This is a genomic window from Rothia sp. P7208, from assembly GCF_048512915.1.
Taxonomy (GTDB): Bacteria; Actinomycetota; Actinomycetes; order Actinomycetales; family Micrococcaceae; genus Rothia.
The window spans coordinates 57,672-99,212 of the sequence record NZ_JBLXXW010000006.1 but is presented as its reverse complement, the minus strand read 5'-3'; the positions used below and the strand labels follow the sequence as shown (position 1 = coordinate 99,212).

The window sequence follows — 41,541 nt, the reverse complement described above, 5'->3', positions numbered from 1 at the left end:
GGGTGATATTATATAAAACGGCGAGGGTCGGGCTTTCGGCAGAAGCATAAAGCCCGACTTTGTTAATACATGGAGTTCTTTGGGTGCGGTTTTAAACGTGACCTCTACCCTAGTGTGATGTGTTCTTCCTAAAACATCTGTAACACTTTCACCTTTGTACACTCCACACATCTGAGTTGCGGTACGGTAGAGAGGAGAGTTCATAGGCTATCTGCGCTCTTTCTACAATCATTGTTAGAGAGCAGTGTTTTAGGTCAATGAACCGAAACCTTAAGCAAAATGGATTTATTCCAATCTACGCAAGGGAGCGCAAAAGTGCCCGATACGGCAACAGCTCAAGAATTTGATATTCTCATCCTCGGCGGCGGAAGCGCTGGTTATTCAGCAGCTCTTCGTGCAGTTCAGCTAGGATTCACCGTCGGTCTTATCGAGAAAGAAAAGCTCGGTGGCACCTGTCTTCACACCGGTTGTATTCCGACCAAAGCGTATTTGCACGCGGCAGAATTGGCTGAGGAATCTCGTGAAGCGTCCAAGTATGGCGTTAATGCCACTGTGGAATCCATTGATATGGGTAAAGTTCGCGATTACAAAGACGGCATCGTTGCAGGAAAGTTCAAGGGACTTTCTGGTCTTTTGAAGATGAAAAAAGTCACCGTTATTTCTGGTGAAGGTAAGCTGACCGCTACCGATACCATTACTGTTGATGGAACTGCTTATAAGGGCAAGCACATCATCTTGGCTTCTGGTTCTGTATCCAAAACTTTTGGTCTAGAGATTCGTGACCGTGTTCTTACTTCTACCGAAGCACTTCAGATGGATTATCTGCCCAAGAGCGCTATCGTTCTTGGTGGCGGTGTCATTGGTTCTGAGTTTGCGTCTATGTGGAACTCAATGGGTGTTGAGGTTACTATCATTGAGGGTCTACCTCACCTCGTCCCCAACGAAGATCCTTCCATCATTAAAGTTCTAGAACGTGAATTCAAAAAGCGTGGTATTAAGTTCAATACCGGAACTCTTTTTGAGAAGGTTGAACAGGACGCTAACGGCGCTAAAGTCACATTAGCTGACGGCAAAGTTTTTGAAGCAGATATCGTTCTTGTTGCTGTTGGTCGTGGCCCCAATACTGCTGGTTTCGGTTACGAAGAGCAGGGTCTTACGATGGATCGCGGTTTCGTAATTACCAACGAGCGTCTACATACCGGTGTTGGTAATATCTATGCTATTGGCGATATTGTTCCTGGTGTTCAGTTGGCACACCGTGGCTACCAGCAGGGCCGCTTTGTTGCAGAAGAGATTGCTGGTTTGAACCCTCAAATTGTTGAGGACGTCAATATTCCTAAGGTTACTTTCTGCGAACCTGAGATTGCTTCTGTGGGTTATTCTCAGCCTAAGGCTGAAGAGAAATTCGGTGCAGAAAACATCGAAACCACTGAATACAATTTGGCTGGTAACGGTAAGTCTGCAATTTTGGGCACTGGCGGTATTGTTAAGGTTGTTCGTCAGAAAGATGGCCCCATTGTCGGTGTCCATGCTATTGGTAAGCGTATGGGCGAGCAGATTGGCGAGGCTCAGATGTGGGTTGTTTGGGAAGCTTTCCCTGAGGATGTAGCACAGTTCATCCATGCGCACCCAACTCAGAACGAGTCTCTTGGCGAAGCTGCTATGGCACTTGCTGGTGCTCCCCTACACGGCTAATACTTCTCAGTATTTTGTGTTGGCGTATCAGCTGAGGTTGTTACGCCTTCACCTCCACTTTTTATAATTTCCGAATTCACAAGGAGAACGGGAAGATATGTCCCACACAGTAGAACTGCCCGCATTGGGCGAATCCGTAACCGAGGGTACCGTTACCCGCTGGCTCGTTGAAGTTGGCGATACCGTAGCCGTTGATGACCCCCTTCTTGAAGTTTCTACCGACAAGGTTGATACTGAGGTTCCTTCACCCGTAGCTGGTGTTGTAGAGCAGATTCTTGTTGAAGAAGATGCTGACGTTGAGGTTGGCGCTCCTCTCATCGTGATTGGCGATGGTTCTGGCGCTGCAGCTCCTGCTGCGCCTGCAGCTGCTGCGGAGAAATCAGCTCCAGCTGCTTCTCAGCAAGAGGCTCCTGCTGCACCTGCTGAGCAGGCGCCAGCTGCCGGTTCTGCAGAAGGACAAGAAGTTGTTCTTCCGGCACTGGGTGAGTCTGTTTCTTCTGGTACGGTCACTCGTTGGCTCAAAGAAGTCGGCGAAACCGTTGAGGTTGATGAACCACTCTTGGAAGTTTCCACCGACAAGGTTGACACTGAGGTTCCTTCTCCTGCTGCAGGTACTCTCCTAGAGATTCGTGTTCAAGAAGATGAAGAAGCTGAAGTTGGCCAGGTTCTTGCTGTTATCGGTAGTGCTTCTAGCGCTTCTGCTGCTGCACCTGCTACACCTTCCGCACCTGCAGAACAGGCTCCAGCTGTTGCAGCTACACCTGCTGCTGAGACAGTAGCTCCTGCAACTCCTGTTACTGAAGAGACTCCTGCTGCACAGGGCGAAGTATACGTCACTCCTCTTGTCCGCAAGTTGGCAAAGCAAGAAGGCATTGACCTTTCAACGATTAAGGGAACAGGCGTTGGTGGACGTATCCGCAAGCAGGATATTCAAGCAGCTGTAGAGGCTAAGAAGTCTGCTGCTCCTGCCGCACCTGTTGCTACCGCCCCAGCTGTAGCTGCGGCTGCACCTGTTGCAGCAGCTGCTGAGCAGAAGGCTGCTCCGGCTGCACCTAAGGTATCTTCAAAGCGCGGTACAACTGAAAAGGCTCCTCGTATTCGCCAGACCATTGCAAAGCGTATGGTGGAGTCTTTGGCAACTTCTGCTCAGCTTACTCAGGTTGCTGAAGTTGATTTGACTCGCCTTGTTGCTCTTCGCAACAAAGCGAAAGATGGTTTTGCTGCACGTGAGGGAGCTAAGCTCACCTTCTTGCCATTCTTCACTAAGGCAGTTACTGAGGCTCTTCAGCAGTTCCCTCAATTCAACGCTTCTATGTCTGAAGATCTTAAGGAAATCACCTACCACAATACTGAGAACATTGGTATTGCAGCAGATACTCCTAAGGGTCTACTCGTTCCTGTTATTCAGGATGCTGGAAACTTGAACGTAGCTGGCTTAGCTAAGAAAATTGGTGATGTTGCTTCTCGCGCACGTACCGGTCAGATTAACCCAGAAGAGCTATCCGGTTCTACTTTCACCATTTCTAATATTGGTAATACCGGTGGCGTATTCTTCACTCCTATTATCAACCAGCCTAACGTGGCTATTTTGGGTATTGGTGCAACGGTTAAGCGTCCTGCAGTTATTCAGGATGCAGAAGGCAACGATGTTATCGCGATCCGTAGCATGGCATACCTCTCTTTGACCTACGATCACCGTGTTATTGACGGTGCAGACGCTGGTCGTTTCCTTCACTTCTTGCAGACTCGCCTTGAAGGCGCTGCATTTGAGGCCGAGGTTGGTCTCTAAAAACTAGTGATAGTTTTCTAGGTATAAGTCTGTAGCTAGAACAGGGTGGGTGTAAGTCGCATATATAATGCGGCTTACACCCGCCCTTGTTTGAGTGCGTGTTTTTGAGCACTGAACAGAGTTTTAGTGTCAATGTGTCTGCAAAATATTTGTTTGTTCCGTAGACTAGAGACATGAGCACGGTTATTGCATTCTTAGTTTTCTTACATATCGTCGGAGCAGCATTAGTCTTCGGAATCTGGGTAGCATACTTCAAACAAGCTATCGTTCTTCCCGGACAATTTTATGCATCACTTTTGCAGCTAGCTACAGGCTTTGCCCTGTATTTCATTCAGATGTCTCAACATGCAGAGCTAAACCACATGAAAATTGGTATCAAGATTCTCTTGGCAATCGTTATCTGCGTAGCGGCGTTTGTTGGTCAACGTCAATACAAAATGGCACAAGCTGCAGGTACCCTTGAGAAAGCACGCAATATCCCCTTAGCACATGCTGTTGGCGGACTTGCTTTAATTAATATTGCTCTAGCAACGCTCTGGCACTAAAAGATTTTTCTACACACAGGATTACATAACGCGGTGTGGGTATCGATTAAACTTTCGATACTCACACCGCGTTTTCGATACGCATTGTATGTTCTTTATTCTTCATTCACAGGAACAGCCTCATAGATTTTCCAGGTTGTCTCATCAGGCAGAAGCGTAAAACGTACTGTCTGCTGAACGTTTTCTCCCATATTTTTAATTCCGTAACGTTGTTTTTCTTCTTCTGTTAAAAGTTCTGCACTTTGAGACGGAGAGATAACATCAGCTTGGACATCTATACGTTTTGGGCTGTTATCTACCTTCTGTATATGAGCTATTTTTACTTCTTGACGTCCAAGTTCTTTCTGAGTATCGCGTTTATGTAAGTCCATATCAGCTAGGTATTGTGGAGAGTTCTCGATGGCATAAGTTTGTATCTGAGGGTTCTGTTGAGAGAAGGATTCCTGACGTTTATGCAATAACGTTCCTAATACCTCAACAAGGTCTTCTCCTTCTAACGTAGGTTCATCTTCGATAGCAGAACGTTCCTCGTCTTCGGCACGGGCAAAGCTACCGTGTGATGGTGCTGGTGTCATGCCGCTCTTTGCAGAAGAACTTTCATGAATATTTTCGTGGCGAAGTTCTGCCAAGGGTGAGTGAGATGATTCGGTGACTCCATATGTCAGTATCATGGCTACAGTACAGCAGATAATCCCTCCTATCCCCCATAAGATCTTGCCTCGTGAAAACGACTGAGAGATTTTCGCTATCACATCAGCGACAGCTTTTTTGATTCCATAAGGTGATGCATCATGGTTAAGGTCAACCGAGGAAGATAGTTCGATAGAGCCTCGTTCAAAGAATCGTTGATAGCCACTCTTCTGTTCAGGAGAAGACGTTCGCCAGGGCTCTTCTGCAGGTAGAGTTCCATGTGTTTGTGGATGGGCACTGGCACAAAGGTTTACCGGGCGAGGAACGAACTCATGAGCTAATAGACGGTAAATTTCGTGCATATGAGGCATCTGTTCGGTTTTATCGATGGCTGCTTCCAGATGCTGCATTAATTCTGTATTCATTGTTGGGTACAGAAAATGTAAAGGGGTCCGTTCATGTGTAGTGGCAGGTTCTTCACCAGTTAAACAGCGCCAAATAATAGAGGCAAAGGCTGATTCGTCCTGACGAATATATTCGTCGATGACGGTTCTGTTTGCTCCGCGGAGTTCTCTTTCTGGAGCATATAGTTTCAATTTTCCTTCGCCGGTAAAACCAATATTTCGAGGGTTCAGCGCATGATATGCCATTTGCTGTTCGTGTAGCCAGCGCAGACCACGACAGAGCTGTTCAACCATGCCTGTCACTTCTTCTGGGGTAATTTTATTCCGCACAAGGAGGAGGTTCTCTAAAGTTCCAGCATCAGTTTGTTCATACCAAATATATTCTTTATCGCCAGTGGAGGATATAGCGAAAACAGTTGCGATGTCTTCATGGGTTGGTAGAGAGCATAGTCTCTCTGCCGGTCGCATTTCTTCTGGCGGAATATCTCGTATCTCTTCGAGCGTGTAGTTTCCTTCGGGAATTGATAAGGGGTTGTTCTGTTCTTCGGGAAGGTAACTCACCGCCCACAGGCTTCGCTGTTGCGTTGAGCCGAGAGAATATCGAAACGTAGCATATTGGTCGAGGGGAATGGTATGAGGATAGTTCGTTGGCTGGTTACTCATGGTTCTGGTATATCTTAGGGAGAACTCTTATGAGAGAAGATATCCACACAACAGCATTTCACCTAGTCATATAGATGTGGATAAATAGGTTAGCTAAGAAATATTTCTGTCATGTTCCTTGAAAAACTTAGGATGCCCTTTGTTCCGTCTCGGACGAATCTCACGTTTGAGGAATTTCCGAACAGAGAAAAACAAGGATACTGTAGAAGATATGAGCTTAGAGATTAAGCGGGTTGGTTTTGCCCCCGATTACGTAGACTATGTCAAAGCGCTTTCTTTACAACAGCGCATTCACGATAAAGTCTCCGCTTATGAACAGCAAAATACGGTGTTATTGTTAGAACATCAAGCTGTTATTACAGCTGGTAAACGCACTGAAGCACATGAATACCCCTCAGATACCAGTACACCCGTAGTTCCAATTGATAGAGGCGGAAAACTTACATGGCACGGGCCTGGGCAACTAGTCGGCTACCCTATTGTTCGTTTGCCGGAGCCCCTTGATGTTGTACGTTATGTTCGTATCTGTGAAGACATCATGATTAATGTTCTTGCACAACTAGGGATACAAGGACGTAGAGTCCAAGGACGCTCTGGGGTGTGGATTCTCGGAGAAGGCAATACTCCAGACCGCAAAATTGCTGCTATTGGTATACGTGTTGCTAAAAATACTACGATGCACGGTTTTGCCATTAATTGTTGCAATGATTTAACACCATTTAGCCAATTTATTCCCTGTGGAATTAGCGATGCTGGTGTTACCAGCATTAGCGAACAACTCGGCAGACGCTTCACCCCTGAAGAATTATTAGATTCTCTCGAAGCTGAGCTTTTAAGGTACAGCGACCAACTAGCCGAGTCTTTTGAACCGCGAGCACAATAAACATCACAGACTTCATTGCATCACACACGCAATAAATTATTAATGAATGGCCCGTATAGCATTAGAATTTCATCAGGTCATTGGAAGAAAAAGGAGCACTAAAGATGAGCGTAGCTACCGAAGGACGCAAGCTATTGCGTGTGGAAGCACGTAACGCTGAAGTCCCCATCGAGAAAAAGCCTCACTGGATTAAAACTAAAGCCAAAGTCGGTCCTGCCTACAAAGACATGATTAACCTCGCTCGTGGCTCTGGGCTACATACAGTCTGCGAGGAAGCCGGCTGCCCCAATATCTACGAATGTTGGGAAGACCGTGAAGCAACGTACCTCATCGGCGGTTCAGAATGCACTCGTCGCTGCGATTTCTGCCAAATTGCAACCGGAAAACCTGTAGCTCTAGACCGTACTGAACCAATTAAAGTTGCGCTATCTGTTAAAAAAATGGGGCTACGTTATACCACCGTTACTGGTGTTGCACGAGACGACTTACCCGATGGTGGTGCATGGCTCTATGCAGAAACCATCCGCCAGATTCATAAAGTATCGCCTGGAACAGGTGTCGAAATCCTTATCCCCGATTTCAAAGGCACGCCAGAAGACGTACAGCAAGTTATTGACGCTAAACCAGAAGTGTTTGCGCACAATCTCGAAACTGTTCCACGAATTTTCCGTAAGATTCGCCCAGCATTCCGTTACGAACGCTCTCTTGAGGTAATCCAACAGGGTAAAGAAGCTGGTCTCATCACCAAATCGAATCTGATTCTTGGAATGGGCGAAACCGAAGAAGAAATTTACGAGGCCCTTTGCGACCTCTACGATTACGGTTGTGACACCATCACTTTGACGCAATATCTGCGGCCGGGTCCGCTCTTCCATCCCATTGATCGTTGGGTTAAACCCCAAGAATTCCTTAAATATTCTGCTATGGCAGAAGAAATCGGTTTTGCTGGAGTTATGGCAGGCCCAATGGTCCGTTCCTCCTACCGTGCAGGACGCCTCTGGGCACGCGCTATGAAGCATAACGGTTACCCTATTCCACCCGAACTTGCTCATATTGACGATGACGGCGGAGCAATGCAAGAAGCTTCCGCTTTAGTTGCTGCAGGATATTAGGCCCGAGAAACACGTATTTTGGCTGCGACTTTTGCTCTGTAATGGATATTTTCTCCTCCCAACATCGTCTCAGCCGATACGTCATATAGAATAAATATTTGTACGCTCTCAGCCTGCGTGGTTGGGTGCCCCAGCACAACACCTTAAGCGAAGGACGCACAGTGACTTCATCACGCGACGAAAAGCGCGCACAACAAGACAAAAAGAAAAAGAATAAAGGTCCTGGCATGTTTGCTCAGATGAAGCAAGTCTATGCTATGACTCGCACATCTGAGCCTCGTATTGGTTGGATTCTTTTCTTCTGGGCAGCAGCTGTTCTTATTGCCTTTGTCCTCCTCGGTATCCTGCTCAAGAACTGGATTACGTGGACTATTATCGGCATTCCTTTTGCTCTTCTTGTTGCTGTTATGATTCTTTCCCGAAAAGCAGAAAAAGCTGCTTTCGGTCAGATTGAAGGTCAGACCGGCGCATCTGGTGCAGCGTTGAATTCTCTACGTCGAGGATGGATTGTAGAACAGCAACCGGTAGCTATTAATCCTCGAACTCAAGATGTTGTCTTCCGCGCACTTGGTCGTCCTGGTATTGTTTTGGTTACCGAAGGTACGCCTGCCCGTGTATCTTCACTGGTTAATCAGGAAAAGAAACGTCTTAAACGAGTGATTCCTAATGTTCCAGTTCATGTTATTCATTCTGGCAATGGTGAAGGGCAGACTCCTCTGAAGAAAATTGTTCCTCAGATGAAGAAACTTCCTAAGCAACTCACTCAGCAAGAAGTTCACGCTATCAATAACCGATTGTCATCGTTGCAAAATAATATGCTACCTATTCCTAAGGGCATTGATCCAAGTCGTATGCGACCTGACCGTCAGGCTATGCGCGGACGATAAAAAGTATTTATAAATAAGGGTGGTTGGTGATGTATACGCGTCACCAACCACCCTTATTTTTATCTTTGCCATATATCAACGGATACGTACAAGAATCATATTGCGAATTCTGTCATGTACTCCCCGTGTATCTGCATCCATCATAAAAACGGGGAGAACAAGCATTACCAAAGTTGAACGTAAGATAGCGTTCTTCACTCCGACAGGACGCCCATCAAGAGTTTGGACCTGCATCCCACACAAGAAATGCCCTAAAGTATGCCCGTATAAGCCGATGGTGATGCTTTGATAGGCCCAAACAACAAGAAGTAAGAATACTTGTAGGTGTGGAACGTTCAAAAAATACAGTACTGCCCACCAAAGATACCAGTCGATACAAAAAGCAATAATTCTTCGCCCAAAACGGGCGATAGAACCAGGACCTTGTTGAGGTCTTCCCATGTATTCGCCTGGGTATTTTTGGTCTGTAGGCGGGCCGTTGAGCCAGGACCCTAAATCTTCGCGTTTCATCACGGTTTAAGAGTATCTAACTTTTCTCATATGGTCAGAGGAACACCCTAGAGGTGACTTACATCTCTCATTCATGTTACGAACACGAAACATAAAAGATACGTTTGAGCAAAAATACCAGAATATGGTTAACAACAACCACAGGGGATTACCTAAATTTTTACGGTCGCCTCAAAACTCATCTAAGGAGAACAACCGACCATGTTTACCAGCGCACAAGAAGTTCTAGATTTCATTAAGGATGAAGAAGTCGTATTCGTCGACATCCGCTTCTGCGATATGCCCGGTGTACAGCAGCACTTCAACCTTCCTGCTAAATCTATCGACGATGATTTCTTTGTCAATGGGCAGCTTTTTGACGGATCATCCATTCGAGGGTTCCAAGGCATCGCAGAATCTGATATGCAACTTATCCCCGACGTCAATTCTGCGTATGTAGATCCTTTCCGTGTCGAAAAGACTCTGGTCATCACCTGCTCCATCGTTAATCCACGCACCGGAGAGCCTTACCACCGTGACCCTCGTGGTGTTGCCGAACGCGCTGAAGAATACCTCAAATCTACAGGTATTGCGGATACAGCATTCTTCGCATCTGAAGCAGAATTTTTCGTCTTTGAGGACGTACGATACGACGTCCAGCCCCAAGGTTCCTTCTATGCTGTTGATTCTGACGAAGCACAGTGGAACACTGGACGCGTTGAAGAAGGCGGAAACCTTGGTAATAAAACCCCCACCAAAGGTGGATATTTCCCTGTTTCTCCCGTTGATAAACAAGCAGATTTGCGAGACTCCATTTGTGTAGCACTCGACGAGGTCGGGCTCGAGGTAGAACGCTCTCACCACGAGGTTGGAGGCCCAGGTCAGGCAGAAATTAACTACAAGTTCTCCACCCTCACCCAAGCAGCAGACGACCTTCTAAAGTTCAAATATGTCGTCAAAAACACCGCAGATGCATACGGCAAGTCTGTCACCTTCATGCCTAAACCCATTTTTGGTGATAACGGTTCTGGTATGCACTGCCACCAGTCACTATGGAACAATGGGGAACCTCTCTTCTACGACGAGCGCGGTTATGCAAACCTCTCTGATACTGCACGCTGGTATATTGGCGGTCTGATTGAGCATTCCTCAGCAGTTCTTGCATTCACCAACCCCACGGTCAACTCCTATAAGCGTCTAGTCCCCGGCTATGAAGCACCTGTTAACATGGTGTATTCTCAGGGTAACCGTTCCGCTGGTATTCGTATCCCTATCACCGGAACTAACCCTAAGGCGAAACGTCTCGAGTTCCGTGCTCCAGACCCCTCCTGCAACCCATACTTTGCTTTTGCTGCTCAGCTCATGGCAGGTCTAGACGGTATTCGCAACCGTATTGAGCCACCTGCTCCAGTTGATAAGGACCTCTACGAGCTACCGGCAGAAGAAGCCAAAGATATTAAGAAGGCTCCTGCAAGCCTTGCTGAAGCGCTTGAAGCGCTTGAAGCAGACCATGAGTTCCTACTTCAAGGTGACGTCTTCACCGAAGACCTCATCAACGCGTGGATTGATTACAAGCGCACCCAAGAACTTGAGCCTCTTTCTCTTGTTCCTCACCCGCTTGAATTTGCCATGTACTACGGTGTCTAATTTCCTCGTAGGGTGAATATCACGAAAGGTCCTCCTCGTTCTTCTCGAGGAGGACCTTTCTCGTAGCTTAAGTACAGTGCTCATCACGTATATAAGTGCTTTAGAATAGTAGAGAAGAATATTCCGTCTCAGCTGTCCCCCTATTGTCTAGAGAGTTGAATCAAACTATGGAACAAATCTCAGATTTCACCTCATCTCAGGTGTTGTTACGTCCCCACGAAGTTTTTCAAACAGGGCTCATGGCGCAATTACTCGATGGAGTCTATGAGGGAGAGATGAACATCGAAGAACTTCTCACGCACGGAGACTTCGGTGTCGGAACGTTTAACGGGCTTGACGGCGAAATGATCATTCTGGACGGAAAATGCTACCAAATGCGGCATGATGGGTCTATCAGCCCTGCGCATATGCATCAAAAGACCCCTTTTGCGGTCGTTACTCATTTCAAACCCGTTATTAAGCGCGAGCTTCCACAGAACATTCTTCGACGTTCAGCCGCTCAAGTGCTCGATGATTTCACGGTCTCACAAAACTACATGTATGCCATCAAAATTGTTGGTTCTTTTGAATGGGTTCGCACCAGAACCGTCATCAGACAATCCAAACCGTACCCTAAGATGGTAGACGCCACAGAGAATGAAGATATCGTCCAATTTGATCATTGTGAAGGAACCATTGTCGGTTTTAGGACGCCTATCTATGAACAAGGCATTGGGGTTCCAGGATGCCACGCACACTTCATCGATAACACCTATCAGGCAGGTGGGCACGTTGTCGATTTTAAGCTCAAAGAAGCCCACGTTGAGATATGCCCGGGAACCTCTCTCAAGCTACAGTTACCACTCACCCCAGAATTTTCTCAAGCGAATCTCTCTCCAGAAGACCTTGCAGAGCAAATCTCGAAGGCAGAAAAGCACAGCTCATAAAATATGAGAGTCATCTACAACTGGCGAAAATCAGTGTCAAAGAAAAGGCGTTCAAAAACTTGTCGGGCTTGCCTGGTTGCTCGCAGATAATCTTCTTCAAGTTCACGTGTATGACCTGAAGGGTAGGCGCACCATCTCGCAATCGCTTCAAGGTCAATACGTGTACTCGTCAAAACGTCAGAAGGACGTCCCGTTCTGAGCATCTGGCATCCTCGAATTTTCGTTGCTAGTTTCCATGCTCGGCTAAGAATCCTCGCATCAGATTCTTTCAATAATCCAGCTATTTTCGCCTGTTCTAAAGCTTGTAGAGTACTGGTCACTTGAAGAGTGGGTATTTTAGAGGCGCAGCAAAGCTGAATCATCTGAATCAGCCACTCCACGTCAGATAAGCTACCGCGGCCTAATTTAAGTTGCCGGTTTCTATCAGCACCTTGTGGCATCCTCTCGTTCTCAACGCGGGCTTTAATGCGCCGAATATCCATCACCTGCTGCATGGTAAGCGTGGCAGGATAACGATACAGTGCAATCAAGTTCATAAACTTTTCTCCGAGTGCCTTAGACCCAGCAAAGGGACGAGCACGAAGCAACGCCTGATGCTCCCATGTATCAGCCCAACGCTCGTAGTATTCTCTAAACGATGCCAATGAGCGAACCATCGGCCCAGATTTTCCTTCAGGACGGAGGTTCGCATCAATATCAAGAATTTTTTCCGCTCTCAAAGGTGGCGTACACGGCTGTTTGAGAATCTGTACCATTCGATGAATAATCTCTGTTGCTTCAGAGGCAGCAACACTTTCATCAATCCCCTCACACGGCTCATGTACGTACATCACATCCACATCTGATCCGTAGCCAATCTCAAATCCGCCGTGTCGTCCCATCGCAATGATGCACACTTGAGTTTTCGGTTCTTGTTGAGTACGAGTGTAACGTTCGCGAAGAACAATGTTCAGTGCCGCTTCAACCGTAACTTGGTCGATAGTCGTTAGAGCCTGCATGGTTTGTTCGAGGCTCAAGAAATTGATGGCTTCACCCATAGCAATACGAAGAATTTCACGGCGACGAATCATCCTCACACTTCGGATTGCGTCGGCGGTATCTTCATGACGTATCAGACTATTGTGCAAGACTTCTTGTAACGCCTCAACACTACGCGGAAGTAGATCTTCTTGATGGTCTAACCATGCGATAGATTCTGGTGCGTCTTCAAGAAGGTCCGTAATAAAACGTGAACTTGAGAGAATCTGGCAGACTCGTTCAGCCGCTGCAGGAGAGTCTCTGAGCATCCTCAGATACCAAGGTGTTGTACCTAAGGACTCTGAGAGTCGACGAAAACCTAATAATCCGGCGTCTGGGTCTACGCCCTGTGCGAGCCATCCTAAAAGCACTGGCATGAGTGTACGTTGTATCTCAGCGCTACGTTTAATACCTTGGGTGAGGGCTTGGATATGTCGCATCGCTGTTCGTGTATCTTTATAGCCTAAAGCTCCTAGACGAGCCTGAGCTTCTTCAGGTGTTAACGCAACTTCACTTTGAGATAAATGCGAGACAGCCGCCAGAAGAGGGCGGAAGAAAAGACGCTCATGCAAAGAACGAATGGCACGTTTAGTTTTTGTCCAGTCTTTGATGAGTCCTTGTGCGGTCTGTTCACCGATATGTTCAGGAGAAGTAATAGCGCGTGCCAGCACCCTAATATCTTCATCTTTTTCGGGCATGAGGTGCGTCCGCCGCATGTACCGAAGTTGCAGACGGTGCTCCATCAGACGAATCTTCTGATAGTGTTCTTCAAAACTCTGTGCGTCAGCACGCCCGATAAAACTTGCTTTACTTAACGCTTGCAGGGAGTCTGTAGTGGCTTGAGTTCTCACGGAGGGGGTAAAACGCCCGTGGACCAGTTGCAAAAGTTGTACGGTAAACTCAATGTCTCGTAGTCCGCCAGGCCCAAGTTTAAGTTGGCGTTCCCGATGCTGTGCAGGGATATTTTCGGTCACGCGAGCGCGCATTTTTTGTACGGAGGAGACGAAGCCTTCTCTATTTGAGGATTCCCAGATGAATCCGGTAATTTTTTGCATCCATCGGTAGCCGAGGTCTGCGTTACCTGCGATGGGGCGTGCTTTAAGAAGTGCTTGAAATTCCCAGTTTTCTGCCCATCGTTGATAATAGGAGGTATAGGAATCGATGGTTCTTACGAGGGCGCCATCTTTCCCTTCAGGTCTAAGGTTTGGGTCAAGTTCCCAGAGTGCAGGTTCACTGGCTGGGGACATAATAACTTTTGAGATAGTCTGAACGATTTCTGAGGCGATACGTGAGACTTGTTCATCGGTTAGTGGTGTTTCTGATTCAGGTAGGGTCTTAGTATCGACAACATACATAACGTCGACGTCAGAGATGTAGTTGAGTTCTCGGGCTCCGCATTTTCCCATACCAATAATAGATAGTTGTACTTGTTGTGTATTGTTTTCCCCCCACTTTGTGTTAGCTTCTGCACGGGCAATAGCGAGTGCTCCGTCTAAGGCAGCAGACGCGAGGTCAGCGAGTTTTCGACTCACCAGAGGCATAATTTTTTGAGGGTTGTCTGCGGCGAGGTCGCAGACAGCAATTTCGCAGAGGTAACGACGGTAGAGCGTACGAAGTGTAATATACGCGTTTTTGTCGTAGCTTTGAGCCGTAGGGTTTTCGTCTTCGGGGTTGGCGCCAAGAGCTTTGAGAAGAGAACGGCGGTATTGGGTGTCTAATGGTGCTTGTGGGCAGAGGTGTTCGTGGTCTTTCTCTGGTAATAGTGTGGGCGGGCAGGGTTCTTCAAGTAAATGTTCTTGAGGGGAGGTTAAGACGTCAAGATGTTCTGGGTGCCGGAGCAAAAAATCTCCGAGAGTTTCAGATGCTCCAAGCAAGCGATATATTGCGAGAGGAGTTTGTTCTGCGTTGAGGGTTTTTTCTAGTTGTGGCGCTTTTTCTAGTAGGCGCACGAGACTTATGAGTGCGCTATCTGGTGATGGACTATAGCGCAGTCCCTCAAAGAGTTTTTCTCGGTCAATCTTCTTAAGCTCGGGGGCGTCAAGCCAGCGCAGACTTTTTTGTGCGTCAAAGAATCCGATAGCGACCATTTGGCTTAGTTGTGCGCGACGTTCGAGTTCTTCAATACTCAGCGTTCCTGTTGCCGGTTGTGTAGGTGGCACGGTGTGTCCTTTCCCTGCCCATAGTTGAAGGGGTGCCGGTGCTTGCTCATAGTAGTAGAAGAATAGGGTAGAACTAGCATGAGACGTTGGATGCTGGTTCTACCCTATTTTTTAGAGGATTCCTAGATTGTTTTTAAGTTCGTATGGGGTTACCTCAGCGCGGTATGCTTCCCAGTCGGTGCGCTTATTGCGAAGAAATTGTTCAAAGACCTGTTCTCCTAGTATTTCTGCCATAAATTCAGATTCTTCTGTTTTATGGATGGCATCATGTAGGGAGAACGGTAATGCGTGGTATCCCATTGCACGACGTTCTGCAGAACTCATGGCTTGTAGGTCTTCTACTACTGCTGGCCCAAGTTCGTATTCGCCTTCAATACCTTTAAGGCCTGCGCCGAGGATAACAGCATATGCAAGGTAAGGGTTCACAGCGGAGTCAATACCACGGTATTCGATGCGCGCTGATTGCATCTTATTAGGTTTATAGAGTGGCACACGCACGAGTGCAGAGCGGTTGTTGTGTCCCCATGAGACGTAGCTGGGTGCTTCTCCCCCGCCCCAGAGTCGTTTATAAGAGTTCACGAACTGGTTTGTGACAGATGTAAACTCTGGTGCGTGTTTGAGGATACCAGCGATAAAGTGCCGTGCAGTACGTGAAAGTTGGTATTCTGCTCCAGCTTCGAAGAAGGCGTTGGTATCGCCTTCAAAGAGAGAAAAGTGTGTGTGCATGCCTGACCCGGGGTGTTCGGTGAAAGGTTTAGGCATAAATGTTGCGTAGATATTCTGGGCGAGTGCAACTTCTTTGATGACGGTGCGGAAGCTCATAATATTATCTGCAGTTTGCAGTGCATCCGCATGGCGGAGGTCAATTTCGTTCTGTCCGGGACCAGCTTCGTGGTGAGAGAATTCGACGGAGATTCCGACTTCTTCAAGCATGGTCACGGCTCTACGGCGAAAGTCTTGGACGACTCCCCCCGGTGTGTGGTCAAAGTAGGATTCTGAGTCTACGGGGATGGGGAACCCGTTAGGTCCTAGCTCTTTGGATTTGAGGAGGTAGAACTCAATTTCTGGTGAGGTGTAGCAGGTAAAACCCATACTTGCCGCTTTTTCAAGGGTACGTTTGAGAACGCCTCGAGTGTCTGCTGCGCTGGGTTTGCCGTCGGGTGTGAGAAGATCGCAGAACATACGGGAGGTGGGTTCTTCATCACCACGCCAGGGAAGAATTTGGAATGTTGCGGGGTCAGGCTGCAAAAGCATATCTGATTCGTAGATACGTGATAGCCCCTCGATGGATGAGCCGTCAAATCCGAGTCCTTCTGCAAAAGCACTTTCGACTTCTGCAGGTGCGAGGGCAACTGATTTGAGTGTTCCGACGACGTCGGTAAACCACATTCGGACAAAACGCACATCGCGTTCTTCGATAGTGCGCAAAACAAATTCTTGTTGGCGGTCCATGGTACTCCTCGTAATATTTTTAGTCGTCGGTGACTGTAATAGGTTTCTGTCTACACTGTATAAGTTCTCTCATTTTTTCTCCGCTTTTAGACGTATCATGTCAGAGAACGAGTGGAGTTCTTTTTTAAGACTCCAGTAGCGGTGTTGATGAGATATCATCAACGGTCTATCTCTATGAATTTTTAAAGATATGTTCAGGCCCCGGGTAGATGCCCTGACGGACTTCTTCCCGATAGGTTTTTGCGGCATGAGTGAGTTCTTCAGCAATATGTGCGTATTGTTTGACAAAGCGTGCCATTTTTCCTTGGCGTAGCCCAAAAGCATCTTGCCATACGAGAACTTGACCGGTTGTCGAGGATCCTGCGCCAATACCGATGGTGGGGATATCTCCTACTGCGTTGTTCACAGATTCTGCAACGTCTTCTGTCACCATTTCCATGAGGAGACAGAAAGCTCCGGCTTCTGTGAGGGTTAGCGCATCGTGAAGAATTTTTTCTCGGCTCTCGCCACGTCCCTGAATTCTGAAACCACCAAGGGCATGCTCGGATTGTGGGGTGAACCCAATATGTGCCATCACAGGAATCCCCGCTTGTGTTACGGCTTTTACGTGTTCGGCGTAGGCGGAGCTTGCTTCCATTTTAATAGCGTGAGCACCGCCTTCTTTCATGAACCTGCTTGCTGTCTCAACTGCTTGAGCGGGGGAAGCCTGATATGAGCCGAAAGGTAAATCTGCAACAACCATTGAACGCTGTGCTCCACGAGATACAGCAGCAACAAGTGGAATCATCTCATCAACAGTAATAGCTAAGGTAGATTCATATCCGAGGACATTATTTGAAGCTGAATCTCCGACAAGGAGCAATTCGATTCCTGCGGCGTCAAAAATTTGTGCTGTCAGGTAATCGTAGCAAGTGAGCATCGCAAATTTTTCGCCAGCTACTTTTGCCGCGTTCAAGTGAACAGTACGAATCTTTCGTACGTTGTCAAAAACACTTGGTTGGTGAGATGTTAGTTCTTCTCGTGTGGAAGATTCCGTGGTTTTTTGAGCGTTATAGGGCGCGTTTTCTTCAGAAGCAGGTGTAGAACTCATAGATAAAAGTCTACCGCTATCATCCTGTATTTACCTCAGCAGAATCTCAGAATACCTTTCACACTTTAAGTTCAAACTGGAGGGTACTACCAAGAATCGTTGTTTTCGTCCCATTCTTCGTTGCGTTGTTTTGCTTTTTCCATAGCGTGTAAGGCTTCCTCATAACTTGGGTAAGGTCCCCATAAATCAGTGCCTAGTCCAAGGTTTCCTTGTTGTACCTGTCGTGTTTTTAAGTTATACCAGTACTCATTTTCTTCTGGTCCAGGTAAGTAGTCTTTACTCATAGGAGTCCCTTTCTCTAATGATATATATGACACTTCTAGCATCATAACGTGAGATATTCTCACAAGATGGAGGTATACCTCACAGCCTACTCTAGAACCGTTCTCTAAGATGCCTTATAGATTCTCTATTTTCTGGCATGAGTAATATTTTCTGCCGTTATTTGCCAAGATACGGCAAAATATCCGTTCTATGAAAGAAGAGTAGAACAACGAACCTCGCTCTTTGACAAGTTAGGATAAATCTATGGCTAAATTTTCCACTTCACATAATCTTCCTGCAACCCCAGGGCAAGCACCTATCGGCTGTTTAACACCAGGAGTAGTCACACCTATTAGACCAGTCCCTACACATATTGAACGCCCCGAATACGTGGGAAAAGCCGAAGCTCGTGAAGGCTACGACTCTAATATGTATACGCCTGAAGAAATTGAACTAGTACGAGAGTCTGGCACTATTGCAGCAAACGCTATTGCTGAAGCAGCAAAAGCTGCTGCCCCTGGTGTCACAACTGATGCCCTTGACGTCATCGTTCACGAATACATTTGTGATCATGGGGCGTACCCATCAACCGTAGAATACCGAGGGTACCCCAAGTCGGTGTGTACATCGCTCAATGAAGTGATTTGCCATGGAATTCCTGATAGCACTGTTTTAGAAGATGGAGATATTCTCAATCTTGACGTCACAGCCTATAAAAATGGTGTGCACGGAGATACTAACGTGACATTACTCATCGGTGATGTTGATGAGCAATCACGCCTTCTTGTTGAACGAACCAAGGAATCTCTTGACCGTGCAATTAAAGCTGTAAAACCTGGGCGAGAAATTAATGTTATTGGTCGAGTAATTGAAAAATACGCTGCTCGTTTTGGGTATGGAGTCGTTCGAGATTTCACCGGACACGGTGTAGGGCGAGAATTCCATTCAGGACTCATCATCCCTCACTACGATGCTGCACCAGCGTATAACACGGTCATGGAAGTAGGCATGATTTTTACGATTGAGCCAATGCTCACTCTCGGCGGAATTGAGTGGGAACTATGGAAAGACGATTGGACAGTCGTCACAAAAGACCGTCAACGCTCTGCACAATTTGAGCATACTCTCGTGGTGACCGAAGACGGTGCAGATATTCTTACCCTTCCTTCTATTTAGCCCCCCCTCAACCTCTATCAGGAGAATCTATGACTTCAGAGAACGCCACAACACACGTATCATGTGAAGATCTCACCATTGGTATTGATATTGGTGGAACCGGTATCAAGGGCGGTATCGTCAATGTTCGTACCGGAGAGCTTGTTTCAGATCGATTCCGTATCCCCACGCCGTCTCCAGCAACACCAGCAGCATGTGCACAAGTTGTTGCTGACATTGTTCAAGAACTTCAGTCACGGCCTGTAGCACCATCTGAAGATTCTCCTATCGGCGTTGATTTTCCAGCTATCGTCAAAAACGGCGTTGCGTTATCAGCCGCTAATGTAGATAAATCATGGATTGGCGTTAACATCGAACAATTAATGTCCGAAGCTCTCGGCGGACGAACAGTCTACGCTCTCAATGATGCTGACGCTGCCGGACTTGCAGAAGCATACTACGGACAAGGACGAGACAAACAAGGGCTCATCGCTGTTATTACCTTAGGTACAGGTATCGGCTCTGCCCTTATTCTCAATGGACAGCTCATCCCTAACACGGAGTTAGGTCACCTAGAATTAGACGGAGAAAATGCAGAGTCTCGTGCCTCTGCGCGAGCACGTGAACGAGATGACCTCTCATGGAAGAAATACGGTAAACGGTTACACCGTTATTTCAGTCATCTAACGTTGTTGTTCTCCCCCGACTTGTTTATTATCGGTGGTGGAATCTCTAAAAATCCTGAAAAATTCATGCCATATTTCGAAGATGATCTTGATATCCCGATGGTCATGGCCGCATTACGGAATAACGCCGGCATCGTAGGAGCCGCACTATGGGCTTTCGGGTTTGTTGAAGGCGAGCGCCAAAGACTAGCAGCTGAACAAGAGAGCTAAAAGGCCATCATTTGCTCCCTCATTGATTGAGACAAAAAGAACCTTCTGAGGAGACCGTTTTCTTTCTCAGAAGGTTCTTTTTATGTGTTCGTTATAAAAGAGTTGGTTGTTCTGGTCCCTCATCGTGTTGCCCTTGAGACAAGATATCTTCTGAAGGGCGAGAAGATGTTTTTTGCCCTTCACCATCAACACTTTGAGGTATCTCGTCATTGAGTGAGAGATCAGCAGAATAACTCTTATATGTATCGCGTAGTCCTTCGATAGCTTTCTCGAAATCTTCTAGACTCTCGAAGTTCTGATATACGCTGGCAAAACGAAGATAAGCAACAGCGTCTAGTCGCGATAACGGTTCAAGAATGGCTAATCCGACAGTATGAGCTTTTACGCGGTTATCTCCCAAAGAACGAATTTTTTCTTCAACTTCTTGTGAAAGTTTTGCTAAATCGTCTTCGCTCACAGGTCTGCCTTGGCAGGCTTTACGTAAGCCATTCACAATTTTTTCCCGTTTAAAAGGTTCTGTCACGCCCGAGCGTTTCACAACAGATATACCCGTTGTTTCATACGTCGTGAAACGGTCTTCACAGTTATCACATAAACGGCGACGACGAATTGCGCTGCCGTCTTCAATCACGCGCGAATCAATTACGCGTGAGCCTGCCTCATGGCAGTATGGGCAGTTCATCAGAGCTTACCTCCTGATTCAGAAGAATCGCTCATGCTACGAATGCTAATAGCTTCACCGTGTGCAGGGAGGTCTTCTTCCTGTGCCAAGGTCACGATGTGGTCGCCAATGTCTTCTAACGCAGGTTGAGAATACTCAATTAGCTGAACAACCTTCATAAAGGTTGAGGTGTTAAGACCTGATGCGAAAGAAGCTGTACCAGAGGTTGGTAATACGTGGTTTGACCCAGCAGCGTAATCGCCAAGAGGAACTGGAGAATACGGGCCAATAAAGATAGCTCCAGCATTACGCACACGTTGAGCAACTTCAGCAGGGTTCTTCGTATGAATCTCAAGGTGTTCAGCGGCGTAGGCGTCAGCAACACGTATGGATTGTTCTAAAGAATCTGTCAGAATAATTCCTGATTGAGGTCCTTCAAGAGCGGTTTTCACACGTTTTCGGTGTTTTGTTGCTGATGCTTGACGAGCAATAGCCTGAGATACTCGTTCAGCGCAATCGGGAGAGTCCGTAATCAGAATAGAACCCGCGTTAGGATCGTGTTCTGCTTGGGAGATTAAATCGGCCGCCACATATTCTGCGTGAGCAGAATTATCTGCAATCACAGCGATTTCGGTAGTGCCTGCTTCACCGTCAACACCCACAACACCTTGTAACGCACGCTTAGCTAAAGCAACAAAAATATTTCCTGGACCGGTAATAGTATCGACGCAATTAAGTTCGTCTTCAGCGTCTTCGATGCCATAGGCCATAGCAGCTAATGCTTGAGCACCGCCAATGGCCCATACCTCACGGATTCCAAGCAGTGCCGCAGCCGCCAAAATGGTTGGATGAGGCAATCCATCAAATTCTTTTTGTGGAGGACTGCATAATACGATAGATTCGACCCCTGCAGCCTGTGCGGGGACCGCGTTCATTATCACCGAGGAAGGATATACTGCCAACCCTCCCGGAACGTATAGGCCCACACGTCGAACAGGTGTCCACCTATTAATAAGCTGAGCGCCAGGAGCTACTTCAATCGTGGTGTCTTGAGGACGTTGCGCTTGAGCAAAAATACGGTTGCGTTCAATAGAAATTTCTAATGCTGCTCGAACTTTTGAATCGAGACGTTCCAAGGCATCCTCAAGTGCTGATTCAGGCACACGAAGAGAACGCTGGTGCACGCCGTCAAAACGTTCCGCTAATTCACGAATATAATCCGCACCAGAATTTTTGACACCGGAAATAATCTCTTCCACAGTTTGTTGAGCATTACCAACATACTCAGAGCTTTGACGAGGCATGAGAGCACGCAACTGCGTATAGCTGTAATCTTTCCCCCGTACATCTAAAAGAGAAAGTTTAGGGGGCAAATATTTTTGGTCTTCTGCAGATGTGCTCATATGTTTCATTCTACTGTGTTAGAGAGATAAAACCAGAACGGTACACAAACAGTAGCTTTTATTCCAAACACGTTGGGCCTAAAAGAACTTTTATGTCACCGTAGAAAGACGAATCAGCAGTCACACGCAAGTGATTGCCAAGACGCATCAAGGTTTTACCGGTACGGGTACCTAACGCGATACGTACTTCAGTTTCCCCAGGGTGGTTCTTGAGAATCTGCTGAAGCTCTAACAACATCTCTTCCGTTGCTTTGTATTCTGGGATAGAAATCGTCACAGGCCCAGCCGTATCACCAGCAGTTAATTCAAGCACCTTTATTTCTTGAGCACTAATACTGACAGAACCATCATCTCGACGTTGTAAACGACCTCTAATAGTACAGATAAGATCGTCAGCCAAAATAGGAGCAATCGGTTCGTAAATGCGCCCAAAGAACATAACTTCAATAGAGCCAGTACGATCCTCAAACTCAACACGAGCATACGGGTTACCGCTCTTTTTTGCTATACGTCGAGTAACAGAGGTAATCATGCCAGAGATAGTGACCATCGCCCCATCCTGAACTGATGATTCTTCATCAAAAAGAGACAAAATTGACGAAGTCGACAAAGCATCAAGCTGATTTTCTAGACCTTTAAGTGGATGGTCTGAGATATATAGACCCAACATCTCACGTTCAAAATTCAATTTATCACGTTTTTCCCACTCAGGGATATCAGGAATTTGCAGAATAGACTCGTTACCTAAACCTTCATCGTCAAGCCCTAAGCTACCGAAAAGGTCAAACTGTCCGGTTGCTTCACGACGTTTAACAGAAGCGGCAGAATCAACTGCTTCTTCGTGGATAGAAGATAATGCACGCCGACTTTGCCCGAACTCATCGAATGCACCAGCCTTAATCAATGAATCAACGGTTCGCTTATTGCACACGGTGAGAGGAACCTTATTCATAAAATCTTGGAAAGATTCGAAACGGCCCTTTTCTGTTCTCGCACTAACTAGTGCAGCGACTACAGGGGCACCAACGTTACGGATTGCGCCCATTCCAAAGCGGATATCGTCATTGACAGGAGTAAAGTTCAACTCGGATTCGTTAACGTCTGGAGGCAATACCGTAATACCCATGTGGCGACACTCGTTGAGATACGAGGCAAGTTTATCTTTATCGTCGCCCACAGAGGTAAGCAAAGCAGCCATATATTCTTGAGGGTAATGTGCTTTCAAATAAGCCGTCCAATAAGAGACTAGACCATAAGCTGCAGTGTGGGATTTATTAAATGCGTAGGCGGAGAAGGGAAGCAGGACATCCCACAACGCTTTAATAGCTTCTTCAGAATATCCATTCGATAGCATTCCTTGATGGAAGCTCTCATACTGCCGGTCAAGTTCTTCTTTTTTCTTCTTACCCATTGCACGACGCAACAAGTCTGCTTCACCCAGAGTATAGTTTGCTAATTTCTGTGCAATAGCCATAACCTGCTCTTGATACACAATCAAACCGTAGGTGGTATTGAGAATATCAGCCAGCGGCTCATCTAGCTCTGGGTGAATAGGTGTGACTTCTTGTTGTCCGTTCTTACGCAACGCATAGTTCGTGTGAGAGTTTGCGCCCATAGGTCCAGGACGGTACAGAGCCAAAACCGCGGAAATATCTTCAAAGTTATCCGGCTGCATCATTTTCAGCAAAGAACGCATCGGGCCACCGTCAAGCTGGAATACGCCTAATGTTTCACCGCGCGCTAGCAACTCATAGGATTCTTTATCGTCTAGAGACAACGCATCCAAGTCAAGGAAGAAGTCACGGTTTAGTTTAATGTTTTCAATAGCATCAGAGATGATTGTTAGGTTACGCAGACCCAAAAAGTCCATCTTAATCAGCCCAAGAGTTTCACACGTTGGGTAATCAAATTGGGTAATAATTTGCCCGTCCTGTTCACGGCGCATAATAGGAATCAAATCTAGCAAATCATGGCTCGACATGATAACACCTGCAGCGTGTACACCCCACTGACGTTTAAGTCCTTCTAAGCCAAGAGCCGTGTCAAAGACTTTCTGACATTCAGGGTCTTCGCGAAGTTGAGCGCGCATATCAGAGGCTTCGCCATAGCGTGCTGACTTCTCATCAATAATTTCTTTCAACGTCATGCCTTTACCCTGAACATCTGGTGGCATTAACTTGGTCAGGCGGTCACCCATCGAGAAGGGATAACCCAGCACGCGAGAAGAATCTTTGAGAGCTTGTTTTGCTTTAATCGTTCCGTAGGTAACAATCTGCGCGACTTTATCTTCACCATATTTTTCAGTGACATAGTGAATCACTTCAGAACGGCGACGATCGTCAAAGTCCACGTCGAAGTCAGGCATGCTCACACGCTCAGGGTTCAAGAAACGTTCGAAGAGCAAATCATGTTCTAGGGGGTTGAGCTCAGTAATACGCATCGCGTATGCAACCATTGAACCTGCACCAGAACCACGCCCAGGCCCAACACGAATACCATTATTTTTAGCCCAGTTAATGAAGTCAGCAACCACCAAGAAGTAGCCGGGGAACCCCATCTTTGAGATAACTTCAACTTCGTATTCTGCTTGCCGACGTACCTCATCTGGTACACCTTTGGGGAAGCGGAAGTGTAGCCCTTTTTCAACTTCTTTGACGAACCATGATTCCTCGTTTTCCCCCTCTGGGGTGGGGAACGCTGGCATATAGTTTGCGTTGGTGTTGAACTCTACATTACAACGTTCGGCAATTTCGAGAGTGTTATCGCAAGCTTCAGGGAAGTCACGGTACAGTTCTCGCATTTCTTCTGGAGATTTAAGGTAAAAGTTTGAAGCGTCGAACTTAAAACGTTTAGGGTCTTGCAGCGTGGTACCAGATTGCACGCAGAGCAACGCCGCGTGCGCTTGAGCGTCGTGTTCATGAGTGTAATGCAAATCGTTGGTAGCGACGAGTGGAAGCTTTAAATCTCGAGCGAGACGCATCAAATCTTCAACAACAACTTTTTCAATGCCGATGCCGTGATCCATGAGCTCACAATAGTAATTCTCAGCACCGAGAATATCTCGAAAATCGGAGGCAGCTTGAAGAGCTTCTTGATATTGTCCAAGGCGTAGGCGAGTCTGAACTTCTCCAGAGGGGCACCCTGTTGTCCCAATCAGTCCTTTGCCATAAGTCTGCAATAGCTCACGGTCCATACGAGGCTTATAAAAGTGGCCTTCGAGAGAGGCTAGAGAGGACGCTCTAAAGAGGTTATGCATACCTTGAGTGGTTTCTGCCCACAACGTCATATGGGTATACGCACCACCACCAGAAACGTCACCATATTCAGAAATGTTTGGTTCACCCCAACGTACACGGCTACGGTCTGTCCGGTGAGTACCAGGGGTGACGTACGCTTCAAGACCAATAATGGGTTTAACACCCGCATCATTTGCTTTTTGCCAAAAGTCAAAAGCCCCAAAGAGAAAACCGTGGTCTGTCGTTGCCATGGCATCCATATTCAGCTCTTTAGCACGGCTAAAGAGCTCCGTCAGGCGCGCTGCACCATCGAGCATAGAATACTCGGTGTGTACGTGTAGATGAGTAAAACCTTTACCGCTCACGTTATTCTTCTTTCCTCTAGCTTCGATGGTTTCTTCTTCTAGGGATAATCCTAGAATGTTCCTTCTCTTAACGACTCTAAAGCATACTCAAGGTCTTGAGGGTATTCACTGGTGAATGTCATGTTCTTCCCGCTGACAGGATGCTCAAATTCAAGAATATGAGCATGTAACCATTGACGGGTAAGCCCTAGATGTGCGCTCAACGAGGGATCTGCGCCATAGGTAAGGTCTCCACAACAAGGATGGTTCAACGCTGAAAAGTGGACACGAATCTGGTGGGTACGGCCTGTTTCTAAGTGTACGTTCACCAAGCTGGCTCGACCAAAAGCCTCTACCACCTGATAGTGAGTGATAGAGTCACGGCCGCCCTCAACGACAGCAAAACGCCATTCGTGTCCGGGGTGTCTCCCGATAGGAGCGTTGATAGTACCTTCTAAAGGGTCTGGTATGCCTTGAACTAAGGTGTGGTAAAGCTTTTTAACCGTACGTTCTTTGAAGGCACGTTTAAGAAAACTATATGAATGCTCATTCTTTGCTACCACCATAACACCAGATGTTCCAACATCTAAACGATGGACGATGCCTCGGCGTTCAGCAGCTCCAGAGGTAGAGATACTCACTCCTAAGCCCATTAAAGCGCTTAGCACTGTAGGCCCATGCCACCCCGGAGACGGATGAGCCGCTACCCCAGCCGGTTTATCAACGACAACAATATCTTCGTCCTCATAGATAATGGAAAACCCATCAACCAGCTGAGGGGTAATATCGCTTAAATCTCGAGGTGCTGGCGCGTCAACCTGTATATGGTCACCACGTGAAAGTTTGTAACTTTTAGCGACCTTAACTCTACGCCCGGAGGCATCAGTCACTTGAACATCGCCATTTTTAATCCAGCTTGCGGCCAAGGTCCTTGCGATGTTAAGGCTTTCAGACAGAGCGGCGTCAAGACGTAAACCGGCAAACTCTTCAACAACACTCTGGTATGTAATTCTTTGGCTCATGCGTTGCTTTCGTGACTTTCCTGCTCGATGGTATGAGAATTCTTCTTCTGAGAATAATCGTACGTTCCGTCAAGACGAATAGAACGAAAATTCTGCAAGACGATAAGTGCCATTGCGATACAAATACATGAGTCAGCAATGTTAAAAATGGCGAAGTTTCCGATAGAAATAAAATCTACAACATGCCCAACACCAAATCCTGGCGGGCGCAAAAGTCTATCGGTCAAGTTCCCCAATACGCCACCTAACAATAACGCTAAGGAAAAAACCCATACTGTTGATTGTGCTCTGACAAGACACCATAAGCATACCAGTACGGCAACCACCATCATCAGGGTAAATACCATGGTATAGCCAGTGCCAAGAGAGAAGGCTGCACCAGAGTTAAGAATGTAATACCAACGAATAACCCCTGGAACGACAGGAATCTTTTCCCCTAAAGTCATTGTCGTTTCGACAATGTACTTGGTACCTTGATCTGCCCCATAGGCAATCAGCACCGTCATCAATACCACGATTAGTTTAGGGAAGGCAGATAAGGTACGCACACATGGGCGGGGTTCAGACGGACCTGAGCTATGGGCACGATGATTCTGTTCTTTGGACATCCGGTGTTCTTTTCCCATCTGTGACAAGTCCTCAAGCGGCATATCGAGTTGACGTAATCGATTGTTACCGATTCATTATCAGCTCTGAATCACTATTTTATATAAACTGACGGGATAGTGAGGCATCATAATGATGCTTCCCACTATCCCGTCAAAAGCTCTAATCTAATATTTTAGCGCATAAAGGAGCTACCGGTAGGAGTAGCTGTTGAGTCAAGTTTGCTCTCAACAGAAGGAGCACTCTCCAAATCTTGAAGTTGCTCTTCGATGTACTTTCGCATACCTTCACGGTATTTCTTCTCGAATCCGCGCAGTTTCTCGACAGTAGCTTCAAGGTTAACTTTGTTCTGTTCAAGGTCGCCCAGAACTTTGGAACGCTCTTCTTGGGCGGAGGTCAGTAGTCGTGCAGACTCCTCACGGGCTTCGCTAATGAGACGCTTACGCTCTGTCTTGCCTTGGAAGATGTAATCATCGTGGACTTTCTGAGCCATAGCAAGCAATCCAGCCGCACTATTCGTGCCCATGCCGAGACCACCAGCAGCAGCTTCTGCTGCGTCGGTAGCTTCGGGGTCTGTGCTTGCAGCAGCCTGAGGTTCTGCAACTGCGGCGGCAGCAGCAACAGGGGCAGTCTGCTCTTCAGCGGTAGAAGCAACAACGGAGCTGCCTTGGGCTTCTGCCTGCTCTAACTGTTCTTGAGCCTGAGACAAACGACTTTCAGCTTCTTCAAGGTTTCGTTTGAGTGTTGCATTTTCGCTGTTAAGACGACGCAACTCAACAACAATTTCGTCGAGGAAGTCGTCAACTTCCTCAGGGTTGTACCCCTCTTTAAATTTGGTTGCCTGGAACCGTTTGTTGATGACGGCTTCTGGTGTAAGTGCCACTAAATATTCACCTCTAAATTCAAGCTTTTGCTGGACTCCCCGACGTAGCGATGCATCATCCCTAAAACACCGCTACTCTCTGAAAATTCTTCCTAGTTTTTTAAACTCAGCAACTAGGATACACGTGAGTGCACGTAAAATTGCCGTTTTATCGTGGAAAATTCTTCAATTATCCCCAAAAAATATGAGAACCATTGTTTTGAACACGAAATCTTCATCTGCGTTGCACCGTCGTTAGTCGCCGATATTAGCGGATAAGAATCTCGAGCTTATAACCGCCCACCATAAAACATTCTTTATACCAGACTACTACTCTTATGCATCCTCCAGCTCATCTAAGGAGAGTTTGCTTTAAGAAAACATAAAGATTAATCGGAAAAGGAAGTTATTGATAATCATAATCGCGAAGATAAGAATCAAAAACCCTAAATCTAACGACATGCCTCCCACTCGCAACGGTGGAACAAGACGCCGCAAAGCATTTAAAGGAGGATCAGTTATTGCATATACCGCAGAGGCCAGCACCAAGAACACACCTTGAGGCCTCCAAAAACGTGAAAACATTTGTACCCAGTCAAATACCAGCCGTAAAAGCAACGCAAAATACAGGGTAAAGACAAGGATATTCAGTAAAGCTAAGAGGTAACCAACCATGTGTTTTAGCCTTGGTTAAAGAAGTCGAGAGACTCACTGTCAAGCGCTACAGGAACTTCAGTACCCTTTGAACCGGAAACCTCAACATTCGATGGAGTCAGAAGAAATACTTTTTCAGTAACCCGCTCTAAATTACCTTGCAGAGCGAAAGTTAAACCGGCACAAAAATCGATAAGGCGTTTCGCATCAGATTCTGTCATCTCAGTGACATTCATGATAACGGGGATATTACTACGATAAGTTTCGCCGATGGTCTTAGCGTCGTTATAGGAGCGTGGGTGAACAGTAGTGATGAGGCGCAATTCTTCTTCGCTTTCGTCATGAGGTTGAATACGCTGAGGAGTGCGCTCCACAGCGTTTGAGGATACCAAAGGTTTTTCAGTTTGATGCTCTGAAGGCGACATATCGTACGTTGGTTCGTACTTCTGCTCGTCCTTCTCCTCACCAGCAAGATACAAATCTTCTCGCTGGTCAGATACTGAATCATGAGACATAACTCGAGAAGTATCCTCTTCTACAGGATACTGGTCGTACTCGTCATCAGGGAAATTATAAAGAACATCACGATTCTGACCGTAGTCATCGTCATATTCTTCCGCATAATCATCGAAATCATCGTAACGCTCATATGCACGATCTCGTGCAGGTTCTGTCTGTTCCCCTAAACCAAGGAATGACATCGCCTGATGAAATGTACGCCCTGCCATTTTTCACTCCATCTATAACGTAACCGGCTACAAAAACTCAATATCCGGTGTAGTTGCTTCTTCAATGTTTCACAGTATCAATTCTAGGGTTCTTTAGGATAGGAAAACGCGCCTAATAAAGAAAAAATAGAACAATAAACTAGCGTATTCTCCCACCACTTAACAACGTGAACCCATAATTTCCGAACCAATACGAACCCTGGTTGAACCCCAGCGAATAGCTTCTTCTAAATCTCCGCTCATACCAGCAGAAATCTCCCATGCTTGAGGAAAGTGCTCTTGTAACTCCTGAGAAATACCGTAGAGCGTTTCAAAACTTCTCTCGGCGTCACCCCCCAAAGGCGCAACAGCCATCACTCCGGCGCAGGATAACCCCTCACACTGTTCAAGACGCTCAGCAATACGAAAGACATCATCTCCGACAGCGCCACCACGTGAAGAATTATCACCAGAATCAGCAGATAAATTAACTTGCACAAAACAAGATAGCGACCCAGCAACTCGTGATTCTGCTCCGTCCTGAGCACATTGAGCTTTAGCTTTAGCCAGAGCATCCACTAAAGAAAGTCTGTCAACAGAATGCACCTCGTGCGCATAACGCACAACAGACTTTGCTTTATTCCGTTGCAACTGCCCGATAAAAGACCATCGCAAAGAATCCTGAGGATCAATCATCGGTTCAATAGCATACGCCTTCTCATGAGCTTCTTGGTCACGGTTCTCCCCCACAGAACGAACCCCCGCATGATAAAGAGCGAAAACATCTGTTACAGGAAAAAACTTCGTTACGACAGTGAGCTCAACTTTATGGCTTTGGGCATTACGAGAACCTGAATAGTCCTGTTCAGCACGGCTAATACGTTCTTGTACACGTATAAGATTGTGTTTTAGCTCTTCTGCGCGTTCAGCAGTATACGTTAACATTAGAGTCCCCTTTTCATAAGATTCTCAACCCACACAAGACCCGCAAAACGACCGTGCGGGTCCCCTCTACGATGAGAAAATAAGTTCTGGTTTTCAAAAGTACAGCAGGCTAACGAACTGTCAATTCTTATCTCATAGGGCATCTGGCGTAGAGCTTGTTCAGCTCCGGCCGGCAAATCTAAAGCATTCGTGCCCCAGCGACTCTCACATCGAACATCAGGAAGAATCTGAGCAGAATCCTCCTGCATTGCTGGGGGAACTTCATAGCATTGGCCGCAAATAGAAGGACCTATCCAAGCGGTCAGTTTTTCTGCTCCTTGGCGCACTAATGATTCTACGGTCTGTTGTAAGACACCATCGAGTAGCCCTCGTCGACCCGCATGAGCAACTGCAATCAACGGAAAATTTGTAGCAGAACATTCAGCAGTAAAAATCACAGGAATACAATCGGCCACCATAATAGCGAGAGGTTTTCCCTGAACAGAAAACATGGCATCGGCTTGAGGCGCGTCCGCCAACAAAGACTGTGCATATGCCACACGTTCTCGTTCTTGAAAAGCATCAGGCATGATTGGCTGAAGGTACTGTGTATCGACATCGATAACCTCAACACCGTGCACCTGATTCACATACGTGAAATGTTCTGAACCCAAACCTAAATACTGTTCAAGACGTTCACGGTTTTTAAGAACGTCTAAGAAATTCTGTCCTACATGTAATCCTAAGTTTCCTGCTGATATAGAGCTAAAAGCAACATGTACAGAACGTTCGTGCAAAGTTTCAATCGTATGTGCAATCAGCGGTGAACTCATGATGTCCTTAAGAAGAAAAATGAATACGAAAAAGGCAAAGCTCCCGGCGATAGATACGATGAAATGTCTACGCCAAGAGCTTTGCCCTTTACAGGATTACTTGAGGAAGTCAGGAACGTCCAAAGAATCTTTACGAGGAGCTTCTTCAACAACCGGTGGAAGATCTACATCAAAACCAGCGTTGTTAGGTACGTCGTTGCCCTGAGACTGCCAAGAGTTTACTGCAGGAGCCTGAGAGGTCTGAGTCTTTGCAGACGCACCGAATGGTGAGTTCTGCTGTGCAGATTGCTGGACAGATGAGCTATTTCCGTTAGCGTTCGTTTCAGGATTGACAGAATCAAAACCAGCAGCAATAACGGTCACACGAGCTTCATCGCCGAGCGCGTCATCAATAACAGCACCGAAAATAATGTTTGCGTCGGGGTGTGCAACTTCCTGAACCAAACGAGCAGCTTCGTTGATTTCGAATAGTCCCAAATCTGAACCACCCTGAATCGATAGGAGCACGCCGTGTGCGCCGTCGATGGATGCTTCAAGAAGAGGTGAAGCAATAGCAAGCTCTGCTGCTTTTACGGCACGGTCTTCACCAGAAGCTGAGCCGATACCCATCAGCGCAGAACCAGCCCCTTGCATCACAGACTTAACGTCTGCGAAGTCAAGGTTAATCAAACCGGGGGTGGTGATGAGGTCAGTGATTCCTTGGACGCCAGAGAGCAGTACCTGATCTGCAGATTTGAAAGCGTCCAACATGGAGACGTTACGATCTGAAATAGAGAGCAAACGATCGTTAGGAATAACAATCAAGGTGTCAACTTCGTCACGCAAAGCTGCGATGCCGGTCTCTGCTTGGTTAGAACGGCGGCGTCCTTCGAAGGTAAAGGGACGGGTAACAACACCAATCGTCAAAGCACCCAAAGAGCGAGCAATGCGAGCAACAACGGGAGCGCCACCGGTACCAGTACCGCCACCTTCGCCAGCAGTCACGAACACCATGTCTGCGCCTTTAAGAACTTCTTCAATTTCTTGTTCGTGATCTTCTGCAGCTTGACGTCCAACCTCAGGGTTTGCGCCTGCACCAAGACCACGGGTTAGTTCACGTCCAACGTCGAGCTTAACATCTGCATCTGACATCAAGAGCGCTTGCGCGTCAGTGTTAATTGCGATGAACTCGACGCCGCGAAGACCAACCTCAATCATGCGGTTGACAGCGTTGACACCGCCGCCGCCGATACCGACGACTTTAATGACTGCTAGGTAGTTCTGGGGGGTATTTGCGTCCATGAAGTCCCTCTAACGATTTTTAGGAATTATTGATGAATAAACACCAAACCTTCAACTTTATGTTGAATGATATTTATTCGACTTACGTGTATTTCAACTAGAAGCGTACCAACACTACAGAGGTTCTGTCGCTCTACATGTCAAAAAAACAGGATATTTTCTCGAAAAAATAAGAATTACACCCAAAGTTCAAGTTTAAGTTGAGCTATCGAGTCGTAGGAACCAAGGGACTTGAGACATCAAAAACCTTAATTTGAGAGTCCTCGCCCAATGCCTTCATAAGTTCAATAAGAACTTTAGCTTTAAGGTCGCTATCAGCAGTCGTACCCCACAAAACTTGACGATCGTCCCCCATCATCAAAGTAATCGTCGAAGTAGAATCAGCTTTCGCCTCAGTTACCATCGATAACAAATCACGAGGCAAAGATTCAAGAACCCGAGTCACCGTCTTAAACTGCGGAGTGTTCACAATAGCACTACCCCCAGCAATCAAAGGAACACCACTAGCTTCCAAAGAAGCCACCCGAGACAGCATCACACCTTCACTATCAACTAAGACATACTCTGAACCTTCCCGCACCGCAGCCACCGGAATACGTTCATGCAAAGTAACAATCAATTCGTGAGGAGCCCGAGCAGAAATAGAAACACCTCGAAGAACCTGCTGATGACCAATCAAATCAGCAACTTCCTGATCACTCACACGAGTCAAAGGAACACCCTCTAAACCACGTAACTTCTCCTCCACCGAAGCAGTCGACAGTAAAGAAGCCCCCTGCACCGTAATCGTTTTAATAGCCAAAAGCGGAGAATAAAAAACTATTCCCACAAAAATCGCCGCAATCACCAAAAGACCCAGCAACGTATAAATCCAACGTTTAACTGACTCACGAGAAAACGACAACACGCCAGAAGAAGACTGAGACGATACAGAAATAGCATCAGAACTATTCTGTTGCCCCACAGAAGAAGACTCTTTCGCAGCAGAACGAGCAGAACGCCACTGAGCAAAACGACGAGAACGCGCACTCACCAAAGAATCTTCCTCTATAGGCTTGACCTTAGAAGAATTAATACGAACGATAGGAGCCTCATTCAAAGACTCTCCATCTTTCAAAGCAGAAAACTGCGTACGATCGTCTGACATACCTATACTTTCGCACGCTTTAAAAGACGCTCAACAAGCTCTGGCCCATAAGAAGTCACATCACCAGCACCTACCGTCATAATAACGTCTCCAGGGCGAGCTTGAGAAAGAATCTGCTCCAAAGCCTCTTCAGGCTGAGCATAATGAACTTCAGAGAAACCAGCCTCAGTAATCAGTTCACTAGTAACTCCCTCAATCGGAAGTTCCCGAGCCGGATAAATATCTAAAACATATGAGCGGTCAGCAGTTGATAATGCCTGCGCAAATTCTTTAGCAAACTCTTGAGTACGAGAAAACAGATGAGGCTGAAAAAGCACGTAAAGACTATGTCCAGCAGCAACTGTTCGTCCGGCCTCTAACGCACGCAAAACTTCCGTAGGATGATGCGCATAATCATCAAAAACTCTAATATCGTTAATCACTCCACGCAGAGTAAAACGACGGTCAGTACCCTGAAATTGAGTAACCGATTTAAGACTGGAATCAGCATCATAACCAGCCAAAATACCACACGTAAAAGCAGCTAAAGCATTAAGCTGGTTGTGTTTACCCGGCACATTCAATACGAGCTGTCCAGTGCCTTGGTACTCCTGCTCTCCGACCGTAAAATCCCATGTCACCTGAGAAGAACAAACAACACCGTCACTGGTAGTTTCAGAAAGACGGACATGAGCATCCTCAGACTCACCATAAGTAATCACAGAATAACCAGCGTCACTTGTACGCGACGCTAAATCTCTAGCTCCTGCATCATCAATACAGGCGATAAGAACACCATCGTCAGGCATAGAACCAACGAACCGGGCAAAAGCCTCATGCACCTTATCCGCCGTTCCATAAAAATCGATATGGTCAGGTTCGACGTTAGTAACTACAGCAATCTCAGGACGGTAACGAACAAAAGAGCCGTCCGATTCATCAGCTTCAGCAACAAACCACGAACCCTGTTGGCAAGAACTCAAACGAGCATTCGTATCATATCCAGCAATTGTAGAACCAACCGCAAAAGAAGGATCAGCACCCAAAGCACCCAACGTCACAGAAATCATCGAACTTGTGGTTGTTTTCCCATGGGTTCCAGCCACCGCAATAACACGAGAAGTGTCCATCGTGGCAGCTAATGCTTCAGAACGATGAAGTACGCGAAGCCCTAGTTCTCGAGCTTTCACAAGTTCTGGATTATCAGCCGTAATCGCGGTAGAAACCACAACAGTATCTACGCCCACAATATTTTCAGCTGATTGTGGAGTAGAAATCTCAATACCTAGTTCTCTCAAACTATCCGTAGCCGATGATTCAGCGCGGTCAGAACCAGAAACATTCACGCCAGCCTGAACCATAAGACGAGCAATGGCAGACATACCAGCTCCGCCGATACCGACAAAATGAACTTTACCCAAAGAGCCCAAAGATAAACGCTCTGGGAAAGGAGGAGTTAACGGATGAGGGAGTTCTAGCTGAAGATTCATCAAATTATTAGTCATGCTGTGCCGCCTTTAGTACTTCAGTTGCCATGGTAGAAGCCGCATTACGGATTCCTTGAGCATAGGATTTTTCTGACATTTCACGGAGTCTATTCGTATCTGCCAATAATGCAGGAACATGATCTACAAACCACGAAGCAGTAAAATCTGCATCGTGAACAAGAATACCGGCATCTGCTTGAATCAAAGACCGAGCATTAATCTCTTGTTCCCCATTACCGATAGGCAACGGAACAAAAATTGCAGGAAGCCCAACAGCAGCGACCTCACTGACTGTAGCTGCTCCTGAACGAACAACTAAAAGATCAGCAGCAGCATACACATCTTCCATGCTGGTAATAAACTCTCGTTGCACATAATGTGGTGTTTGTCTGAGCATACCCTCAGGAGTTTTTAGTGACTTCTCACGCCCCGTAATATGCAAAATCTGAAAATTCCACTGAGGTAACTTAGGAAGAATCTGCTCAATAGTATTGTTAAGACTCTTAGCACCCAACGAACCACCCGTTACAACTAAAGTCGGCAAGGATGGGTCAAGTCCTAAACGCTTTCGAGCTTCTTCTCGCAAAGACTCACGATCAAGAGACTCAATATTCTCACGCATCGGCATACCAACATGTTGCCCCTGCGCAATCTGAGTATCAGCAAAAGCTGTTCCGACAAAAGCAGCTCGCTTCGCACCAAAAACGTTTGCCATCCCTGGTTTTGCGTTAGCCTCATGAATCACAACAGGTATAGACAACAAGCGCGCAGCAATATACATGGGAGGGCAAACATACCCGCCAACACCAACGACGACATCAGCTTCCGAAGAAACTAGAATCTGACGAGCTTTTTGAATCCCCTGCATAAATTTCCAAGGAAACTTCACTGCCGCAATATTAGGCCGACGAGGAAAAGGAGCTCGAGAAATGAAATCTATCTTATATCCAGCTTTAGGAACAATATCTGCTTCCAGACCGTCCTCGGTGCCTACCATAAGAATTTTTGCGTCAGGTGCTTGTCGAGTAACTTCCCGAGCAATAGCCAACATAGGGTTAATATGCCCGGCAGTTCCACCACCTGCCAACACGATGGAGGGGCTTATCGTCATGAGTTAAGTCTCCGTTCAATTTATGTGAACTTCAATTCTACGCCGGATCCGTTCACAACCCAAAGATTATTCTTCTCGAGGTGTTCTTCTACGACGCTGTTCTGGTCTCAAAGCTTCACGCTTCCCGCCCATACGTGAAGCGGTACGTCGTAAGTTTTCTGGAGACTCATACCGGCCCTTACCTCGAGAAACGGCCCGAGTACTATGCCGTTGTTCTCTACGACGCAATTGTTCAGCCGATTCTCTTCGATGAGGAGGTCTTTCTCCCCTACCGTTACCGTCAGGAACACCTTGTCTTAGAGGTCTATCTCTCTTATTCCGAGAGGTAGGAGGACGTTCATTCCGAGGAGATGACTCATTCTGGGGACCTCTTCTACGCTGAGGAGTAGACGCATTGTGAGGGCGACGCCGTTGAGTCCGTTGTGGTGATGGACGCGAAGAACTTCCTGAACCTCGACGAGGTGAAGTTGCTGGTGCCACGGCGGGTCCTAGACCAAAGAAACCTAATACCGGTAAAAATTTCTCATACCGTTCTGATATTGGAGCCAAGGGCTGGCGAAGCTGACGTTCCTCTTCACGAACAATTCTTCCCAAACGTGCACGACGTCGAGCATCCTTTTCGTGTGATTTAGTAGAAAAGAGTTGCTCATGACCAGCAGTAATCGAAAGCAACGGACTCTGCCGTGCAAAAGCAATCAAGATGCCTACTGCTAACAATGAGGTCACTAAAGATGATCCGCCATAGGATATGAAAGGTAGAGGAATACCAATTACCGGAAGAATTCCCGTCACCATGGCAATGTTAATCGTCGCTTGACTAATCAACCACAGCATAATTCCACCCGTAGCAAGAATGACAAAACGATCAGCACTGCGGAGCATAATACGTACACAACAGTAAATTAGCCCAAGGTACAAAATGATAGTGAGTAATGTACCGACCAATCCCAGCTCTTCACCAATAACAGCAAAGATATAGTCATTATGAGCTTCTGGAAGATAATTATATTTCTGTCGTGAACGACCTAATCCGACGCCCCAAAAACCGCCAGTGGTTAAAGCTGCTAAACCAGCATCAGACTGATCACAAATCGATCCTTGGCATTTACCGAAAAGCCCTAAAATGCGTTGCAGACGATTTGAACTTATTAAAACTGAAGCAACGCCGGCAACGGCAAAAATACCTAAGAGAGTCGCAAAAGATTTGGATGTAATTCCCGAAAACCACAACATACCCAAGAAAATAATGGCATATACAATGACAGTACCAATATCTTTACCTAAAGTAATCGCACCGATAAGTGGAAGCCCCCAAAGAACTTTCATCGGAAAAGGTGATTTAGAACCTTCCTCAGAAAGTCTCCGTTGGGATAGAGTCCACGCCATCCACATCACGAAAACAATCTTTGCCAGCTCAGAAGGCTGAATTTGAATGAAACCAATATTCAACCAGTTACGGTTACCACCGATTTCCTTACCAAATTGAGAGGTAAAAAGCTGGATAACGGTCATAACGGCCAATAAGGCATGAAGTATCCAGCCACGACGATAGAGCGTCACCGGAAGATAAGAAAAAATACCCAGGGCAATAAAACCAATAGCACCAAAGAATGCTTGGCGTACTGCTTGGCTAAAAGGTGACAGCTGAGCAGCAATTGCTTCAACGCTAGAAGCAGAGAGAACCATCATGATGCCAAAGAGAGTCAGCCCCACGGCAATCAAAAAAAGTAATAAGGCTACATCACTAATCGAAGAGTTCTCAGCCCGTCCACGAACACCCACATACCAGGCGGCTAAACGTTTACGAAAGCTTCTACGCGTCTGCTCTGATAAAGGTTCTGAAGCACCAGAAGAATGTTCTGGAGTTGTCGTGCTCAAACTATTGTCCCTTCACCTAGCAACCAATCATCGCTAGGGTTCGTGTCTTCACATCCAATTCGGCAAGAAAGTCAATCTTACATCTATCAGATTTATTCGTTCTCTGTTGAGCTAAGTTTTTCTACCAGTTGTGTAACTGCCTCAATGAAACAGTCACCACGATCTGCATAGGATTTAAATTGATCCATCGAAGCAGCTGCAGGAGCCATAAGTACGGTGTCTTTTTCTGATGCTATTTCATAGGCTTTAGCAACGGCACAAGACATGATGTGAGCACCACTAGCAGATTCTTCCAACTCATCAGTGACATTATAGAGTGGAACGCTGGGAGCATGCTTGGACAATGCATCACGTAACGAGAGCGTATCAGTGCCAATGATAATAACAGCTTTAAGCCGGTGCACATGAGAACGTACTATTTCTTCATAGTTAACACCCTTTGAGAGTCCCCCAGCAATCCAAATAACAGAGTCAAAGGAGCTAAGAGAAGCATGGGCCGCATGAGGATTTGTGGCTTTTGAATCATTAACCCACAACACTGAGTGTGTGTGAGCAACAGGTTGAATACGGTGAGCGCCTGGTTCGAAACTTTTCAAACCACGTTTTACGGCTTCAGGGGGCACACCAGCAGCACGACACAACGCCGCAGCAGCTAAAGCATTTTCGACAGTGTGCTTTGTCGGAAGCGCACCCGTATCAGCAACCTCAGCAAGTTCTAATGCCTCATGCTGACGATTTTCAGTAAAAGCACGGTCGACGAGTAATCCTTCAACAACACCTAACATAGAAAGTGCCGGAGAATTTGCGTGGAAGCCAATAGCACGGCAACCCTCACGAACGTCAGCTTCTTCAACCATACGAATAATATTCTGATGCTCGGCATGGAAAATACACGCTACCTGCGTATTTTCATAGATACGTGCCTTATCAGCAAGATAATTTTCGTATCCTTCATGCCAGTCAACATGGTCCTCAGCAACGTTGAGCACAACAGAAGCAAGAGGAGACATCGAGTACGACCAATGCAGCTGGAAACTAGATAGCTCTACCGCAAAATAATCGTATTCTACGGGATCTCTCAAAGCATCGAGAATCGGTATGCCAACGTTGCCAACAGCAACCGCACGATACCCTGCCTGCTGAAGAATAGATTCGGTCATTCCTACCGTAGTTGTCTTACCGTTAGTGCCGGTAATACATAACCATTGCGGGGTTTTTCTTCCTCGACGAGTGTTCAAACGCCAAGCAAGTTCAACATCGCCCCATACCTGCACACCATGTTCTTGAGCTTCTACGAATAAGCCAAGCTGAGGACGCAACCCTGGGCTTGTCACAATAAGTTCAGGAAGTTGCCCGTTAACGAGAGGTAAATGATCCATTGCGTCATCGGACAAAAGGGCATCAGATAGACCAACAATTTTAAGAGTCTGGACTTTTGAACGATTTTCTTCAGTATCAGCATTATCAATCACTAATACTTCTGCACCAAGCTCAATCAGAGTGTCAGCAGCAGAAAAACCTGAAACACCAAGTCCCGCAACAACAACACGTAGCCCCTCCCACGAGGCATCCCAGCTGGTGAGGCTTTCAAGACGTGAGGATGAATAAATAGGATTCTCGTTCGTTGCACGCATAACTTAGTTTACAATCCCCCCATGTCCCATGAGCCAGTCACCATAAAAGACACCAAGACCAAGCATCACGAAGATTCCAGCTACAATCCAAAAACGAATAACCACCTGAATTTCAGGCCACCCCCCCAGCTCAAAATGGTGTTGTAAGGGAGTCATACGGAAAATACGTTTCCCATTTGTCAGTTTAAAGTAGGTCAGCTGCATCATGACGGTCACGGTAATAGTGACGAATAGCCCTGCTAAGAGCACAAGGAGCAATTCGGTTCTTGTCAAAATGGCAAAAGCTGCTAACGCCCCGCCAAGGCCTAGAGCGCCAGTATCTCCCATAAAGATTGAGGCGGGAGAAGTATTCCACCATAAGAACCCAACTAGTGAACCAATCAGTGCAGCAGCAAGCATCGCCAGCTGCTGAGGGTCACGGACTTCATAGCAGACAGACTCTCCTGCAGCGCCAGCACAAAGGTGCTGAGTTTGCCATAGAGAAATCATTAAATATCCAGAAAACACCAGAATAGAAACACCTGTCGCCAAACCGTCTAAACCATCGGTAAGGTTCACCGCGTTACTCGTACCGGTAATAATCAGATTGCCCCAAAGCAGGAAAAGAAGTATCCCAATTATTGGGCCAAAGGTCAAAAAGTCAAAAGCGGTATCTCTTGTAATAGAAATAGCACTAGATGCAGGGGTACGCCCTTGAGCATTCGGGAAAAGTAGAACTAAACCTGTAAAAATTGTTCCTACTAGACCCTGAAGAATAAACTTCTCACGAGGTTTAAGACCCTCAGAATCTTTCTTATAGATTTTTCGAGCATCGTCAATCAGCCCGATTCCAGCCATTCCTAGCATCAAGAATAAAGCCAAAAGTACGGAGGCAGAAGGAATCCAAGAAGCTTTGAAAAATGCTGCTGTAATAAACAGTGAAAGGAAGAATCCTAAAGCCGTTGCTAACATCATGACCAGTCCACCCATTGTGGGAGTACCCAGCTTCTTCTGATGTGATGCGGGGCCTTCTTCCCGAATAAATTGGCCATAACTATGACGGCTTAAATATTTGATGAGTATTGGAGTGCCGAAAATTGAAATCGTCAATCCAAAAGTTGCAGCTAAAAGAATGGGAATCATGCTGTGGTGTTGCCTTCCGGCTTGTTCTGCACAAAAGTGTTTTCGGTAATGTTCTGAATATCAAAATCTGAGTTTACCTGTTGTGAGGGCTCACCGGCACTCAACCATTGTGTGGCGTTCGTGTCACGTTCTTCACTGAGTAGCTTTTCAACAGTTGCTACACGCTCACCAAGTTTTCCGAGCCCAGCAGCATGAGAAGATTTGAACAATAAAATATCTTCTGGCTTAGCTTCTTGGCTAATGAGCTGGTATGCCTCGTCTGTAGTAGCAACCCACGTTGCTTCCTCCCCCCACGAACCTTCAAGGTGCGCGGCGTTATAAATAGGTTGGGCGATATCGCCGACGGCTACAATCTTAGAAATGTTCATACGCACCGCGTAGCGTCCGAGCTTATCGTGTTCTTCAACAGAAACCTCGCCAAGTTCAAGCATGGGGCCAAGAATAGCCCATGTGCGTCGTTGTTGGGTGCGTCCTAGCTGAGCCAAAGCACGTAAAGCCGCCACCATCGATTCAGGATTTGCGTTATAGGCGTCGTTAATAACGGTAATTCCATCGGAACGGTCAGTACGTTGCATACGCCAACGTGAGATAGCTTTAGAAGTGTTAAGTACTTGTGCAATAGTCTCTGTCGAGATTCCAGCCTGATATGCGACGCTAGCGGCGGCGAGAAGGTTATATACGTGGTGCTCTCCGATAAGTTGTGAGCACACTTCGTAGGAGGCATTATTAGGGAAGACTATCGTGAATTCTGGGCATCCGTCATGACTTGTTCGGACGTCTTGTGCATATACACGTTCGTAGTGTCGATCGTCCTGTTCGTTCTTTGCACCGATACCAAAATAGGTTACTGGAGTTATAGCACGTGAAACCATACGGCGAACACGGTAGTCATCATCATTGAGGCAAAGGCTCAGTTTAACGCCTTCGGCAAGTTCACCTTTAGTTTT

The 41,541-nt window shown here is 46.6% G+C and carries 35 protein-coding genes (1 of these 35 cut by a window edge); 10 read left to right on the top strand and 25 right to left on the bottom strand.

Translation table 11 applies throughout. From position 1 onward, the window contains the following. On the bottom strand, positions 1-204 hold a 204-nt coding region (locus ACN084_RS06790; protein ID WP_419106332.1), incomplete at its 3' end, for a hypothetical protein. A gap of 111 nt (positions 205-315) precedes the next feature. Here ACN084_RS06790 and lpdA point away from each other — a divergent pair. The 3 genes from lpdA (at position 316) to ACN084_RS06775 (ending at position 4,029) form a co-directional block, all read left to right on the top strand. Continuing rightward, on the top strand, positions 316-1,695 hold the full coding sequence (gene lpdA / locus ACN084_RS06785; RefSeq protein ID WP_419106331.1) for a dihydrolipoyl dehydrogenase: 1,380 nt from the start codon (positions 316-318) through the stop codon (positions 1,693-1,695). Positions 1,696-1,792: 97 nt separating this feature from the next. Then, complete coding sequence (gene sucB / locus ACN084_RS06780) at positions 1,793-3,484, top strand: 2-oxoglutarate dehydrogenase, E2 component, dihydrolipoamide succinyltransferase (protein WP_419106330.1); 1,692 nt, start codon at positions 1,793-1,795, stop codon at positions 3,482-3,484. Positions 3,485-3,657: 173 nt separating this feature from the next. Next, positions 3,658-4,029 carry a hypothetical protein gene (locus tag ACN084_RS06775; RefSeq protein ID WP_419106329.1) on the top strand — a complete coding sequence of 124 codons (372 nt, stop codon included), beginning with the start codon at positions 3,658-3,660 and terminating at the stop codon, positions 4,027-4,029. Positions 4,030-4,124: 95 nt separating this feature from the next. On the opposite strand, the gene ACN084_RS06770 is transcribed toward ACN084_RS06775, so the two are convergent. Next, positions 4,125-5,726 (bottom strand): protein kinase, encoded by a 1,602-nt coding sequence (locus ACN084_RS06770; RefSeq protein WP_419106328.1) that lies wholly within the window; start codon positions 5,724-5,726, stop codon positions 4,125-4,127. A 211-nt stretch (positions 5,727-5,937) separates the two neighbouring features. On the opposite strand from ACN084_RS06770, the gene lipB reads away from it, so the two are divergent. The 3 genes from lipB (at position 5,938) to ACN084_RS06755 (ending at position 8,608) form a co-directional block, all read left to right on the top strand. After that, positions 5,938-6,609: a lipoyl(octanoyl) transferase LipB gene (gene lipB / locus ACN084_RS06765; protein ID WP_419101862.1), complete on the top strand. Its 672-nt coding sequence runs from the start codon at positions 5,938-5,940 to the stop codon at positions 6,607-6,609. Positions 6,610-6,713: 104 nt separating this feature from the next. Continuing rightward, positions 6,714-7,721 carry a lipoyl synthase gene (gene lipA, locus ACN084_RS06760; protein ID WP_419101863.1) on the top strand — a complete coding sequence of 336 codons (1,008 nt, stop codon included), beginning with the start codon at positions 6,714-6,716 and terminating at the stop codon, positions 7,719-7,721. Between the two features lie 161 nt (positions 7,722-7,882). After that, positions 7,883-8,608 carry a DUF4191 domain-containing protein gene (locus tag ACN084_RS06755; protein WP_419106326.1) on the top strand — a complete coding sequence of 242 codons (726 nt, stop codon included), beginning with the start codon at positions 7,883-7,885 and terminating at the stop codon, positions 8,606-8,608. A gap of 75 nt (positions 8,609-8,683) precedes the next feature. On the opposite strand, the gene ACN084_RS06750 is transcribed toward ACN084_RS06755, so the two are convergent. Beyond that, positions 8,684-9,118 (bottom strand): RDD family protein, encoded by a 435-nt coding sequence (locus tag ACN084_RS06750; protein ID WP_419101942.1) that lies wholly within the window; start codon positions 9,116-9,118, stop codon positions 8,684-8,686. A gap of 201 nt (positions 9,119-9,319) precedes the next feature. On the opposite strand from ACN084_RS06750, the gene glnA (ACN084_RS06745) reads away from it, so the two are divergent. Further along, on the top strand, positions 9,320-10,744 hold the full coding sequence (gene glnA, locus ACN084_RS06745) for a type I glutamate--ammonia ligase (RefSeq protein ID WP_419101865.1): 1,425 nt from the start codon (positions 9,320-9,322) through the stop codon (positions 10,742-10,744). A 167-nt stretch (positions 10,745-10,911) separates the two neighbouring features. Further along, entirely contained in the window at positions 10,912-11,670 is a 759-nt protein-coding gene (budA, locus tag ACN084_RS06740) for an acetolactate decarboxylase (protein ID WP_419106325.1), read from the top strand. Positions 11,671-11,684: 14 nt separating this feature from the next. On the opposite strand, the gene ACN084_RS06735 is transcribed toward budA, so the two are convergent. From ACN084_RS06735 to ACN084_RS06720, 4 genes are all read right to left on the bottom strand, one after another. Beyond that, the gene (locus ACN084_RS06735; RefSeq protein ID WP_419106323.1) at positions 11,685-14,846 is read right to left on the bottom strand and encodes a bifunctional [glutamine synthetase] adenylyltransferase/[glutamine synthetase]-adenylyl-L-tyrosine phosphorylase; all 3,162 of its coding nucleotides are present in this window, start codon (positions 14,844-14,846) and stop codon (positions 11,685-11,687) included. Positions 14,847-14,957: 111 nt separating this feature from the next. Then, entirely contained in the window at positions 14,958-16,298 is a 1,341-nt protein-coding gene (gene glnA / locus ACN084_RS06730; RefSeq protein ID WP_419101868.1) for a type I glutamate--ammonia ligase, read from the bottom strand. A 172-nt stretch (positions 16,299-16,470) separates the two neighbouring features. Then, on the bottom strand, positions 16,471-17,388 hold the full coding sequence (gene panB, locus ACN084_RS06725; protein ID WP_419101869.1) for a 3-methyl-2-oxobutanoate hydroxymethyltransferase: 918 nt from the start codon (positions 17,386-17,388) through the stop codon (positions 16,471-16,473). An 86-nt stretch (positions 17,389-17,474) separates the two neighbouring features. After that, complete coding sequence (locus ACN084_RS06720) at positions 17,475-17,672, bottom strand: SPOR domain-containing protein (RefSeq protein ID WP_419101870.1); 198 nt, start codon at positions 17,670-17,672, stop codon at positions 17,475-17,477. A 244-nt stretch (positions 17,673-17,916) separates the two neighbouring features. Between ACN084_RS06720 and map the strand changes: the two genes are divergently transcribed. Next, positions 17,917-18,828, top strand: a complete 912-nt coding sequence (gene map / locus ACN084_RS06715) for a type I methionyl aminopeptidase (protein WP_419106321.1) — start codon at positions 17,917-17,919, stop codon at positions 18,826-18,828. Between the two features lie 29 nt (positions 18,829-18,857). Further along, positions 18,858-19,703 (top strand): polyphosphate--glucose phosphotransferase, encoded by an 846-nt coding sequence (gene ppgK, locus ACN084_RS06710; protein ID WP_419106320.1) that lies wholly within the window; start codon positions 18,858-18,860, stop codon positions 19,701-19,703. A gap of 91 nt (positions 19,704-19,794) precedes the next feature. On the opposite strand, the gene nrdR is transcribed toward ppgK, so the two are convergent. The 18 genes from nrdR to ACN084_RS06620 all read right to left on the bottom strand — a co-directional run. Further along, on the bottom strand, positions 19,795-20,385 hold the full coding sequence (nrdR, locus tag ACN084_RS06705; protein WP_419101873.1) for a transcriptional regulator NrdR: 591 nt from the start codon (positions 20,383-20,385) through the stop codon (positions 19,795-19,797). Further along, a complete protein-coding gene (gene hisD / locus ACN084_RS06700; protein WP_419106319.1) occupies positions 20,385-21,767 on the bottom strand; it encodes a histidinol dehydrogenase in 1,383 nt (460 codons plus the stop codon). Before hisD ends, nrdR begins: the two co-directional genes overlap by 1 nt. A 58-nt stretch (positions 21,768-21,825) precedes the next feature. Then, on the bottom strand, positions 21,826-25,368 hold the full coding sequence (dnaE, locus tag ACN084_RS06695) for a DNA polymerase III subunit alpha (protein ID WP_419106318.1): 3,543 nt from the start codon (positions 25,366-25,368) through the stop codon (positions 21,826-21,828). Between the two features lie 50 nt (positions 25,369-25,418). Continuing rightward, the gene (locus ACN084_RS06690; RefSeq protein ID WP_419101876.1) at positions 25,419-26,369 is read right to left on the bottom strand and encodes an RluA family pseudouridine synthase; all 951 of its coding nucleotides are present in this window, start codon (positions 26,367-26,369) and stop codon (positions 25,419-25,421) included. Continuing rightward, on the bottom strand, positions 26,366-26,995 hold the full coding sequence (lspA, locus tag ACN084_RS06685; protein WP_419106316.1) for a signal peptidase II: 630 nt from the start codon (positions 26,993-26,995) through the stop codon (positions 26,366-26,368). Before lspA ends, ACN084_RS06690 begins: the two co-directional genes overlap by 4 nt. Before the next feature lie 155 nt (positions 26,996-27,150). Then, positions 27,151-27,858, bottom strand: a complete 708-nt coding sequence (locus ACN084_RS06680; protein ID WP_419106314.1) for a DivIVA domain-containing protein — start codon at positions 27,856-27,858, stop codon at positions 27,151-27,153. A 351-nt stretch (positions 27,859-28,209) separates the two neighbouring features. Further along, positions 28,210-28,512 carry a YggT family protein gene (locus tag ACN084_RS06675; protein ID WP_419106312.1) on the bottom strand — a complete coding sequence of 101 codons (303 nt, stop codon included), beginning with the start codon at positions 28,510-28,512 and terminating at the stop codon, positions 28,210-28,212. A gap of 5 nt (positions 28,513-28,517) precedes the next feature. Continuing rightward, positions 28,518-29,219, bottom strand: coding sequence for a cell division protein SepF (locus ACN084_RS06670; protein WP_419106311.1), 702 nt, complete (start codon positions 29,217-29,219; stop codon positions 28,518-28,520). Between the two features lie 159 nt (positions 29,220-29,378). Next, positions 29,379-30,143 (bottom strand): YggS family pyridoxal phosphate-dependent enzyme, encoded by a 765-nt coding sequence (locus tag ACN084_RS06665; RefSeq protein ID WP_419106310.1) that lies wholly within the window; start codon positions 30,141-30,143, stop codon positions 29,379-29,381. After that, on the bottom strand, positions 30,143-30,955 hold the full coding sequence (locus ACN084_RS06660) for a polyphenol oxidase family protein (RefSeq protein WP_419106308.1): 813 nt from the start codon (positions 30,953-30,955) through the stop codon (positions 30,143-30,145). Before ACN084_RS06660 ends, ACN084_RS06665 begins: the two co-directional genes overlap by 1 nt. Before the next feature lie 96 nt (positions 30,956-31,051). Then, on the bottom strand, positions 31,052-32,236 hold the full coding sequence (gene ftsZ, locus ACN084_RS06655) for a cell division protein FtsZ (RefSeq protein ID WP_419106307.1): 1,185 nt from the start codon (positions 32,234-32,236) through the stop codon (positions 31,052-31,054). Positions 32,237-32,441: 205 nt separating this feature from the next. Continuing rightward, positions 32,442-33,383: a cell division protein FtsQ/DivIB gene (locus ACN084_RS06650; RefSeq protein WP_419106306.1), complete on the bottom strand. Its 942-nt coding sequence runs from the start codon at positions 33,381-33,383 to the stop codon at positions 32,442-32,444. Positions 33,384-33,385: 2 nt separating this feature from the next. Beyond that, the gene (gene murC, locus ACN084_RS06645) at positions 33,386-34,867 is read right to left on the bottom strand and encodes a UDP-N-acetylmuramate--L-alanine ligase (protein WP_419106305.1); all 1,482 of its coding nucleotides are present in this window, start codon (positions 34,865-34,867) and stop codon (positions 33,386-33,388) included. Next, the gene (gene murG, locus ACN084_RS06640; RefSeq protein ID WP_419106304.1) at positions 34,860-35,960 is read right to left on the bottom strand and encodes an undecaprenyldiphospho-muramoylpentapeptide beta-N-acetylglucosaminyltransferase; all 1,101 of its coding nucleotides are present in this window, start codon (positions 35,958-35,960) and stop codon (positions 34,860-34,862) included. The genes murC and murG overlap by 8 nt, the downstream gene beginning before the upstream one ends. Before the next feature lie 66 nt (positions 35,961-36,026). Further along, complete coding sequence (locus ACN084_RS06635; protein ID WP_419106303.1) at positions 36,027-37,838, bottom strand: FtsW/RodA/SpoVE family cell cycle protein; 1,812 nt, start codon at positions 37,836-37,838, stop codon at positions 36,027-36,029. Between the two features lie 92 nt (positions 37,839-37,930). Then, positions 37,931-39,472, bottom strand: a complete 1,542-nt coding sequence (gene murD / locus ACN084_RS06630; protein ID WP_419106302.1) for a UDP-N-acetylmuramoyl-L-alanine--D-glutamate ligase — start codon at positions 39,470-39,472, stop codon at positions 37,931-37,933. 3 nt (positions 39,473-39,475) lie between these two features. Beyond that, entirely contained in the window at positions 39,476-40,594 is a 1,119-nt protein-coding gene (gene mraY / locus ACN084_RS06625) for a phospho-N-acetylmuramoyl-pentapeptide-transferase (RefSeq protein WP_419106301.1), read from the bottom strand. Next, positions 40,591-41,541: the 3' portion of a UDP-N-acetylmuramoyl-tripeptide--D-alanyl-D-alanine ligase gene (locus ACN084_RS06620; protein WP_419101890.1), read on the bottom strand. The gene runs 639 nt beyond the window's last position; only the last 951 of its 1,590 coding nucleotides appear in the window; its start codon lies off the right edge, out of view — the gene reads right to left on this strand; its stop codon occupies positions 40,591-40,593. The genes mraY and ACN084_RS06620 overlap by 4 nt, the downstream gene beginning before the upstream one ends.

Coding starts and splice junctions, on each gene's coding strand:
- panB (WP_419101869.1), bottom strand. CDS start 17,388: ATGAGTTCTACACCTGCTTCTGAAGAAAACGCGCCCTATAACGCTCAA.
- budA (WP_419106325.1), top strand. CDS start 10,912: ATGGAACAAATCTCAGATTTCACCTCATCTCAGGTGTTGTTACGTCCC.
- glnA (WP_419101865.1), top strand. CDS start 9,320: ATGTTTACCAGCGCACAAGAAGTTCTAGATTTCATTAAGGATGAAGAA.
- ACN084_RS06650 (WP_419106306.1), bottom strand. CDS start 33,383: ATGTCAGACGATCGTACGCAGTTTTCTGCTTTGAAAGATGGAGAGTCT.
- ACN084_RS06775 (WP_419106329.1), top strand. CDS start 3,658: ATGAGCACGGTTATTGCATTCTTAGTTTTCTTACATATCGTCGGAGCA.
- mraY (WP_419106301.1), bottom strand. CDS start 40,594: ATGATTCCCATTCTTTTAGCTGCAACTTTTGGATTGACGATTTCAATT.
- ACN084_RS06670 (WP_419106311.1), bottom strand. CDS start 29,219: ATGGCAGGGCGTACATTTCATCAGGCGATGTCATTCCTTGGTTTAGGG.
- ftsZ (WP_419106307.1), bottom strand. CDS start 32,236: ATGGACGCAAATACCCCCCAGAACTACCTAGCAGTCATTAAAGTCGTC.
- glnA (WP_419101868.1), bottom strand. CDS start 16,298: ATGGACCGCCAACAAGAATTTGTTTTGCGCACTATCGAAGAACGCGAT.
- ACN084_RS06750 (WP_419101942.1), bottom strand. CDS start 9,118: ATGAAACGCGAAGATTTAGGGTCCTGGCTCAACGGCCCGCCTACAGAC.
- ACN084_RS06660 (WP_419106308.1), bottom strand. CDS start 30,955: ATGAGTTCACCGCTGATTGCACATACGATTGAAACTTTGCACGAACGT.
- sucB (WP_419106330.1), top strand. CDS start 1,793: ATGTCCCACACAGTAGAACTGCCCGCATTGGGCGAATCCGTAACCGAG.
- ACN084_RS06770 (WP_419106328.1), bottom strand. CDS start 5,726: ATGAGTAACCAGCCAACGAACTATCCTCATACCATTCCCCTCGACCAA.
- murD (WP_419106302.1), bottom strand. CDS start 39,472: ATGCGTGCAACGAACGAGAATCCTATTTATTCATCCTCACGTCTTGAA.
- ACN084_RS06665 (WP_419106310.1), bottom strand. CDS start 30,143: ATGTTAACGTATACTGCTGAACGCGCAGAAGAGCTAAAACACAATCTT.
- ACN084_RS06720 (WP_419101870.1), bottom strand. CDS start 17,672: ATGAGTAAAGACTACTTACCTGGACCAGAAGAAAATGAGTACTGGTAT.
- ppgK (WP_419106320.1), top strand. CDS start 18,858: ATGACTTCAGAGAACGCCACAACACACGTATCATGTGAAGATCTCACC.
- map (WP_419106321.1), top strand. CDS start 17,917: ATGGCTAAATTTTCCACTTCACATAATCTTCCTGCAACCCCAGGGCAA.
- lspA (WP_419106316.1), bottom strand. CDS start 26,995: ATGGGAAAAGAACACCGGATGTCCAAAGAACAGAATCATCGTGCCCAT.
- murG (WP_419106304.1), bottom strand. CDS start 35,960: ATGACGATAAGCCCCTCCATCGTGTTGGCAGGTGGTGGAACTGCCGGG.
- hisD (WP_419106319.1), bottom strand. CDS start 21,767: ATGAGCACATCTGCAGAAGACCAAAAATATTTGCCCCCTAAACTTTCT.
- nrdR (WP_419101873.1), bottom strand. CDS start 20,385: ATGAACTGCCCATACTGCCATGAGGCAGGCTCACGCGTAATTGATTCG.
- lipB (WP_419101862.1), top strand. CDS start 5,938: ATGAGCTTAGAGATTAAGCGGGTTGGTTTTGCCCCCGATTACGTAGAC.
- ACN084_RS06675 (WP_419106312.1), bottom strand. CDS start 28,512: ATGGTTGGTTACCTCTTAGCTTTACTGAATATCCTTGTCTTTACCCTG.
- ACN084_RS06690 (WP_419101876.1), bottom strand. CDS start 26,369: ATGAGCCAAAGAATTACATACCAGAGTGTTGTTGAAGAGTTTGCCGGT.
- murC (WP_419106305.1), bottom strand. CDS start 34,867: ATGACTAATAATTTGATGAATCTTCAGCTAGAACTCCCTCATCCGTTA.
- lipA (WP_419101863.1), top strand. CDS start 6,714: ATGAGCGTAGCTACCGAAGGACGCAAGCTATTGCGTGTGGAAGCACGT.